Source organism: Spiroplasma endosymbiont of Dasysyrphus albostriatus (genome assembly GCF_964019495.1).
GTDB lineage: Bacteria > Bacillota_I > Bacilli_A > Mycoplasmatales > VBWQ01 > Spiroplasma_E.
On the sequence record NZ_OZ026447.1, the window covers coordinates 1,614,803 to 1,672,473 of the forward strand.

Below are 57,671 nucleotides of genomic sequence, written 5' to 3' on the forward strand. Positions count from 1 at the left end.
ACTTCATTAAATTGAGATTATAATCACATGAGTTTATAAAGGAGGTGAATAATTGATGAATAAAGAAAAATTACTTGAATATTATAATCAGGAAATAAAAATATATAAAGAAAAAATAGAAGAATTCAATAAAGAAATATCTGTATTAGTAGAAATTATAAGTAATTTACAATCAATGATTGAAAGAATTAATGGTGGTCAATTTGATTAATAATTAGAAATAAAAAAATAAATAGTTGAAAGGAAAATATTGAAATGAAAGAATTTTTACATGAATTAATAATTATTGGAACAAGTGTTGGAACATTAATTTGCAGAGAAATTATTGTTTTATTAAAAAGATTTATCACAACTCCAAAACATGTTAGAGCAAATAATAAAATTATCAAACATCAAAAAAAATTAGAAAAATTAAATGAAAAGATTAATAAAGGAGAAAAATAATATGACAAAAATTGAATTTAATAAAAAATATATAAAAAATAATATCAAAATTGATAGAGATTTTGATTTAGATATAGGAAATTGTTTTAAATTTTCTGATATTGATATATTAGAAAATGCAGTTAAAGATTATAAAAAACTAATAAGTGAAATGCCACAATTAGTTAAAGATTGATTATTGGGATAAGATTAGGAGAATATTAAATGTTAGAAAATGAAGATAATGTTCAACAAACAACTGAACCTTTAACTGAAAATAATGCTCAACAAGAAATAGAAAATAAAGTTAATGAAGCAGAAAATAAGTTAAATAAACTTAATCAAGAAATTAAAGAAAAAGAAATGATTAATATATTTAAAAAATATCAAGTTAAAACTGAATTTTATGATTTTTTAAAATTTAAAACAAGTAATCTAGAAAATTCAAAAATTGAAGAAACTATTAAAAAAATGATTAAAGAACAACCAGTATTTAAACAAACAATTAATACAGGTGGTAATAAACAAATAATTATTAATAATAAAACAAATGATAAAGAAAATTTTTTAATTAATTATAAAAAGAAAAATTATTTATAAACGAAAGGAAGAAATAAAATGTCAGTACCATTTAATCAAAATTTAGACAATACAGAGAGATTAGTAGAAGCACCAGAATTTATAGAGTTTTTTAAAATTTCAAATAGTCCATGGGCAAACTTTTTTCCTACTGAAATTGTTGACTCAGTAAATATTGAGTTTATTGTTAAAAAACCAAAAAAACCGGAAGTAAAAATTATTGCTTGGGATGATAAAAGTAAAAGATATGAATTACCATATGTTGATACAGATAAAATTAGTAAAAAAATAACTAAAAAATATCTTGCAGGAGAAATTATTGCAGATGTAGATTTAAAAGCAAATAATGGACAAAATTTATTAGATAGTATGCAATATGAAGTTGCAAATGATTTAGCAGATAAATTGGCAATTGATGATACACAAGCAATTGCAAAATTTGCTACTAAAATCGATATTGAAGATACAACACCAGTAGGCTATTTAAAATCAATGTTATCTGCTTGAAATACTTTGTTTCAATTTAGAAATATTGCAAATAGTAAATTTTTTATTACTAATGGTCTTTATGATAGTTTAGTTTATTTAGCAGATAATAAAGGTTTAATTACCGATAATCAGTTGGCACAACAATTACGTTTAAATGGAAATAATTTATATGTAAAAGGCGTATTATGTGAAATCGTTCTTGATGACTATATGATTTTTACTAATGATAAAAATGAACAACAATTAATGACCTTTATTTTAGCAACACCAAGAGCAATGAAAAGATACATGATAGAAAATACAGTTATTTATGTAGATTTTATTAAAGATGATAAAGCAGGAAGAGCATATAAAGTTGCTGGTGAAGTTGTTGGAGAAGCAATCCCATATATTTCTAATAATGAAACAACATCAAGATGAATGTTATGTGGAGTTATTAAAACAGAAAAAAATGATTTAAAAACTAAAATTACAGTTTTAACAACAAATATTACTGCAAATGTTAATAACAATAACAATGAATTAAATACAGAAATAAAAAGTACTAATGAACTTAAATCATTAAATCCAAATTTAACAAATCCAACTATTAAATATTTTAGTGATGCACAAGGAAAAACTAATGTAAGTAATCAAAAACAAAAAGCAGGTGACTTATATATAACTATTGCTGCAAATGTTAATGATTTAAATTATAAAGGTTCAACAAATCCAATTAAAATAACTCTTAAATAAAGGAAATTAATATCATGCCAATTGGTACAACTAGTACAGCAATACTTTTAAACATAAATAAACCAAAACATACTAGAACAAGTAAACAACAAGAAAATAAAAGTTTTTGATGAGAAATTTTAGAAATGATTGGTGTACAAGTTATAGCAGTAGCACTTGCTCCTTTTACTGGTGGATTAAGTGAAAGTTTTGCACTTGGATTAGGTGCAAGTGATTTAATTGCTAGTATTAGTGCTGTTGGTGTAGAGTTTTTAACTGATTTTACTATTAATCAAGTTTATGATTATTTAAAAGGAAATGTAACATCATTAAATACTTTCTTTAATTTATTACCGGCATTTGCAGGACTTAATAAAATTAGTCGTGGTTATCGCACAACTAAATTTATTAAACTAGCACAAGAAACTAAAACATTAGAACAAGTTGGTATTAAAGAAGCAAAAAACTTACAAGAAATTATTAGTCAAGTAAGTGGAAAAGAAATTTTAACAGATAAAATTATTGGTAATAAACGTTATTTAATGAATTATAGTTTTACTCCTAATCGTGAAACAGTATTACGAGATTTAGGTTATGTTGCTGAAAGACAATATAAAAATAATTTTCAAAAATTAGAAGCACAGGAGTTAAAAAATTACTTATTATTACAAAATACATTAATAAAATTAAGTCCACAATTAACTCCTAAATTTAAAATTAAAGATATTGAAAAAGCAAATAATTTTTTAAAAAAATATAATACTGATTTAAAAAAAGTATTATCTATGAACCAACATGATTGATTAAATTTAGTTCATACAATACACACAGAAAATAGATATGGAAAAACTTTAATTTTGGATTTACAAAAAATTCGTGCTAATGCTATTAAATTTGATTTTAAAAAAAGTTCAATTCATAAGATTGTTTTAAATGCAAATAAATTGTTTAAATATTTGGATATTAGATTTTATTTAAAAAAAGGTTTAAATAAATTTTGAAAAAATACACCATATTTTGAAAAATTACGAGAAAGTATATATAAATTACAAGAAAAATTTGAAAAGTTGGAAAAACAAGCATTTGAAAAAATTAATAAATTAAAAGAAAAAACAACTGATTTATTTACTAGTGCAGAAAAAAGAGCAATTAAACATGCACAATTAATTCCATTAAATTCACCAGTATTTATGGGTTGTAAAATTCAACCTTTATCATTAGATAAATGTGCAATTACTATTTATCATCGCAATACTAAATATAAACCAATTACAGTTGTTGATAGTATTCTTAAAGCAGAAACTTTTGTTACTCAAATACATCCATTCCATTGATATCGTTGATATAGTGGTTGATACATTGGTTATGGTGTTAATCATAATAAATGATTAAAAGCAATAGCATTTGCTCCACCAGTGGTTCAACAAGTAATTAGAGATAGTTTTAAAGTATATAGAGAAATATTTAGAATAGTAAGAACTTATCATAAAGTAGTAAATGTTATTAATAATCCTATTGAAAATATTAATAAATCATTTAAAAGTGTTGGTTTAAAATTTTCAGTTAATACTTTATTTGGCACTGGACTATTACATCATTTAGAAAAATTTGCATATAGTCAAGTTGTAAAAAAAGGTAAGAAAAAGTTACAAAAAGAAATTATCCATATATCACATAGAAAAACTAAAACAAAAACTAAGCATTATAAAAAAGCATTTTTTAAGGAATGATAAATTATGATTAATAAACTTTGAACTGATGTCAGTCTTGAAAATTATAATAACTGATATCCATTAACTGGAAAAATTACAGAAACCCCACAGCAATATATACAGACATGACCTAATGTTAATGATTGATTTAAAACTTTTGCTATTCGTGCTCAAAATGATATTAATGCTTATCTTGATTTTATTTTATCTAAATTTCCTTTTGATAGTTTTAAAGATGAATTAATTAAAGAAACATTAAGAGATATGGTTTATGTAATGGTTGAACATTGAGTATTTAATCGTACACCAATTGAATTTAATGTTGATGCTACTATTCAATTTAATAATGGTAGTCAATTTAGTGCAAATAGTACTCCTACGATTAATGTTTGAGATTTAGCACCTAGTAGAATGAAAATATGAGCAAGATTAACAGAATTAAAACAAATATTTTCAAGTTATAATGATGATGAAATAGATATTGAAAAAATTGACTTAAAAGCATTTTATACTAGAAATCAAGTTGATGAATTAATTGAACAACAAAAAGAATTTACATTATCAAAACAAATTAAATTATATGAGCCACTTAGCCCTTTTTACTAGACCATTAATTTAAAAAATCTGAATGTATTCTAAAAACAATTGTGTTATATAATGAACACTAATTTTGACCTGAAAGGATTTTTATTAATGGATAAAATTAAACAAATAGCATTAATAATTAACAAATTAAATATCAAAGAAAAAATTAAAATTATCGATGATTGCAAAAATCAATATTCAATTAGAAACTTATGTCAATATCTTCAATTAAACAGATCAACATATTACTTTTTAAAAAATAAACAAAAACTTATTAAAAAAGAAAAAAATCATATTATTAATTGCAATCATAAATATCAAGAATTATGCCAACTTTTAATCGAATTTCATTCTACAAGAAAAGGTAGAATTTATGGATATTTAAGAATTTTTTCAGCTTTTAAAGAGTGATTAAAACAAGAGAAAAATATCATTTTAAATATAGAATTATCAACAAAACAAATGCGAAAAATTATGAAAAAACACAATATTCAAGGATTAAAACAAACTAAAAATAACTATCCTAAAAACAAAAAAAATCCAAATAAGTGAATACCTACAATGGATAAAGTAAACAAAGATTACAAAAGTACAACCGCTTCAAATCAAATTTGATCAATGGATACTAAACAAATAAACACCAAAGAAGGTTGACTATATCTTTTTGTAATTATTGATTTTTATTCAAATAATGTTGTTAGTTATAATACATTTTCAAATAAATCATATCAAGATTTAATTCTTCCTGCACTTGAAAAAATAAACAACCAATTTTCTTGAAATCAAATAAAAAACGTTATTTTACATTCAGATAACGCCAACGAATTTTATTGTCAAGAAATTACAAAATGAGCAAAAAACAAACAAATAATTTTAAGCAAAAAACAACCATATGATATTGGCGGTAATGTCATATCTGAAAATTGATTTTCACATTTATCTCAAGAATGATTGCCTAAAGACTCAAATCAATATTTAACAATCAATGAAGCTATTAATGATGTAAATCAATATGTTATGTTTTATAATTATGAAAGAATACATTCTAAATTTTTAAAACCACCAATATTACAAATAAAAATTTAGAAATATCTATCAAAATATGGTCCAGTAATTAGGGCTAACCACCCCCATCCAACTTCAATTACTGTATTTCCATTTTCATGTGTTACTAAACCAAGTTCATTATTTAAATTAAATAATGTTTGAACATTAATTGATAAATCTAATACATAATTTACTTTATTACTATCTAAATCACTATAATATAATTTTGCTTTTTTACTTGCTAAATTTAAACTATAAAAATATATTTTACTATTTATTTCTGTTATTAATACTGTATCGTTAATGTTAAAAAAATCATCTCCAATTATTGGTTTGGCTTCAGATTGACCTTTTTTTATAATTAACACACTATAACTTATAGGTTTATTTATAGATTTATAAATAGCAAGATAAATGTTTTCATTTTTATCAATAAATATAGAATTAACCATTAGATTGTTTGGTAAATTTATTTTTTCAGCAATTTCAGTATTAATATTATATTTATAAAAACCATCAAAAGTTGTTACATAAATATTATTTTTTAAATAAGTAATATCAGTTACCATACCCGAAACTAATGGCATAGTTTTAAATTTATTTTTATTATTAAGAATTATTACTCCACCAGCAGAAGTTAAATAAATATTACCTTTAATATCAATTATCATGTGAAAAGAACCTACTTTGAATTCTTTATTTTCTCAATAAATTTCATTATCTCTGGTACTTATAGCTAACGAAAGTAATGTTTACTCATAAATAATGTAAAATAATAATATGTAATTTAAACAATTCTTGCACTTACAAGTATAATTCAGCAATAATTAAAATAGATTAGGAAGATTAAATTATGCCAAAACCATACAGTGAGGACTTACGAAGAAAAGTAATAGAAGTTTATGAAAGTAAAAACATGAAAATTAAAGAAATTTGTAAAGTGTTCAATATCACTAGAAAGACTTTATTTTTATGAAGAAAAAGAAAGCAAAAAACCGGAAATATAAAACCAATTTTGAATTATCAAAAAGGACATAGCCACAAAATAAAGGATTTAGATGAATTAAAAAATTATTTAGCAGAAAATAAAGATGTTACAGTTCAAAAAGTAATTGAAAAATTTGGTGATATGACAAAAGAAACAGTTTATAACTATTTCAAAAAACTAAATTATACATATAAAAAAAACTTTTCTATATGAACAAAGAGATAAAAATAAACAAGAAGATTTTTTAAAAGAAATAGCGAAAATAATGAATGAAGATTTGGTATATATTGATGAATCTGGAATTGATGATAATGAATTTTATAAATATGGTTGGTCTGAAAAAGGTAAAAGATTATTTGATAATAAACCTGCATATAAAATAAAGAGAATGAGTATAATTGGTGCACTAAATAAAGGTAAATTAAAAGCTCTATGAGCATTTGAAGGACATTGCAATAGTAAAATTTTTGAATCATATGTTAAAAATATACTAATTCCAGTATTAAAGTGTGGACAAATTATAGTTTTAGATAATGCGACGTTTCATAAATCTAAAGCAACAAAACAATTAATTGAAAATGCTGGATGCAAACTATTATTTCTTCCACCATATTCTCCTAATTTAAATCCAATTGAACATTTTTGATTTGCTATAAAACATAATATAAGAAAAATATTACCAAATTATTGACCAAATATTAAAAACGCGATTGATTTTGTTTTTCAAGATATGAGTAAACATTACTTTAGTTAGCTATATATTATATTTTCAAATTTTTTGTCCAGATATATGAAGATCAGAACTATCAAAAGTTGTATAATACAAATTACCATTGTCATCCTGTGTTTGTTTTACATTTTTTGTTGATATTATATTTTTATAATTAAAGTTAGTATCTTGATAATTATCATATATTTTTTTCATTATATTAGCCTCTTCATTTCTTTTTTTAAAATAGTTATTTTTATTATTTCTTCTTTTAAGTACATATCGATAATTCTAGTAACTAAAATCGATAAACGATATCACATGCTTACTAGAACTTACTATAAAAGAAAAATAATTAGTAGTTTTTCATTTTTTATTATCCATTATATTTTTATATTTCACATTATTTAAGTTAAACCTTGTTTACTTTAAAAATTAAAGTATCGGTCAAAAAATTTTATAAATTTTATAAAAATAATTATATTTATTTATTTTCTATAAGTCAAATTTTAATAAAAATACAAATACAAATAATCAATAATACTCATCAATATTTCTTCAATCAATTGTTGCGATTTGACATTAAGGTAGCAAAAATGATAAAATAACACGTTGGAGTAGTGAAATATGAAAAGAAAACTAAATTATAAAAAAATATTAATTGCAACTGGTGTATTAGTTGTCGTTGCAGCAGCAACAACAACAATAGCTGTTGTCGCTACAAAAAGCACAAAATCAGAAGCAAAAAAAGAATTAAGTTCTATCATTACTAAGTTAGAAGTTGACGGTAACAAATTTAATACTGAAAAAGCAGTTCTTGATGAAATCATTAAACAAAATAAAGATGTAACTGCTAATGATGTTGAAATTAAAAACTTTATTAGTGCATCAGAAATTAAAAATGGTTCAGCAGAACTATATGCTAAAGCTGACAGTAAATATACAGGACAAGTTAACATTACAATTACTGCAAAAGACAAAATTGCTTTAGACAGTAAAATTACTAACAAAGAAGTTGATGGTAACAAATTTAATACTGAAAAAGCAGTTCTTGATGAAATCATTAAACAAAATAAAGATGTAACTGCTAATGATGTTGAAATTAAAAACTTCAAAGCAGCATCTGAAGGAACTGCTGGTTCAGCAGAACTACATGCTAAAGCTGACAGTAAATATGCAGGAAAAGTTAACATTATAATTACAAAAATTGATACTGAAGAAGAAAAATTAGAAAAAATTATTAAAAAAATAAAAACAGCCGCTGATAAAGAAAGATATGGCAAGGAATATGTTAAGGCATACAAAGAGTATTTTGCATTTCTTCAAAAATCTATCGAAGCAAAATTTAAAATAGATCCTTGAATTATAGATGTAAAACCTACAGAAACAAATAAAAAAGAAATTTTTACAAAATTGGAAAATTATGTCAGACAAATTAGAATATCACATTATAAAATTGGATTAATGGAACAAGGAATTTATTTTCGTTTTAAACCATAACAAATGATAATTACTGATAATCAAGAATTAAAACTTAATAATGTGGGAGGAAATTTACATAATTATGATGATGAAAACAAACATTTACCAAATTCTTTTTTTAATATAAATGCAACTATTAAATACCAAGTAAAATAAATTTAAAAATATACTAAAAATAACCAAATATTTGGTTATTTTTTATTAATATAACAAATCAATAAATACAAAAGTGATAATACTAATTAATTAGTATTTGTATTAGTAATTTCTTTTAATAATTGTTGATCTCCTGTTTTTGAACCATTAATTATTGGTTTAATAAATGATTCAAAAACAAGATTAGGATTTGTAAATAATTGTTCTTGATTATTTAATTCAAAAATAGATTTTTCTAATATTTCATTTTTTTGATGTGCTGGTACTTTAATTATATCTTCAATAAAAATATCAATTATAGCATTTTGTGTTTCTTCATTAATTTCTTTATCAGACAACTGATTTTTAAGTTTCAATCTAGCATTAATTAAAAAATCAGCACTTTCCTCTCTTGGAAATGAAATACTTTCTTGAAAACTATTATTACCTGAATTAACTTCAAATGAAGGTGTTACTACTTTTGTAGTTTCTTCCTCATTTCTTTTTGCTGGTGTTTGATTAGTAACATTTGAAAAATATTGATAATGTCGAGCTTGATAGTATAACTTCACTTCATTATTAGCAATTACATTATCTGGTTCAAATCTTTCCCTACTTGCAATATCAAAATCTTCATTAATTCTAATAATATCACAATTTAAAATATTACAAATTGCTTCAATTTCAACAGAACCTGTTATTTCACCATTTTTTCTCATTTGTTCTAAAGTTTTTCTTATTTGTGTATCTTCACTATTGTTAGGATATAATTCTTTATTTTTTTTATTAATTTCACTATCTAATAACATTGATCTAAAATTAGCTTTATTATTTGGACGTTTTGTATCTAAATTTGTTTCAATATAATCACAAATACGATTACGAAAGACTTTAACTAATTTTTCATTTTCTTTATCAGCAAAATTAAAATCAGCAAAATTAAAAATTCGTTCTCAACCGAATTCTATACCAAAAAGCGATTTATATCTTGTTTTAAATTGGTTTTTATTAGTTTTAACTTGTTCTAAATATGAAACGATTACTGCTCATAATAAACAATTACCATCTCTTTGTACATCTTTAATTGCCATGGTGATGTGTGCTCCTTTAAACGAAAAACAGTTATGGAATGGCAACACTTTTTAGGACTATTTTTTGGTAGACATTTGTTGTTGATATTTAACTGGAGTTAAGTAGTTTAAAGTGCTGTGAATTCTTATATTGTTATATCAATTGATGTAATCAAATAATTCTAATTTTAATTGGATTAATGATGTAAAATTTTTATCATTAATAAATTCTGTTTTGAAAGTTTTAAAAGTTGCTTCAGCAACAGCATTGTCATAAGGACAGCCTTTTTTGCTTAAAGATCTAGTTATGTTGAATGCTAATAAAAGTTTATCAATCATTTTATTGTTAAATTCATTACCGCGATCGCTATGAAATATTTGGATATTTTTTAAACAGCGATTTGATTGCATAAATGCTTGATATACTAATGATGCATCTTTTTTAGTACCTACACTATGTCCAATAATTTCGTGGTTAAATAGGTCTATTAATAGGCAAATATAGTTTCATTTACCATTAACTTGAACATAAGTTAAATCGCTAACAATAACTTCATTTTTAAGCCTATTATTAAAGTTTCTATTAACAAGATTGGTTATTTGACTATCATTGATTTTATTATGATGCTTTTTGAATGATAATTTAGTGTATTTTGATATTAAATTATGCTTATTCATAATTTCTTTAATTTTTCTTCTTGATAAATAAATTCCTTTATTTTCTTTAAAAGCACTAATAACAGCTTCATCATGAATATTATTTTGAATTTTATTTTCTTTTTTCTTGAAATTAAAATAATATGTTGATTTAGAGATTTTTAAAAAACGACATATTGTACGAATTTTATATTTAACTTTATTTTTAGCAATAATTTCTATTTTCTGCCTATTATTAGTGCTGCTTGCTTTAAAATATCATTTTCCATTCTTAATTGTTTTAATTCTTTTCTTAATTTAATTAATTCATTTTCTTCAAAAGAACGATTATCTTTAGTTTTAAAACTGTCTGAATTAGTAAATTGCTTAATTCAATTATAAGTAGCTGCTCTTGTAACATTGTACTCTTTAGCAAGACAAGACACTGACTTACCGCTTTGATATAAAGCTACTATTTGTTTTTTAAATTCATCGGTGTATGAGTTAATATTAGCCATAATTATAGTTCCTTTCTTTTAACTAAAATTTGTTCACTTGTCTACGTAATTAGTGTCCAATAAAGTGTAACCCATCCAGTTTTTAAAATAAAATAATAAACTGAAATTTTAAATAAATATATTGGAATTTTAATGCTCGTTGCTTTGCAATTCATCGTAAATTGGTAATAAATATTACTACTTATAATATAACAAAAAAACAAAAAAATAATAGCAAATCATTATTAAAATATTATATATAAATATTTCATAATTTAATTTTATTTAATAAAAAATATATTATAATACTTTCCTAACAAAATAAAATTAACCTATAAATAAAATATAAGGAGATTTTTAGAAATGAAAATTCAGAAACTTAAAAAAATAAATTTAATAACACTATCACTATTGATTTTAACTACTTTGGTTATATTTACATCTTTAACCTTAATAAATTTTTTTAACATAAAAAATGATATAAAATATATTTCTTCTTTCTATAATTATTATCGAAAACAAGAAATAATAACAAAAGAAAATGGTTTTAATTTAATAAAAGAACATGGTCTAATTTATATGTTAACTAATAATAAATTATATTTTTGTAAACATTACCTCTTCCAAAATATTGTTGAAAACTATAATCTTAAATCATTAGTACAACTAAAAATTGGAATTGTTTTTGCTATAATTTTAAGTCCAATTTTATTATTTATAACTATATTACTAATCTTTTTAAATATTTATTTAAAAATAAAAAAAGCAGATAATAACTTTTGAGATGCTATTGAAAATTGTGAAATTATTAATAATTACTATGTTCATTAATTTTTTATTTATTATTAGAAATTAAAGTAAGAAATTTAAAAACTATTGATTATATTTATTATTTAATATAGTAAGCATAGATAAAATTATATGCTTACTATAAATTTTTAATTACTCTTGATAAAATTAACTGAATATTATCATTATAAATTTCTACCTTTCCTTCCATTAAAATTACTTTATTAACTTGTAAATATTCTTGGTATATTTGATATAACTTTTCAAAAACCGTTACTTCAATAACATTACTATCATTTTGCATTTCAAAAAAAGCCATTAATTTTTTAGTTTTAGTTTTAATTACTCTAATATTATTGATAACTCCATATACTCTAACATGTTGATCAACATAATTATTAATATATGCTAAATCAATAGCTTTATTATGAGGATCTAATTGCTCTTTTCATAGTAATTTAGGATTATATTTTAAATAAAGTCCTAATGCACGATGTTCATTAATACTATTATTATTTCAATCATCTTCTCTTTGTAACATAATTGGTTTAGCAATTAAATTAAAATTTAATGATAATTCGCCACTAGTTTCATCTTTTACCTGCACCATATTTGCATATTCTAATGCAGCATCCAAGTTTAATAATAACATTGTTCGATTTGATTGAATATCATCTAACGCACCAGCAGCAATTAAATGTTCAATGTTTTTACGATTCAAACCAATAAATATTGCCCGAGCACAAAAGTTAAAAAAATCTTGAAAAAATCCATTACTAGTACGTTCTTTAATAAGATTACTACAACTACCTTGACTCATTTGCTTAATTGCTTGTAAACTATAACGAATAGCTTTTTTAGCACCATCAATTAAAAAATCAATGCCAGAAAATTGAATTGATGGTGCTAAAACTTTAATTTGATATTTTTGACATTCATTCAAATATTGTAACATTTTTTGATCATTACCAATAACACTACTTAATAACGACACCATAAATGCCAATGGATAATTTGCTTTTAAATAAACTAAATAATAACTAATTAATGAATAAGCGACAGCATGAGATCTATTAAATCCATAACCAGCAAATTTTTCAATATCTTCTCATATTTTCTTAACAACTCTTGGTGAATAACCTCTATTAACAGCACTTTTAATAAATGAGTTTGCTTGTTCTTTCATAACTGTAGTATCTTTTTTACTAATTGCACGACGAATTAAATCAGCTTTTCCTAATGAATAACCAGCAATTTTCTGTAAAATTAATAATATTTGTTCTTGATAAATAATAATGCCATAAGTTGATGCTAAATAAGGTTTTAAATCTTCATGAATATACGTAACTTTTTGTTTTCCTAATTTACGATTAATATAATCTTGAATGTACTCTTGTGGTCCAGGACGAAATAAAGAAGAACTAGCAATAATATCTTCTAAGTTATCAACTTTCATTTTAATTAAAATTTGACGCATTCCTGAAGATTCCAATTGAAAAATACCGGTTGTATCACCATTTTTAATAATGTTAAAACTTTTTTCATCATTTAAAGGAATTTGAGATAATTTTAAATTTAAAAAATAATGTTTGCTTACTTGTTGTAAAATATTTTGCAAAATAGTTAAATTACGTAATCCTAAAATATCCATTTTTATTAAACCAAGAGCTTCTAGGGTTTGCATTGGAAATTGCGTTTGATAAATACCTTGAAATCCTAGTTGTAATGGAATAGCAGTAACTAACGGTGCTCTTGTAATAACGATTCCTGCTGCATGAGTACTAGTTTGTCGTGGAAAACCAAGAATTTCTTTGGTTAAAGTAAACAATAAAGGATACTTATTTGCATATCATGCTAATTTTGGTGATTGTTTAATAGCCATATCTATTTCAAAATTATATTGAATTGGTATTAATTTTGTCATTTCATTAATATCTTCAATATTAACTTGAAAAACTCTTCCCAAATCACGAATTGCCATTTTACTAGCAATTGTTTGAAAAGTAACAATATATGCAACATGTTCTTTGCCATATTTTTGATGAATATAATTAATAACTTCATCTCTTCTTGTATCTTCAAAATCGATATCAATGTCTGGTAATGATATTCGTTCTGGATTTAAAAATCTTTCAAAAATTAAATTATAAGCAATAGGATCAACACCAGTAATTCCTAAAACATATGCTACTAAACTACCAGCAACACTTCCTCTACCTGGTCCAACCATTATATTCTTGCTTTTTGCAAATTTAACATAATCATTAACAATTAAAAAATAATCAGCAAAACCCATTTCATTAATTACTTGTAATTCATATAAAACTCTTTTAACGTATGTTTCAGGAATTTCACGACTTTGAAAATGCGCTTCTAATCCCTGTTTACATAATTCTTGCAAATATAAATTACTAGTAAGATTATTAGGGCAAGTAAATTTTGGTAAACTTAATTCTGCACTATTTGGCTTATTTTTAGGAAATTTTAAATTACATAGTCAAATAACCTTTTCAATATTTTCAATAATTTCATTTGGATAATGTTGCATTAAATCTTGTTTAGTTTTATATAAAAACTCATTACTTTTTGATAAATCTTCTGATTTTAATGTTTTTTGTTCTTTAATAGCTTGTAAAATTTGATAAGTACGATGTTGTTTTTCATCTAAATATAAAACCAAATCAATTGGAATAATATTAGATGTAATCGATTTTAATAAAGTAATATTATCCATATCACTAGGTACTAAACCAAAATAAACTAATTCATGACCTGTTGAATTTAAAATATCATAATTATTTTTAATATATCTAATATTTTTATTATTAGCATGAATAATAACTAAAACTTCACGTGTTTGATTAAGATATTTTTTTACATCATTAGTAGTAACAATATTATTATTAGTACTAATAATAGTAGAAAGCTCTATTAATCTTTGATAACCAGCATATGAAGTTGCCATAATAGTTAATTCAACTTTATCAGTAGCACTTTCTCAAACGCAATTTAAACCAATTAATGGTTTAATATCATTCTCTATACATAAATTACAAAATTCATAAGCACCATACATTATATTTTTATCTACTAAAGATAGAACTTTTAAATTATTTTTTTTAGCAAATTCAATATAATCACTTATTTTAATAGTTGATGAAAGAAATGAATAATTAGAACGAACATTTAAATTAACTATATATTTCATACTATCCCCTACAATTCTTGAATGACTTATATTACAAGTTAATTTTAACATCATTTTATCTTGCTAGGTTATTCTTAAGTTATTGTTTTTAATACAAAACTATTTAAAACACTTAAAATCAACTTTTTTAGAAATAAAATAAAAAAATAAATTTTATTTCTAAAATTTATATTAAAAAAGAAAAAATAAACATTATTTTTTCAATAATTAATAATAAATAATTTGGGAAAAATTATAATATATTTTTTTACATATTAAAACCAATAATATGTTAAAATCTGCATAAACTTAATACAAGTTTTCAACTTATTACTTCATTTTAAAGTAAGTGAGTTTGTTATTTTTAATCAAATAAGGAGAAAAAAATGGATATTCAAAATATTAATTTAATAAAAGCTGCTAAAATCGGTGATCTACAAGTAATTAAAAAAATAATTAAAAATGGTGGCAATGTTAATTATATATGCGATGATATAACCGCTTTAATATGAGCAGCGCAAAATGGTCATTTAGATGTAGTTAACATCTTAATAGATAATGGTGTTGATATTTATCATGTAGTTAAAAATAGACCTGATCCTTGAATATTAAATAATATTAATGGACAAATAATTATATCCAAATATTTAAAAACAAATGGTTATTATAACTATGCTAATCTTTTACTAGATACCATTGAAAATGGTGATACAGCTTTAACAATAGCTGCTAAAAACAAACACCCAAAAATAGTTGAAAGATTAGCCTATGAAATTTATGAACAAGAAATAAAGCAACGATATAAATTTGGATTACCTACTATTCTTAATGTTACAACCAATAAAAATAATTTTGAAGTTAAATCTCTTCAAGAATTAGCAAATGAAGTACAAAAAATAACAACCAATATTGACTTTAGAGAACCAAATCCATATCAAAAATTACAAATAAATTTAAAACTTGCTCAATTAGAGATTGATAAGAAAAAAATAAATGAAATCAATAAAAGAATTGAAAAAACAAAATTATTAGTAAATGAAATAAATGCAATTGATTTACAAAATCAAACTTCAACAAGTAATCAAAATACTTATTCTAATATTTTATAGTTTACTATTAAAAAATAACAAAAAGAGTGAAACTTCACTCTTTTTTTATATTTAAAGTAAATAAACTGCAATTTATTAAAACTATTAAATTATTAATAAATTTATTTATATTTTTTCAATATCTTTAAAACTATTTATTAAAATTTGTTCTCAATCAATTATTTGCTTTAAATCATTTTCTAAAAGTTCACATTCTTTAATCTTTGGTTGTGTAACAGGGTTTTTGGGAACAAATAATGAACAACAATCAGCGAATGGTAAAATTGATGTTTCATAAGTACCAATTTTTTTAGCAAGATTAATAATATCAACTTTATCTTCGGCAATTAAACTACGCAAAATTAGTAAATTGCTAACAATATTAATAGCATTAATACTTGCTAATGTTTGTGAAGCAACCTGACCAATCGCTTCACCAGTTGCTAATACTTGAATTTTATATTTTTCTGCAAATAAACTAGCAATTCTAATAAACATTCTACGCATTAAAGTAATACGATAACTTTCTTTCTTAATATGACTTAATTCATTTTGCAAGTTAGTAAAATTGCAAATATATAAATTTTTACTACCAGCATTATAAGGTGCTAAAATTTGAACTAAAGTTTCTACTTTTTTTAATGCTGTTGGTAAAGTAAAAGGTGGAGTAGCAAAATGTAAATATTGAACTTGTAATCCTCGTTTCATTAATTTATATGCTGCTACAGGGGAATCAATACCACCGCTCAATAATAATAACACTTTCCCTGAACTACCTACTGGAAATCCACCAGCACCAATAATTTTATTTGCAAATAAATAAATATCATTCTTATTAACTTTGATATTTATTTTTAAATCAGGATTAGTAACATTAACTTTTAAATCTGTTTTTTTTAAAATTATAGAAGCTATAATTTTAACTATTTGTTCTGAATTTAATGAAAAACTCTTATCACTACGACTAACAAAAAGTTTAAATGTTTTAAAATTTGTTAGATCTTGACTTAAAATTAATGATATTACTTTTTCTGATAATATTTCCATATTTTTAGCAATTCTAAAAGCAGGTGATAATGAACTAATACCAAATATTTTCACCAAAATATTAATAACATCATTCATTACGTCAAGAGATAAATTAGTTAATTCCATGCGATCATGAAAATGAATAATATTTATTTGTTTATAATCACTAAGAGCATACTTAATATTTATTTTTAATTGTTTAATAAAATCAATCCGATTTTTACTTTTAGTTGTTAATTCACCATAACGAATAATAATAATTGGTACCATTTAATTTTCCTCTTTTTTAAAATTTATTCGATTAATTCCAATAATAATGTTAATGCTTTTTGATTATGATTATTAGTGATATTATTTTCAATTTCATTAAATTTACTATTAAGTTGCTGATTAATTGAACGATGACGATTAGCATAAACAAAAGTTAAATGTGATAATTTATGAATAGTAATTTCCATTTTTAATTCAGTATAAAGATGAAAAATTTTATTTTGTAAATCATTAAATTTACTAAAAGAAGAATTATCATAATTTCCATTTTTAAAATTTAAAATAGTATCATTTATTAAATATTGTAAATCACTAAACTTTTCTTTATAAATTTCATTTAAATAATAAAAATTAATATTATTTAAAATATTATCAATTTGTAACATCATTGAATTGATTTTATCAACATAAGTTTTAAATTTAATTTTTGCTTTATTTTGTTCATTCAACAATTTATTATACTCTTTTAAACTATTAAAAATAACAATACTATTTTCAAATAACGCCGCTAATAACATCACTAATGTTTCATAACTAGTATTTTTTATTGATTTTTGATGTTCTATGATTAATAAATTATCAAAATGATTAACAGTAGCAAGTTGTTTATTAATAATAGTTTCTAAGTTAGTTATTTTGCTATTTTCTATCATTTTAGAATTAATTTTATTTGAAAGAGCAATTTCATTTTTAATAGCTTCAAATATTTCATTAAAATTAAAACTCATAACTAAAAATTTTTCATAATTTTGTTTAAAAATATTATAAAATATTTGTTCTTTATCAATTTTATTACTAAAAGTGGCAATTAATTTTAATATTTCTTGAGTGTTAACCTTAGCTTTTTTGTATTGTAAATTATTAATTTGTTTATTAATAAAACTTAACTTTTCATCAACGTTTGCTACTAATTGTTCGTATTGTAAAAGTAAAGTATTATTTATTTTTATCATTTGATATTTATTTTTTAAGGCCGCCATTTTCTGTTTAATTTCATATGTTATAATATAACGAAGTGTTGGTAAATTATCTAAAATTTCTGCCAATGTTACAACAGCAATCGCAATCTCACTTAAAATAGTAATAATTTGACTAACATTAATAGCATTAATATTTGTTTCTAATTCTTTAAACATATCATTAATTATTTTAATAACTTCATCTAATTGTTCTCGATTAAGATCGTTTTGTAAATTAATCTTGATCATTTGATCTTGTAAATAATTAAAATTTTGTTTAAAAAATAATTGATATTCTCGTAATAATTGATCAATACTAATAAAATAATCTATTTCAATTGTTAATAACTGCAATTGATTTTTTAAATTATTACTTTTATTATGCATTCTATACATTAATTTATATCTTTTTCATAATTCTTTATTATTTTGTAATTTTAAAATTTGAATATATTTTTTAAAAACCTTATTTAAATCTTTTTTTAAAAAAAGATTATAACGACTAATTCAAATCCCTAAAATAGCACTATATTGTTCATTTGCTTGTACCATTTGATTAATACGATTTAATCTTTCTTTAATATTAATATTTTGAATATATTGCAAATTTTTATAAATCATAAATTGTTTATTTTTATACGAACTAAAAATTACTAATAAACTTGTTAAAACGATAATAGTAAAAATTAATAAACTAATAATAGTTATTATAATAATTTGTGCACTAGTTAATTTATAAATTTTTATTAACATCAACATAGTTTTATTCTCCTTTCCTTATATTTTAAATATATTAAAAGATATTAATCTTTTATTTTATTATTACTTCTAAAATATTTAATAATATCAACTAAACCTAAAAATAACATTTGTGGTTCATAAATATAAGAAAAATCAAAATAAGATTTTAAAATTGGTACACTACCTCCTGTTAAAATTACAGGTAAACTAATATTTGTTTCATTTTTAATTCTAGCAACTATACTATTAATCATTGCACTAAAACCATAACCATAACCAATTGATAAAGCATGATTAGTATTTTTACCTAACATTGATTGATAATGTTGCATTTCAAAATCAACAAGTAAAGCAGCATTATCAATCAATGCATCTTTACTTGTACTAAATCCAGGTCCAATAATAACGCCAACCAAAACATCATTAACAACAACACTATAGGTAGTAGCAGTTCCCAAACTAACAACTATCGCATTGTGATACTTAGTATAAGCAGCATATGATAATGCTATCAAATCACTACCTAATTGACGATTTTCTAAATTAAGTTTTAAAGGTAAAGAACTTAGTAAATTAAAATCAACAATTAACGGTTTTAAATTATATGTAAAAACAATTAATTTTTCTATTATTATTAAAAAATTTGGAACAACACAACTAATAACAGCTTCTTCAAAATGTAATTTTTTATTTAATTTAAATGCTTTTTTCAATTGAACAATTGCAGTTTTACTTTTGGTTTCTATTACTGCTCATTGTTCAATAATTTCACTATCATTAATCATAGCAATCTTAATTAATGTATTACCAATATCTACTAATAACAAACTTTTCATTATTATACTTGTTGAACCATTTCTTTAGTTGAAGCTAATTCATCATATAGTGTACGAACAAGATTATTTAAGTTTTCAACTTGTAAAAACTTACCACTACGAGCTATTGAAACAGAACCATTAGTTTCACTAACAATAACTGATACTGCATCGGTTTGCTCTGATATTCCAATAGCAGCACGATGACGTGAACCAAATTGACTAGATATTTTTTTATTAGTTAGTGGAAAATAAGTAGAGGCACATTCAATACGACCTAAACGAATAATAACTGCACCATCATGCAATGGTGAACCTTTAATAAAAATAGATTGTAATAGTTGTGAAGTTACTTCACCATCAATTTTTACTCCCAAATCAGTATATTCATTTAATGAAACATTCCTTTCAATAGTAATTAGTGCTCCAATTTTTTCTTCTGCTAATTTAATCACTGCTTCTGCTAAAACACTTGCTAACATTCTTTTTTCTGAAGTTGCTAGTAGTTTCATATGAGATTTATTTCTTGTTGTTCATCAAACTTTTTTACCACGAATAAAGGTATTCATAACTATTAAAATAAGAATTGTCATTAATAAAGAAATGGTTATTCCAAATAAAACCGCTATTTCAGCAATAACTGTTCCAATATCTGCTGAAATTACAGTCGAAATAATATTTAACGGTAATACACTCATATTAAATACCACCATTCCTTTATTTTTTGATTCCACTACTTTAATTATAAAGTAAAAAAAATATTTTTGATATTATTAGTATAACAACTTATCATAATTTACAAAATACTCCTTTTAAAAATAAATTTAAAAGGAGTACTAATATTTTTGATAATTTTAGATTTTATCTTATATAAGTTTATAAAATTATTATTTGTTAATTATCTTTATTAACTATAAATTTGGTACAGTGTTATGAAGATAATTTTTATTTACTACGGATAATGTTGATAAATTCTTATTTACTTCTGCTTTTATTAAAAAATCATTATCACTATCTTTACTATTTTCTCTTGAAGATAATTTTTGTTTTAATTGTATTATCATTTTTAATGCATTTGATAGTTTTGCTAATTTCTTTAAAGATAAAGATACTTCTTAGAACCTGTTTAGAATCTTTTTAATAAAATTGAAATAAAGGAAAGAACAACCATTTGTAAACTAGTATTTAGTTTTCTTTCACAATTTTTTCATAATCTTCTGCATTTTTCTAATCATGCAAAGCTTCGTTCTACAACTCATCTTTTTGGTAGTACTACAAAAGAATGTAATTCATTACGTTTTACAACTTCAACATTTGCATTTATGATTGTTTTGATTGCAGAAGCAAATTTTTCACCAGTATAGCCAGCATCTACTATTATTTTTTGAACTGTAGAAAGATTTTCTTTTTCACTTTTAATCATTATGATAGCACTATTACGATCTGTTTTTTCTGCTGTAGTTATGTAAATTGCATGTGGTAAACCTTGCGTATCAACTGCAATATGACGTTTTATTCCTGAAATCTTTTTACCAGCATCATAACCTTTATTTTCAGTAGTATCTGTATTTTTAACACTTTGCGAATCAATTATACAAAAACTAGTTTTTTCTTTTCGATGATTCTTAATACGAATCTTTTTAACTAATTTTTTTTAAAATTAATTGCAATACACTAGGTTCTTTATCATTGTTTTTACTTCAAATTTGGAAATAATAATATACAGTTTGTCATTTTGGAAAATTTTTTGGTAACATTCTTCATTGACAACCACTTTTTAATACATATAAAACTGCACAAAACACTTCATATAAATCTAAATTTCTTGGTTTTGTTTTCTTTTTGCTGTTTTCTAAAGTTGATTTTATGTTCTCAAATTGTTCTTTAGTAACATGACTTGGATAATTTTTATGCATATATACCTCTTATTTTAAAATATAGCTAACTAAAGTAATGTTTACTCATATCTTGAAAAACAAAATCAATCGCGTTTTTAATATTTGGTCAATAATTTGGTAATATTTTTCTTATATTATGTTTTATAGCAAATCAAAAATGTTCAATTGGATTTAAATTAGGAGAATATGGTGGAAGAAATAATAGTTTGCATCCAGCATTTTCAATTAATTGTTTTGTTGCTTTAGATTTATGAAACGTCGCATTATCTAAAACTATAATTTGTCCACACTTTAATACTGGAATTAGTATATTTTTAACATATGATTCAAAAATTTTACTATTGCAATGTCCTTCAAATGCTCATAGAGCTTTTAATTTACCTTTATTTAGTGCACCAATTATACTCATTCTCTTTATTTTATATGCAGGTTTATTATCAAATAATCTTTTACCTTTTTCAGACCAACCATATTTATAAAATTCATTATCATCAATTTAATCATGGAGGACCTTCTGTTGTAGTTGTAGTAGTTATTGGAGTTGGTGTTGTTGGAATAATTGGAGTAATATTATTTTCTGTTCATTTACTATAATTTGCTAAACCAATTGTTCCTAAACCTAGTAATATTTTTTTACTACTATTAATTAATTTAGTTTTAGTATTTGGTCTTTGATTTAAATTTCATATATCTAAACCTAATTTTTTACCAAATAATAAACTATTAATTGAACCTAATACTGGATTACCTATTACTTGACCATAATAAGCACTTGTACCAATCATTGCACAAATTGGACTTATACCAGTTCTAATTAATTTAGTTAAAGTATAATTTGATTGTGTATTTTCGTTTGGCATTTTATTCTCCTTTATTTGCTTTTAACATTTCTCTTACAATATCTAATAAAGTATTTACTTGATAAGCATATAATTCAAATTCATGAATTCTAATTTTAATTTTTTCTTTATAACCCATTTTAATCTCCTTTAATTTTTTAATTGTTACTTTAATTCAACCTTGATAAACATCATTATCACCAACTATTAATGCAACATTACTTTCAGGGTCAGAAACAATTATGTGTTTTGATTTAACATTTGGGTATTGTCTTAAAATAATTGCTCTAATATCATTACTTGTATGAATTGCTTTTGGAAATGGTGATAATATTTCAATTTCATCTTTATTTTCAAATAAAGTAGGTAATATAATCATTAGTCAATTTCTCCATTTTCTATTTTTTCAATTAATAAACCGAAAATTCCTTTAAAATTTATATTTTTAATATGTTCAAGTAATTTTTCTTTATATTCATTAATATATTTTTGAGCCATTTTTCTTCTTATATTTTCAACTTTAATCATATGTTCTTCACAAAAATATCTTATTTGAACATTATCTTTATCTAATTTTGTTGGTAAATTAGTACAATTAGTTATATGTTTACCAACTTCATTAACTTCACTAAAACAACATGGTATATTTTCTTTATTCATTATTTACTTTCCTTTCTATATTTTTTTCTTGATGTATTAATAAATTTATTAAAATTATTTGTTTATCAATGTCACCTAATTTTTTTAAAAGATATTCATATCTTTTTTTAAAATCTTCACTATCAATATCTCTATCTTTATAAATTAAATTTTTCAGTTTTTTTATTTTATATAAGGTTTTTGGGGAATATATTTCTCCATCCATACAAAGAAAACATTTCATTATTTTATTTCCTTATTTTCAATTTGATTAGCAATTTCATTTAATATTTTCAATACTTTATATTCATTTTTTAATTCTTTAATAATAAATATTAAAATTATTATTAGTGTTATACTTGTTATTAATATTGGTACTATTAATAAAATTTTTCATAATATCATTTTTTACTCTTTTCATTTTTTAAATCATTTAACATTAATTGAACAAAATGCACGATTTTTTTGAATATTTAAAGTATTAAAGATTTCACCAGTTACTATAATTTCATCGTTTTTGTTTAATAAAATACAGCGTCTATAAAGTTTTGGTTTATTAAAAATTAAAGTAACATAGTTTAATCCATTTCATTGACCACGAACACTATAATATAATTCTTTATTACCTTTTTCGTAATATTTTGCTTCAATAGTGTTACTAAGTTTTACTGTTAATTTGACATAATTTGTTTTATCTTTCATTTTTATAATTTCCTTAAATAATTATCAAAAATTAATATTTTTTTATGATTTTTTAAATAATATTGAATATGTTTATAAGCATCTTGTTCATGTTTTGTTAATTTTATATTTCCTTTATAATTTTCTATTTTAGTTTTATTTTTTGGTTCACTTTCTAGATAATCTCAATTCATAACGTCTTCTACTAATACCATTAATGCACCAATAATTTTAGGAGTTGCTAATGGATTAGTTAATAATTGTTTTGAAGTTAAAAAGAAATTTTCTACAATAACTAATATTTTTTTATCAATAAATTTGTTTTTAGTTATTTGAAAATATATTTTATAAAAATCTTTACTTTCTAAAATAGTTTTTGTTTTAAATGTTTTATTTAAAACAATACTATTAGTTTCATTTGAATATATAACAATTCCATTATTACCAATTCCAGCAGGGTCAATTCCAATAATTAAGTCATATTGCATTATTAATCAAAGTTTCCATTTTTGATTTCATATCTTAATTTAATAATAAATCCGAATGGAGTTAAACCTTGTGTATCACCAATATAAAAGGTTTCATAATCAAGTATTCTATTAATTATTTTTTCTTTATATTCATTAATTATTTCTTTTTTAAAACCTTCTCTTAATTTTTCTATATTATTTAAATGTTCTTTTGTTATTTCTTGATTACGTTTTTTATTATATTCATTAATAATTTCTTGGTCTTTATAAGAAAATGATTTTTGTTTATTCATATTTATACCTCCTACTTAACCTAATATTTAAGATACAGTCATAACAAATTGCTTTACCGTTTTTGTCTCTTAAAAAGTTTTTTCTTGTTTTTATATCATTAGTATTAAAGAATAAATAATCTAATTTATGTTGTTTACATGTTCAACAAAAATACTTTTTCATAATAGTTCTTTCTAATATATTCTGTTGCTTGTAGCATAAAGAATATATATTTTTATTTTTATATTATTAATACTATTAGTTTTATTCATTCCAGCAATTCTGGGCTCAAAAATAAATTATGAAATTTTAAAAAACATTGAGGCATTCGATTCAATATTTATTTAATTTGTGTTAAACAAATTAATATTTTAATTGAACCGGCACCGCTCAATTTTTTTTACAAGTTTGAAATTTATTTTCTCGCCCAAAAAATTTTTCAAAAAAAATAAAAAATAAAACCAACACTTGCTCACTGGGGAGTGGCAAGGTTGGTTAAATAAAGAATAGAATTAATATAGTAGGTTCCCTAAGCAGGTCTATATATACTAGTTTCCAATTCGCTCCCACCCCAAGAATTACCATTACTGGTTAGTATATTTTATTAGGTATCACTCCACTTATTATTTATACATGCAAGTCCACATGTTCTAGCTACTATTTTTAACAACTGTGTTGTAGTTCACTTTTTTAGTTCCCTAACACGTGTTGATAATAGTATTAAAGAGGGTTATTAAAAATTTTAAAATTTTACAATTACAAAAAAAGACAAGATTATTTCTTGTCTTTTTCCTTAATAACTTTGATAATAATTTTTATTTTTTAAATGTATATTTTTTAAAATACGTCGAATATAAATTTAAAAATTTAAAGGTTAAAGAGAGTAATTTTGTCTAATTTTAATGATTTTTAAAATAATTCATCTGGAAATAAGTTAATTATATAGTAATTAATTTTCCTACGTTTTTGGGAACCTCCCAAAATTATTTTGCAAAGACAACTTTGCCATTCGCTTCATGAGCACCAGCAACTTCAACTAAAGCAACAATGAATAAACAAGAAGCAGTAACAGATGTTATAAATAAATTAAAAAAATTACAAAAAGATTCAGAATTAGCTGTTAAAGTTTTATTAAAAGGTATGTATAAAGAAAAAATTGATTTTAATAAGCTTAGAAATGAAAATGAAATTTATGATAAAAATGAAAAGCCAGTACCTAATGATTGATTTAAAGATAAAGAATCAGATAAAGAAGCAAATGTATTGATTTTTTATGGTAATACAGAAACTGGTTATTTTTATAGGATAAAAATAAATATAAATTAATTTATTAAAATTTATGATAAAAAATAAACTCTCTTTTAATTAAAAGAGAGTTTTTATTATTTAAACTTTTTTATTTTTTTCTTTTAAATTTTGATGTTTATAGAACATTCTATTTTCAATACTTGCAATACGAGCAGTTGATTCACCAACATTAATATTAACCAATGCTTCATCAATTGCATAGATCTTTGCATCTAAGTTATCTAAATGATGTAAAATTTCAGCTTCTATTGTTTTTGGTAAGACAGGTGAACCATATTCATATTTACCATGACTAGCTAATATTAGATGCTGTAATAAAACTACGATTTCTTCTTCTAAGTTAATATTTAATTCCTTACAAGCGAGTGTAACTTGCATTGCGCCTAATGAAATATGACCAATCATTTTACCTGATAGTGTATATGAACTAATAGGATTATTATTTAATTCAACCATTTTTCCATAATCATGCATAATGATTCCTGCATATAATAGTTCACTATTAATATTACGATCATTATAAAGTGCTACTACTTGTTTTGCCATTCTTAACATTGTTACTGAGTGTCATAATAAACCGCTTTGAACAGCATGATGCATTTTAACTGCTGCTGGTCACTTCTTATAATCATCAATATTTTTTTTATTAAAACATTGGATTAATACTTTTTTTAAAATTGGATTTTTAAATTCCTTTATTGTTTGACTAATTTCAGTTCATGCTTCAATAATATTAATTGGTGCTTGTGTAAGTAATAAATCATAATATTCACTAGGATTAGTAATAATAGTTCAATTATTAATTTTTAGTTGTATTTCATTATTATAATTAATGCTATTTGCTTCAATTTTAATTACTTGTCCTATTGTTAATTGTTCAATAGTTTCTTTGCTTACGTCTCAAATTCTTGCTGAAATTGTCCCAGTTTTATCTTGTAATTGTAAGTTTAAATAATTAGTATTGTTAGAAGCAACACCTTGAATTACTCGATTAATAATTACTACTAAACTTAAAACATTATTAGGTTTAATATCTTTAATTACAGTCATTTTTTAGTTCCTTTCTATCATTTTATATCTTTGATATTTAGATATTTGATAGCTAATTCTTCATACATTTTTCTCATTTTTAATTGTGCATCATTAATGGTTTTATCAACACAAACAAAATAGAATTTAATTTTTGGCTCAGTTCCACTAGGTCTAACAGCAAATCATGAACCATCACTGAAGTAAAATTTTAGTAAATTTTGCGATGGCATTCCATGTAAACCAGTTTGATAATCTTCAACTTTAATTGTTTTAATATTATTAAGTGTTGGTATTTTACTAGTTCTTAATGTTTCTAACATATTATTAATAGTATTTTGTCCTGTTTTGCCTTTTAAAATAAGATTAACAGTATAACAGTAATAATATCCAAATTTTTGATAAATATTTTCTAAAACATCAACTAATGTTTTTTGTGACTTTTGATAATATCAAGCCGCTTCTGCTGCTACTATTGCTGATTGAATACCATCTTTGTCACGAGTAATATCTTTAATAACATAACCATATGCTTCTTCAAAACCAAAAACAAAGTTAATGTTACGTGCTTTTTCTTTTAGCATTTCTGCACCAATTCATTTAAAACCAGTTAACGTTTTAATAACTTGACATCCATATGATTTAGCAATCATATCAGATAAATTTGAAGTAACAAATGTATTGTACATAACAGGATTTTTTGGCATTGTTTTATTAAGTTGATAATGGCTTAATAAATATTCTAATAAAATTGGTGCTGTTTCATTACCTGTTAATAATACATAATCATTATTATGTTTTACAGCAATACCAATGCGATCAGCATCAGGATCATTTAAAATAATTAATGGTGCATCATGTTTTTTAGCATGTTTAATTGCTAAATCAAATGTTGGTTTTACTTCGGGATTGGGCGACACTACACCTTTAAAATCAGGATCATAGTTAGCTTGCTCTGTTACTAAAATAATTTCATAACCGCATTGTTCTAAAATTGGTTTAACTCATTCACGACTAGTACCGTGTAGATTAGAAAATACAATTTTAAAGTTACGATTTTTAACTTGTGGATAAAACTGTAAATTTTTAATATCGTCACGATAATTATCTTCTACTGTTGAAGGCACTTCTTTAATTAGGTTAGTATCATAATCGAATGTTAATTGAAAATCATCAGGCAATTGTTCCATTTTATTGCTAATTATATTGGTAACATTAGGAAGAAATTGACAGCCATATTGATCATAAATTTTATAACCATTATATTCAGGAGGATTATGACTGGCTGTAATAACAATTCCAGCAAGAGCATTAACTTTTCTAATACTATATGAAAGTACTGGTGTTGGTCTTAAATCATTATTTTTAAATAAAAAAACAGGAATTTTATGTTTAGCTAAAGTTTTTGCTGTTAACATTGTAAATTCTGCTGAAAAGTGACGATTATCATGAGCAATAATAACACCACGAAGTAAGTCTTTTTCAGAAAAGGCAGATTTTAAATATTGAATAAATGCGACAGTTGCCTTCATAATAATAATTTCATTAATTCTGCCGGTACCAACTCCAGTAATACCACGCATGCCAGCTGTACCAAATTCTAAAGTTGTAGTAAAAGCATCTTCAATTTCACTTTTAGACATTGTAGTTAATTGTTTTTTTAAGTGTTGCGGTAAGTTTTGCTTTTTTCAAATCTCATATGTTTTTAGTACATTCATTATTATTTCTCCTTTATAATAAAAAATTAAGTTTATAGGTAAATCATACTATAAAATAAGAAGAAAATAAATTTTAGTAGTTAATCTAAACATAAACTTTGAATTAAATAATAAAAAATAAAATTATTAAAAATTTCAATTTCAATCTTTAATAATTTTATTTTATTTTTATATTGATTGTGAATTGGTTTTATTTAGAATTGTTGTTGGTTGTTTGTCATTTTTAATAGAATTTATTGCTTTAATGTTTATTTTTTTATTTGGTTCTGAACTTTTAATTAGTTTATATAATGGTACTTGTTTGTTATCTTTATTAAGATACTGATCACTAGTAATAGTACCAACAAGTTTTTCATTATTATTTAGTAATATTTCAGCAAGAGATGTTGTTATTGGTAATTGTGGTTTAATTTTTCTTGAATTTGTTGTTGTTTTTTCTTTTTCTGTTATAAGATTTTCTGATTTTTTACTATATAGCACTTCTAAATATCTCCTTTTTCAAATTAAAAACCTATTTACTTTAAAATAAAAGTAAATAGGTAAAAACTTATATTAATTTTAGGAAAATTATATCATAGTATCTATATTAAATATAGATATTTTTCATTTATTTTTGTATTAGATAACTATTGTTTAATTAGAAATAGTTACCTCCTTAGAAGTTTTATAATTGAATTGTTTATAAAAAATACATGTATATGAAATTAAATATTAATACTTATATAAGTGTTAATTATAATTTTCATCAAAAGTATTATTTTTTATGTTATTATATATTCATAATTTAATAACTGTTCAGTCTTAATATAGATATATCTCTATGTTAGGATTTTTATTAAATTAAAGTTTTAAAGAAAAGGAAAAAAGATTAAAAGAAATTCCTAAAGATAAAATTAAAACAAATTAATTAAAGTAGCAGTAAGCAATAGAACAGTTCTTGCTTATGCTTGAGACCCCAGATTAGTCAATAACAAACATTGTGAGGTTGAGTTACAAATTATGAAACAAATGATTATTTTTGTTTCTATTGTTACACCTGACTATGTAGAGATGAAAAGATTAGTTAAAAAAATGACAAAAACAAGTGAGTGATTTAATAAATAAAACTGAAGTTCCAATCAGTGAATATAAAAAATTTTGTTTTAAAAACAATTTCAGGACAATTATAAATAAAGATTACATTTGTAATCTTTATTTATCTCTTTATATTAATTTTAAGTTATTAATTTTTTTTATTGATTTTACTTGGAATTTCTTGTAAATGAGTTACAATTGTATTAAAGTTTTAAAGAAACTTTGGAACAAAATATTTTGGTTTTTTTATAGACCTCGTTTAAATTTTTGTATTTAAATTAGGTTTTTTGTTTTATTATATCGTTTAAAGGAGTGAGAAATATGAAATCACAATTTTATAGAGATGGAATAATTTATTATGCAATGAATTTAGAAAAGTGAGCAAATGTTGAAAATAAAACTTACTTTATAAAATATCATGATGTGATTTTAAAATTAACTGATATCATTAATTGTTATGATTTAAAAAATATTTCTGAAGTAAAAGTTTATAAGTTCTTAGCAGATGCTTTTAATAGTCGAATTTTAAAAGAAGTAGGGGATAACTAATGAAAATTAATTTAGAAGAATGCACAAATAATAAAATAAAATATTTAGAATCATTACCAGAAAGAACTAATGGAATGTCTTTAGTTATGTATCCAGTAAATTCATGAGCAGAAATAGTTAATAAATGTGCTTGCAATAATTCTAGTGATGAAGAAACAGCAGCAGTACTACAAACTAAAAAAGGTCCTAAAATATAAACCATTATAAAATAAAAAAAGGCGTATTAATTACGGCTTTTATTATTTTATAATGGAGCGGGTGATGGGAATCGAACCCACGTCTTCAGCTTGGAAGGCTGTAATAATACCATTATACGACACCCGCAGTTATGTTAACCACCATGTATTTATATCATATTACTAAAATTAAAGTCAACTACTTTTGATAAACAAGTTAAAAAAAATTATTTTTTAATCTTTTTTTCAATATGTTTATTTTTTTTCTTTTTATTTTTTCTTTTTAAATAAAAGAAGTTTTTCTTTAAAGAAATAAGAAACAATGACAAAAATAATTGAAGCTATAGCAAAAAAATGAGCAATTAATCATATAATTCAGAATTTATTAATATTTAAACTAAAAAGAAAAGTTGTGCACAATATTGTGATAATTAGTGACAATGTTAAAAATACTAATAAAATTTGTTTTTTATTAGTAACTCATATTGGCATAATAAAAATAAATAGAATTATACTAGTAATTGGTCAAATCATAATTTGAATTGAAGTATTCATAATTTTGGCAACAAATGAGTTTTGAGATTTAGGAAAAAAATTATTAGTCATAAACATTAATCAAACTAAAAATAAAAATAAAGAAGCAATTGTTAAAGTTATTTTGCTAATTAATAAAATTTGTTTTAATTTATTTTTTTCCATTTCACTCACCATTTAATAATAAGTTTTGTAATCTGGCATCAAAATGCCAGATTACAAAAAAACCTAATTATAATACTTTATCATAAGTATACTAAAATATTTTAAAAAATATTATTCTTTGTTTTTTTCTTTTCTTTTTTGTTTTTTATGACTCTTAAAATCCATTATGACAAAGAAAATAAAAAGACCAATAATACTTACTAAAGAAATTACCATTAAAATAATTGCTCCAACATCCATGTTTTTTAACCTCTTTCAGTTTTTGTTTTTATTTTAAATAATTTATTAAAACCATTATGAATATTTTTATGATAAGTTAAGATAAAAGTTAAAAGTAAAACTAACCCAACACCAAGTGTTAGACCAACTGTACCATAAACAAAATTAGCATTGATAATATTAATAATAAAATCATAGATACCAGTAGCAATATTAATTAAAATTAAAATTGGTGCGATAATTAAAATTACTATTTTATATCCTTTTGTTCATTTCATTCATGAATTTTCATTATTATATAATTTTAATGTATCATATAGTTTTCAGCCATATGGACTAATACCAATTAATAAAATAAACCCAATTATTAGTAGTCAAATTTGTGCTACTCAGATTGCTAGCCCATTAAACAGCGCTGGTGAATTACTAAAGGTGAATAATACTGATACTGCCATTGCTCCTAATAATGATATTGCTAATGCTTGTTTGCGCTTTAAATGAATTTCATATTCTAGACCATTTACCATTGATTCAACTTGACCAATTAGTGAGGACATACCCGCAAAGAAAAGTGTAACAAAAAATAATATTGCTAAAATATTTCCTAAAATAGGAACTTGATTATTAATAATAGTAAATAATTGTGGTATTACTTGGAAAATCAAAGCAGGTCCTGCTTGAAATACATCTTTAATATCAGTTTTACCTTGATTTTGAGCAATTGCACCTATTGAATTAAAAACAATAATTGTTGTTAATATACCAATAACGCTAGTACCAAAGGCTACTACAAAAGCTTGATTAGTACTATCTTGTTTTTTGGGAGCATGAGCTGCATAAATATAAATGGTTCCTGTACATGTTGATAACATAAAGAATGATTGACCAAAAGCATCTTTTCATAATCTAGGATTTAATAATTCTTTAGCATCTAAATCAAACATTACATTTAATCCAAGTTTAGCACCTGATAATGTACTAGTATAAATTGCTAAAATAATAATCATTAAAAATAAAAATGGAATCATAATTTTATTGGCTTTTTCAATTCCTTTTTCAACACCACCTAGTAGAATGATACCCAAAATAATTCAGACACCAATTGTTGCAAGTAAAATCATTCAATTTAAGTTACCTAGGCTATTTAAATTGCTAATATCTTGATCATTTGTTTGTTGTAAAATATTATGATAAAAATAAGAACCTTTATTTAAATTAGAAGTAAAACTAATAATAATATTAATTAAAGTTCATCCTACTAAAACACTATAATAAGTACTTAGTAAAATAACGGTTGTTGAATGCAATCAAGAGAAAAAAGCACCCTTTTTACCTCCAACCTCACTAAAAAATTCAATATGATTTTTTCGATATTTATTACCAATTGTCATTTCAATAAATAAAACTGGTATTGCACAAATTACCATACATATTAAAAAAGGGATTAGAAAAGCACCATGATGGTTATACATTTGAGTTGGAAATCCTCAAATACCACCTAATCCTACTGCCGAACCCATTACTGAAAGTAAGAATCCTAATTTTGAGATATTTAAGCGTTGTTTTTTCATATTAATAAATGACCTCCTTTATAACAGTTAATTATACAAAAAAAATATTTTATTAAAACCAATTTCAGTAAATAAAATTTTGCGATGTTATTTATTAATAATGTGTATTGGAAAATATATAGAAAATCAAAATTTTATTTTATTTAATAAAATGATATTATTACAAATAAATAATAAGAAAAAACAAGGTTTTTAAGTAAATTTTAAAAAAGTAATATTAAAAAATAAAACTCCTCCTTATATAAGGAAATAATAAAAATTTATTTTTAATATTATTAATTTAATTATTTAAGTTATTAAAATTATTTTTCATAATTTCAATATTAATGATTATATTACTTTCATTTATTTAATATAGGGTTATAATACAACAAGTAATAAATAAAGACTAGAGTTTAGCTCATATTTAAGGATTGTAATTCTTAATATGGGTGTTTTTATATTAATTTTATTACTTTAAATTATTTTTTAGAAAGGATGAAAAATATGGATTCATCACCAGCAAGAAGTTATTCTTCTACAGAACAATTATTATCAAATGATTTAATATCAACTAATAATAGAAATAGGGTAGTACCTACTATAAGAGATGTGTTACTTACTCTTGGTAATTGAATGGTAACTGGGGGTAACTATTTATTATATCAAGATGGAGTATTATCACTAGCACCAGCATTATGTTTTATGGGGGAAGGAGCAATTAATTCAAAAATTTCGTTAACTAATTTAATATTAAGATATTGAAATATTAATAATGTAAGGATTAATAATTTATTAACAGTAGAAAGTTTTGCAACAGCACCATTATTACCACTAGCAGTAGCTTTACTTAACTTGGATGGGGCCACTTAGCCCTTTTTACTAGACCATTAATTTAAAAAATCTGAATGTATTCTAAAAACAATTGTGTTATATAATGAACACTAATTTTGACCTGAAAGGATTTTTATTAATGGATAAAATTAAACAAATAGCATTAATAATTAACAAATTAAATATCAAAGAAAAAATTAAAATTATCGATGATTGCAAAAATCAATATTCAATTAGAAACTTATGTCAATATCTTCAATTAAACAGATCAACATATTACTTTTTAAAAAATAAACAAAAACTTATTAAAAAAGAAAAAAATCATATTATTAATTGCAATCATAAATATCAAGAATTATGCCAACTTTTAATCGAATTTCATTCTACAAGAAAAGGTAGAATTTATGGATATTTAAGAATTTTTTCAGCTTTTAAAGAGTGATTAAAACAAGAGAAAAATATCATTTTAAATATAGAATTATCAACAAAACAAATGCGAAAAATTATGAAAAAACACAATATTCAAGGATTAAAACAAACTAAAAATAACTATCCTAAAAACAAAAAAAATCCAAATAAGTGAATACCTACAATGGATAAAGTAAACAAAGATTACAAAAGTACAACCGCTTCAAATCAAATTTGATCAATGGATACTAAACAAATAAACACCAAAGAAGGTTGACTATATCTTTTTGTAATTATTGATTTTTATTCAAATAATGTTGTTAGTTATAATACATTTTCAAATAAATCATATCAAGATTTAATTCTTCCTGCACTTGAAAAAATAAACAACCAATTTTCTTGAAATCAAATAAAAAACGTTATTTTACATTCAGATAACGCCAACGAATTTTATTGTCAAGAAATTACAAAATGAGCAAAAAACAACCATATGATATTGGCGGTAATGTCATATCTGAAAATTGATTTTCACATTTATCTCAAGAATGATTGCCTAAAGACTCAAATCAATATTTAACAATCAATGAAGCTATTAATGATGTAAATCAATATGTTATGTTTTATAATTATGAAAGAATACATTCTAAATTTTTAAAACCACCAATATTACAAATAAAAATTTAGAAATATCTATCAAAATATGGTCCAGTAATTAGGGCTAACCACCATAGAAAATTTAAGAATAGGATTAAAAATGAAGTTATTGTTAGTGATTTAACTTATGTACAAGTTAATGGTAGGTGAAACTATATTTGCCTATTAATAGACCTATTTAACCGCGAAATTATCGGACATAGTGTTGGAGTTAAAAAAGATGCATCATTAGTACATCAAGCATTTATGCAATCAAATCGCTGTTTAAAAGATATTCAAATATTTCATAGTGATCGCGGTAATGAATTTAACAATAAAATTATTGATAAACTTTTACTAGCATTCAACATTAACCGTTCTTTAAGTAAAAAAGGTTGTCCTTATGATAATGCTGTTGCTGAAGCAACTTTTAAAACTTTTAAAACCGAATTTATTAATGATAAAAATTTTACATCATTAATCCAATTAAAATTAGAATTATTTGATTACATCAATTGATATAACAATATAAGAATTCACAGCACTTTAAACTACTTAACTCCAGTTAAATATCAACAACAAATGTCTACCAAAAAATAGTCCTAAAAAGTGTTGCCATTCCAACTGACCAACACCCAATCCAGATACATTACCTGTTAGAACCTGTTTGGAATCTTTTATAAAATAACGTAAAATGACTATATATTTTAAGATAAGGGGTATATATGCATAAAAATTATCCAAGTCATGTTACTAAAGAACAATTTGAGAACATAAGATCAATTTTAGAAAATAACAAAAAGAAAACAAAACCAAGAAATTTAGATTTATATGAAGTATTTTGTGCAGTTTTATATGTATTAAAAAGTGGATGTCAATGAAGAATGTTACCAAAAAATTTTCCAAAATGACAAACTGTATATTATTATTTTCAAATTTGAAGTAAAAATAGTGATAAAGAACCTAGCACTTGACAAGTAATTTTAAAAAAAATTAGTTAGAAAAGTTCGTATCAATAATGGTAGAAAAGAACAAACTAGTTTTTGTATAATTGATTCACAAAGTGTTAAAAACACAGATACTGCTAAAAATAAAGGTTATGATGCTGGTAAAAAAATTTCAGGAATAAAGCGTCATATTGCTGTTGATTCTCAAGGCTTACCACATGCAATTTACATAACCACAGCAGAAAAAACAGATCGTAACAGTGCTATAATAATGATTGAAAATGAAAAAGAAAATTTATCTAAAGTTCAAAAAATACTAGTAGATGCTGGTTATACTGGTGAAAAATTTGCTTTTAAAATCAAAACAATCATAAATGCAAATGTTGAAGTTATCAAACGTAATGAATTACATTCTTTTGTAGTATTGTCAAAAAGATGAGTTGTAGAACGAAGTTTTGCATGATTAGAAAAATGCAGAAGATTATGAAAAAATTGTGAAAGAAAATTAAATACTAGCTTACAAATGGTTGTTCTCTCATTTATTTCAATTTTATTAAAAAGATCCTAAACAGATTCTTACATATGCTTTTATTACAGCAGCAGCTTCAAGTTTAAATCATATAGTGACAATTAGTAAAAAAATATCAGAATGTTGTGCACCTAATAATGAAGAAAATGCAATAAATCAACAACGTAATATATGACAAAAAATAGGTAATACAGCTGCAAGTTTATTAGCACCAATAACTATTGCTAGTGCAATTACTGGTGTTAGTCTTTTTGCATATCATGAATTAAGTAATCCAAATAATAATGATGATGATCAACCATTTTATAAAAAAAGATCAACGGCTTTTTGAGAAACAATAGCTGGTCTTGTAATAGTTGGTACTGGTTTATTAGTAAATACTTGAATGGAATTATATGAAAATTGATGTTCGGATGTTAATGATTTTGATGAGGAAGATAATTATGAAAATATTTCTAGCAGTACATCTTCACCATCATCATCAAGTTCTGAAGATAGTGATGATAATAATCCATTATTAAATAAACCTTTTAATCCAGAAAAAATTAATAATGGAGAGGAAACACAATCAGTCATGTCAACTTCTCATGTTGTTGAAATAGCTGATCCTAAACCACTTAATACAGCAGCATTAAATTCTGAAGAACGTTTGCCTGTTAAACAACAATCTTTAGAACGTCGATTATCAGTTTAATAATATTTAATATTATAAAAATAAAAAGGTATTCTTAAAAGAATACCTTTTTATACTAGTAATTTAATATTAGTGGTGCCCAGAGCGGGACTCGAACCCGCATGATTTCTCGGTAGATTTTGAGTCTACTGCGTCTGCCATTTCGCCATCTGGGCAAAATATAGTTTACTTGCTTATAAAAAATGAGGAATACTTCCTCGTCATTAATAAATATATAAAATGGTGCCCAGAGCGAGACTCGAACTCGCACAACCTGTAAAAGTCATCGGATCTTAAGCCCGACGTGTCTGCCATTTCACCACCTGGGCATCAAATGGTGTCCCCGGCAAGGATCGAACTTGCGACACCTCGGTTAAAAGCCGAGTGCTCTACCGCTGAGCTACGAGGACAAATTAATAAAATATATGGCTGAGGTGGTTGGATTTGAACCAACGCATGACGGCGTCAAAGGCCGTTGCCTTACCGCTTGGCTACACCCCAATAAGTAATATGGTGGAGGGGGAGGGAGTCGAACCCCCGAACTCGAAGAGATCTGGTTTACAGCCAGGTGCAGTTGGCCACTTTGCTACCCCTCCATAAATAATAATGGTGCTGATGACAGGAATCGAACCTGCAACCTACGGTTTACAAAACCGTTGCTCTGCCGGATTGAGCCACATCAGCAGGTAAATGGTGGAGTATGACGGACTTGAACCGCCGACCTATTGCTTGTAAGGCAATTGCTCTCCCAGCTGAGCTAATACTCCTTATTTATTGTTTTATTAGAATTATTTATTCTTAAAAAACCTTAATCATTATAATAGATATTTTTCACATTTACAATTATTTTTTAAAGATAATGTAAAATTATTTTATTTTTAATTATTTTTTAAAAGAAAAGTTAAAAGAAAAAACCAAAAAAAATAATTTTATGTTAAATATTACTATTTTATACCTATTTTCAGTTTTATATATTTTAAATATAATATTTTTTTAAAGTTTGCTAAAATTTTTTTGAGCCATATTTATATTAAAAGAAAGGGAAAATTTATGCAAAAAATTTGAAAAAAATTATCAAAGTTAGATAAAATTAGCATTTACGTATTTATAACTATGTTAATAGTAATGATTTTAGGATTAATTTTAATTGGAACAGTATCTTGAACAGTTAAACCTCTAGGAGCTAAAGCGGCTGAAAGTCATGATGGGTTTTGAATTTTAAGAAATTCTCATCCTTGAACTATTGGAGATTTTATTAAGGGTAGTATAACTAATTTTGGTGTTACTATGTCATTAACTGATTTTTTTGATAAATTAAAAATTGCAGTTGCTGCATTAGGTGGAAGTGCAACTTTAACAGGTACAGCAGCACAGTTGCAAATAGGAGTAATCTTAGCGGTTATTGCTACTCCAATCTTATTTTTTACAAGTCTTATTATTTTTGGATACAGTTGTTATTTAAAAGTAGTAAAAAAATAAAAATAGCAATTTATTAATTTTAAAAAATTCTTATTTTTCACATTAAAGTAAGAATTTTTTTATTTATTTTATAGCAGTAATATAACAATGATATAATTAAAAAAAATAGGTGATAATAATGATAACTAAAAATTGATGAAAAAAATTACCTCTTGATGAAAAAATAATTACTATTTTATTTTTTTCTGGTTTTATATTTTTGTTATTAGGGTTAATTATGTTATTAAGTATTAAAATAGAAAACATTTTTAATGGATTTAATTTTATTTATATAAATGGTGTAATTGATAGTTTAACCTATCAAAGTAGTCAGGGAATAACAATAGATATTTTCTTTTTAAAAGTAGGAATTATTTTTACTATTTTCTTAATGCCAATTTGTTCTGGCTGTAGTATAATTTGATTTATTATTAAACGATTAATTTTTAAAAAATAGAGGTGAATAATGAAAAATAATGATTCATTTATTGAAATTATAAATAAAACTTTGGATAAAACAGTTAATTTAAATTTTAAAACTTTAAAAGGTCATAATATTATATTTATTGTTGATATGGTTAATGGCTTTGCTAAAAAAGGAAATTTATTTTCACCCAATATTAATTCAATTATTAAACCAATTAAAAATTTATTAGCAAAAGTAAATACTAATGAAACTAAAGTTATTGCTTTTAATGATGCTCATAATGAACATAGTCCCGAATTTCATACTTTTCCTAGTCATTGTTTGGAAAATACTATTGAATCAGAGTTAGTAGAAGAATTAAAATTTGACAATATTAAGATTATTAAAAAAAATAGTACTAATGGTTTTTTTGCTTTTGATTTTAAGCCAAATTTACAATGGGATAACATTATTATTGTTGGTTGTTGTACTGATATTTGTATTTATCAATTTGCTATTAGTTGTAAAACTTGATTTAATCAGCACAATAAAGAAGTAAATGTTATTGTTCCAATGACAATGACAAATACTTATGATCAACCAGAGCATCCAGCTCATATTTTAAATCAATATGCATGATATTCAATGCTTAAAAATGGCATTACTATTGTTAAGGATGTTATTTAATTAAAGTAGAATTTTAAATAAAATAAATTTATATAAATAATAAATTTTATACATATTATTTAATAATTTTTATATTTAGAATAGAAATTATGATAAAATGATAAAATAATTTAATAAATGTTTATACCTAATATAGAAATTATTCTATATTAGGTTTTATTAAATTAAAATATTAGAAAAGGAAGATTAAAAGATGGCTAGTAAAGTAATTCAATCAGAAAGCGAGTATCAAGAATTTGAAAATCAGCAATTAATAATAAATATTTTTGAAAAATTTGAATTTAATTTAAATTTTAGAAATATGAGTTATGAAGATTTATCAATATTAAATATAAAATTATTAAATAATGAATTTAATGATGTTTATCAAGAGATTATTAAGAATAATGAAATAAATGAAAAATTATCTTTCATTTTTATTGAATGTATTAATCAAGGTTTTTCTGAAGAAAAAGCACAATATTCTATTCAAGAGCAAATAACTAAGCATATAGTAGAAAGTTTTTTAATTAAAGAACAAGAACAAAAAATGGTAAATGAAATAAATCAATTTGATTTTATAAATGCACCATCAACTAGCACTGGTATATATCATTTACCATCATTTAAAATACAACTTAACTTATAATTACATTTATTTAGATTATTATTTACAAAAAAATGTCATAATATAATATTGTAAATTAATAAGTGAAGAACAACTAAGTAAGTTATATAAAAACCATTCTGAAAAGAATGGTTTTTATATAACTATATTTTAATGTTTTATTAAATTTATTATTAGGAAATTATTTTTTACCTAATAATGTAAACATTTTCTTTTTGTATACTTCAACACCAGGTTGGTTAAATGGGTCAACACCTAATAATTTTGCACTAACAGCACAAGCCTTCATAAAGAAATAACTAGCATAACCAAACATTTTGCCATCCATTGTATCCCATTCTAATAAAATATTTGGTGTTTTTCCTACTATTTCATCACTATGAGCTTCAATAGTTCCTTGTAAGGCAATATTATTAATTTCATGTAAAGAATGTTTTGTTAAATAGTTTAATTGATCATTGTTTTCTTTATCAAGTGGAATTTTGATATCTTCATTAGGTTTTTTGATTTTTATTACTGTTTCAAAAAACATTTTTGAACCTTCTTGAATAAATTGGCCCATTGAATGTAAATCAGTTGAAAAAACAACACTAGCTGGTAATAATCCTTTGCCATCCTTACCTTCTGACTCACCAAATAATTGTTTTCATCATTCACATAACATTTGCATTTGTAATTCATAGCTTACTAAAATTTCAACTGCTTTATTATTAGTTTTATGTAAATGATAGCGAGAAACTGCATATAAATAGGCATCATTAACATCAATTTTATCACTTTTACATTCTTTTGCTGCTAATTGCGCACCAGCAATAATTTCTTCACAGTTAATTCCTGCTACCATCATCGGAAAAATACCAACAGGAGTTAAAACAGAGTATCTACCACCGATATTATCGGGAATAACAAAGCTTTCATATCCTTCTTCTTTTGCCAAATCATGGAGTACTCCTCTTGTTTTATCAGTAGTAGCGATAATTCTGTTATTAACAATATTCTTATTTTTCTTTTGTTTAATTAATAGTTCTTTTAACAAACGAAAGGCAATTGCTGGTTCAGTAGTAGTTCCTGATTTAGAAATAACATTAATGGCAAATTCTTTATCTTTTAAATATGATAAAACTTGGTGAACATAAGTTGAACTCATGGTATTACCCATATAAATTACTTTAACAGGAGCCGTATTATTAAATAAACCTTGCACCATATCAATTCCTGCTCTAGCACCTAAGTATGATCCACCAATACCAATTACTACTAAAACTTGTATTTCTTTTTGTAGTTTCAATGCTAGAGTTTTCATTCGTTTTCAAGACTCTTGAAAAGTAATGTCTTTTTGGTATGCAAATGGAAAATCAATTCATCCTAATCAACCATCTTCATTTTTAGCATTACTTTCCAGTTCAGCGTTAATCACCGTTACTTTTTCTTGATATAAAGTTGATAATTCTTTCATATCTAAATTAGTAAACTTTAAATTAGTTTTTATCACTATTCTATAACCTCCTTATAGTATTTAAAATTAAAATATTAATTCGTAATAATACTATTTAATATTTATAATAAAAATATAGTTGTAAAAATTTTAGATTGCAAGAAAAAAATAAAAAATATTGCCATTAAATAGCAATATTTTTTATTATTTGGAAGAAAAATAGTATTTTAATTATTTTCTTCTTTTTTAAATCAATTATCAACAGTTTCTCTTATTGGTGCAAATCCTTTACCATTTTCTTCAATTGAAGAATTATTCTTTGCAACTAATCCTTGTTCTTTTGTACTTAAACTTAATTGTTGTTTAGTATGATCAATACCTGTTATTTCTGCTTTAACTGATGTACCAATTGTAAAATAATCACTAACATTTTTAACAAATTTAGGGGTAATACGACTAATGTGAATTAAACCAGAAAATCCATTTGGACACTTACAAAAAACTCCAAATTCCTTTATTCCAGTTGGAGTTACGGTAATAATGTCACCAACTTGAAATTGTTGAACATTTGATTCATTTTCTTCATTTTTAATAATTGTACTCATAATAAGTTAATTCCTCTTTCTTTTGTATAATTTAATAATACATAAAAATATTATAACATTATATTTAATCTTGAAGTTAAAATTAATAATATTAATTTTATGAATTTTTAAACATTAGAATGAGAAATTATTAATTGATTTTAAATTTAAAGATTATTAAAATATTAAATTTGTTAGCAATTTCTTTATTTTTAAAGAAATGAATGTTACTTGTAACAATATTACTAATTTTTTTTAATATTTTTCTTTATTTTATACTTAAAATGGTAAGTTAATATAGATATTTTATTTTATAAATATTATTAAAAATATTAGGATTTATTATAATAATCCTGATTTTTCAAGTAATTCTTCTAGAAAAGTTCCCTTGATTTTTTTTAATGCACCTCTACGGAAAATTTTTAAGATGAGAGGAACTTGTATATCATTAATTTTTTCTTATCTCATAAAATATGAGTTGAATTCAATAGTACTCTAATATCATATGCTGAAGCAAAAACTTCTGGTATTCCTCTATCAACCTTTAATAATTTATAGACAGCTTCCATAGCAGTTCTCACTGAATATTCGGTTGTAAAAACTGTATCATCTTCAGTTTCACTAAAATTACCAATAAATGCTAAATTTTTTGAACCTTCCGGAACTACTAAAGGACGATCACCAATTTCTCTTGGCATAAAGTATGAAGTAATAAATGGCATATAAACCGGTACCACATTACATGAGTTTTTAGCAAGTTGAAAAATTTCTTCTTCAGGAACGCCAATATGATATAATCACTCTTGAGCTATTTCCATGCCAGAACATTCAGTAATACTTTTTTTAATATAATCTCCTTCTTTATTTGAAAGTAATCCATAGATTCAAACAACTAATTGATCATCTGATTGGCTTTTAAAGTGTGGTTGACGATTTAAGGTATAACTTAAAATTCAACTTGAATCGATAGCAGTAACAATTCCACCAGTTACAACTTTTTTAGCATATGGATCTCTTTTGCTGATTTTTTCAATATAAGGTGCTATTTTTGTATCTAGAGTTGTTAATGTTGCTGAGATAAATCAACTTTCTTTTGGTAAATTTGCATAAAATTTTTCTGGTTTTCCAAAATCTTTACTTTGCTTTGCCAAATTTTCTCATAATTCTCAACTTCCACCTAATTGGAGTTGTTCACTAATTGGTGCTGGAGTATTATGATCACCATATGTTGTACTTTCAGTAATACTGCCATTAGTTACAAAAACGAAATCGTTTTCTTTTAATATTATTTGTTGTTCTTTATTCTTTTTTTGAAAAATGATTTTTTTTGCAATTTTTTCTTTATTTTCATTTTCTGAAATTATAATATTTTTTACTATTGTTTCATAGTGAAAAACAACACCTTGTTCTTCTAAGTGAGAAATTAATGGTAAAACAAGTGACTCGTATTGATTGTATTTTGTAAATTTAAGTGCTGATAAATCTGGTAATCCACCAAGATGATGAATGAATCTCATAATATATCTTCTCATTTCCATAGCACTATGTCATTTTTCAAAAGCAAACATTGATGATCAATATCATCAAAAATTTGATTTAAAAAAATCTTCTGGAAATACTTCTTCGATTGTTTTATTATTTAGATTTACTTCTTTTGTTAAAAATAATTCAATTATTTTTTTACAAGCCTCTTCATTCAAAGTAAACTTACCATCATCTTCTGTTCTTTTCCCTTGTTGATGAATAAGTCGACACTTAGAATAATTTGGATCTTCTTTATTTAATCAGTAAAATTCATCTAAAACTGAAGCCCCTTCAATTTCTAAAGATGGAATAGAGCGAAATAAATCTCATAGACATTCAAAATGGTTTTCCATTTCTCGTCCACCACGACTAATGAAGCCCTTATCTGGATTTAAAATCCCATCTAAAGTACCACCAGCAATACTTAATTCTTCAAAAATATGGATATTTTCTGGATTCATTTTTGCATCTCTGATTAAAAATGTAGCAGCGGCTAAAGAAGCTAATCCTGCTCCTACTAAAAATGCTTTTTTATCTTCTATTTCTTGTGCTGGTTTAGGTTGTGCAAATGCTTCATAATTTCCATTGCTTTTATACATATAATTTGTACCTCCTATTTGTTATTTTTTATTTTTTTGTTAATCATTTAAATTTTGTTTAATTTTATTAGTAATAAAATGAGCTAACTGCATACCAATTACTTTTGATGGTATTTCAGTTGGATGAACAGTATCGACAAAAAAGTAGTTATTAACTGTATCTAAAGTCACCCCCGGATTTAATTTGGGTTGTAAAATCCCATCTTTTAAAAATGATTCATAAAAACTAATATCACTAGCTCCTTCTTTAATATTCATTCCTCTTTTACCTAAATCATTTAATGTTTGTTTAACAACTGATGAAAGTTCAAAATGGATGGGTTACAATTTATTGGACACTAATTACGTAGACAAGTAAACAAATTTGTTAAAAGAAAGGAACTATAATTATGGCCAATATTAACTCATATACCGATGAATTTAAAAAACAAATAGTAGCTTTATATCAAAGTGGCAAATCAGTATCTTGCCTTGCTAAAGAATATAATGTTACAAGAGCAGCTACTTACAATTGAATTAAGCAATTTAGTAATTCAGAAAGTTTTAAAACTAAAGATAATCGTTCTTTTGAAGAAAATGAATTAATTAAATTAAGAAAAGAATTAAAGCAATTACGAATGGAAAATGATATTTTAAAGCAAGCAGCACTAATAATAGGCAGAAAATAGAAATTATTGTCAAAAATAAAGCTAAATATAAAATTCGCACAATGTGTCGTTTTTTAAAAATATCTAAATCAACATATTATTTTAATTTAAAGAAAAAAGAAAATAAAATCAAAAATAATATTTATGATGAAGCTGTTATTAGTGCTTTTAAAGAAAATAAAGAAGTTTATGGTACTAGAAGATTAAAAAAAATTCTAGAAAACCAAGAAATTTATTTATCGCGCAGAAAAATTAAAAAAATTATGAATGAACATAATTTAATATCAAAATATACTAAATTATCATTCAAAAATCATAATAACAAAGTTAACGATAGTCAAATAACTAATCTTGTTAATAGAAAATTTAAGAATAGGATTAAAAATGAAGTTATTGTTAGTGATTTAACTTATGTACAAGTTAATGGTAGGTGAAACTATATTTGCCTATTAATAGACCTATTTAACCGCGAAATTATCGGACATAGTGTTGGAGTTAAAAAAGATGCATCATTAGTACATCAAGCATTTATGCAATCAAATCGCTGTTTAAAAGATATTCAAATATTTCATAGTGATCGCGGTAATGAATTTAACAATAAAATTATTGATAAACTTTTACTAGCATTCAACATTAACCGTTCTTTAAGTAAAAAAGGTTGTACTTATGATAATGCTGTTGCTGAAGCAACTTTTAAAACTTTTAAAACCGAATTTATTAATGATAAAAATTTTACATCATTAATCCAATTAAAATTAGAATTATTTGATTACATCAATTGATATAACAATATAAGAATTCACAGCACTTTAAACTACTTAACTCCAGTTAAATATCAACAACAAATGTCTACCAAAAAATAGTCCTAAAAAGTGTTGCCATTCCACATTATTATAAGCAGGAGTTTCACTAATATCTGGAACATCAGTAACAACAATATTCGCTACATGATGTTTAAGTAGTCGCATTAGTGATATTTTTTCATTAAGGATTGCAAAATCTAAATAAAGTTTTCATGTTAAGAAAGGAGAAGTTGTATCTTGCATTACTGCCAAAAGATCATTAGCCCCCATTACATATAGTACTCAATCATGATCATTAATATTTTTATGTTGTGAAAGTAGAGAAGTAACTTGTGCTTGTGCTGAAAATTTACTAACAAAAAATCCACCTGGATAAATACTATATCCTAATCTAGCAGCACCAACAGCATAATTTTCGCCAATTTGTTGATAAGTTTTGCCAACAAATGGTATTTTTTGAAATTTCCATGCTGGTGTTAAAGGTTTATGAAAATAATTTGCTACAACACTAACTGCATTTGGACCATTACAAAATTGATTATTATGATAAGGTTCTTCCATTTTAATTTCTTGAATTTTTGGAAGGATTTTATTACCTTTAAAAAATTGTGTTCCAGCTCCAACAAGTGCACCATTATCTGATAAACTATCACCAATAACGTATAAATTATCAACTTGTTCTATAGCTTGTTCTTCTTTATTTAAATAACAATGCTTTGAATTAATAGTTAATAATGATAATGAACTTAAAAGTGTATCACATGTTAAGTTATATCAACGCATGTTTATTTGCCTCCTATGTATTTTTTCATTATTTTTTTAGAAATATTTATTTTTTAGTATTAAGATTTACTAAAAATATCATTTTTTATTATTTATTTTTGGATTCATTTTGATAAAAAATATAAAATAATTTTAATTGATTCAGTTTTTATAAAATTCAAGTGTGTATAAACTAAACTAATGAGTAGTTTTAGTCTTTTTAAAATAATTATTCTAAGTAAATCTTAATTTAAGTCTATAATTAAAAAAATGAATATACAATAAAAATAAAAAAAGATAATTTGATTAATTAAACTATCTTTTATTTATTGATTAGTGTATTTAATTTTTAGATTAAAATATTAATTAGTAAAAATATAGTCTAATGGTATATCTCAATTATCGTGATTAATTATATAAGGAATTTTTTGAATAGCAAAACCAAGTCCTATTTTACTAAAGTTAAATTTATTTTTAGATAAATAACGATCGTAAAAACCTTTACCATAACCAATACGATAATAATCTTTATCAAAAGCAATCAATGGTACTAACATACAATCAATTTGACTTCCTATAACTTTTTGGCAATTTAAACTTGGTTGTCCAATTTTAAAATCATTATCAAATACGATATCGTTTCAACTATTAATAAAGTAAAATTCCAAATGCTCACCATTCATTCTTGGTAAACAAACTTGTTTTAGATTTTTTCATAATAATTCAATAATTTCTTTAGTTTCTACTTCATATGGTAAGGAATTATAAAGAGCAAATACATTATTTTGTTTAAAATAATGTGATTCATTAAATTTATTGAAAATAATTTTATTTCACTTTTGATAATTATTTTTAGAAACATTTTTTAATTTTTTTAAATAAATGGTTCTTAAACTAATTTTATCCTTAATTTCCATTTCCATTTTTTTCACATTCTTTCTCAATTATTTTATTAATACCATTAATACCAATAAGGGCACATTTAATTCGATTACGTTGTCTTGGTACATTTTTAAAAGCAATCATATTTTCAATTATTTTATCATTAAATTGCTTTTCTGATAACATTGCTTGATAATTAATAATAATTTCTTTTATTTGTGATATTGTTTTACCTTCAATTAAAATACAAAAAAGATTGGTTGCTGCAGTTGAAATAGCACACCCAATTCCAGTAAAGCGTGCGCTATTAATAACTTTATTTTTAATAGAAATTTCAACATGAAAATTATCAACACATGATTCATTGTTTTGATGATATGTCAAACTATTTGGTAAATTTTTAAAACCTTTATTTTTTGGATTACTATAGTGTTCAACAATTAGTTTGCGATAATAGTCTTGATTGTTATTAAAAGAATTCATTTAAAAAATCTCCTCCTTCATTAATCCCTTTTTTTAAAGCTATTACTAATAAGTCAATATCTTTTTTGCAATTGTATATGTAAAAACTAAGACGAATTGTTACTCCAGCGTTAATTATATTAGGTAATAATTTAGCACAATAAGTTCCACTGCGTACGCATATATTTTGTGTTCCTAAAAAATTAGCAACATCTTGTGCAAATACTTTTTTAATATTAAATATTATGTTACTACTATTGCCATCAATATTATAAATTTCAATGTTATTTCCTAACTGTGCTGTTAATTGTTCAATTGCGTATTTTTTTAGTAAAATTTCATGATTTCTAATATTTTCAATACCAATGTTTAATAAATACTTAATAGCTGCACCTAGCCCAAATACACCCGCAATATTTTGTGTTCCACCTTCAAAACGATAAGGACTATCTAATAAGTTAAATTTACCATTTTCATAAATATCACCATTCATGCCTCCACCCAATATTAGTGGATCTAGCATATTTAATCATTCGTTTTTTCCTCAAAAGACACCGATTCCAGTTGGACCAAAAACTTTATGACCAGAAAATCCAAAAAAATCAATATTTCAATTTTTAACATCGGTTTTTATATGTCCTATTGATTGTGCACCATCTATTATTACTAAAATATTTTTAAAAATTCAATTATCACTTTTAACATTTTTTTTACCATATTCTTTAATAAAATTAGTTAATGTTTCAGTATCATTTTCTATTGCTAAAGAATTATTAATATTTGCAAAAGCAACTATTCTGGTTTTAGGTGTTAAAACTTTTTTTAAATTTTCAACAGTAATGACTCCTTGTTTATTTGTTTCAATAAATTTTATTTTAATTTTTTTAGTTTGTATCAAACGATAAAATGGTAAGAGTAATGAGCTATGTTCTAAAGTGGTTAATAAAATTTCATCATTTTCTTGTAAATATTTTTCTAAGCCAAAAGCAATTTGATTATAAGCAAAAGTTGCTGAAGGACAAAAAACTATTTCGTTTTCGTTACTATTAATAAATTTACTAATTGTTTTTCTAGTATCTTCAAATATATCATTTCCCTTAACAGCAAGTTGATAATCTTGACTATGTGGATTAATACAATATTTTTCATAATAATCCCTAACAGCATCAATAACTATTTGTGGTTTTAGTGAAGAAGCCGCTGTATCTAAATAAACTAAATCAGGATTATTTTTAAAAAAGGGAAAATCAGTTTTAAAGGTATTATCATTAATGTTTATTTTTTTATTCATATTTACTCCTATATCATTACACCAAATATAATATACTTATACTAATGATTATACACTTAATTTTGTGCTAATTTTCTTAAAATTAAAAAATGAATAAAATATTATTTGTGCACTATAAAGTAATAATATTTAAAAAAATTAATATTTTAAATTTTTTAAAATAAATAATTGGTAATTAGTTATTTCATTTTAAAATTAATTAGAAAAAACTATCCCTTAAATATAAATTTTATGTTAAGATATCTTAGTAAAATAAATTAAAAAATCTTTTTTTGCTATAGATTTAATTAAAAGGAGTGAATAAAGTGCGCAATATTCTTGCCTTAGTTGCAGCTTTCACGTTATCATCAACATCAACTATGTCTATTATAGCTTGTAATAATTCAAATGAAAGAGGCACAACTAATGTTTTCGACTGAAATAGTGCTTTTATAGATACAAGTACTACGACTGACACCTTTTTTAATTACTTATTAAATAATCCCAATAGTGGATGAGGTAAAACATTATATACTGATATTAATCAATATATTAATCTTTCAATTTTAAAAAATACTCCAGAATATAAAGATGATTATCTTGCTGCTTTGACAGCAGCTCAATCTGAGATGGAAAATAAAATAAAATCATTACAAGCAAAATATGGTCGTTCATGAGAAAAACAATGAAAGAAAGTATTGGGCGATGATGATGTTAATACTTACATTGATAATATTTTAAAAAAGAGTGCTTTAGGTATTATTCAACGTAGTTATGTTACTAGTAATTATAAGGATTATAAATACTACAATCAAAATGAAATTAATATTTGATTAAAGGATTTATGAGAACAAGTAAAGAGTGAAAACAATCCAAATGGTACTTATGATAGTGTAAAACAGTACATTAATGGTAAAACAAGTATTACTGATGCTGGTAAATATTCTAGCAAAATTTGAGTTGTTGCTAATGCCAATAGTTTAAATCCTGATCTTACCGATTTTAAACAATTAGATGATGCTGTTAAAGCTGCTAAAACATGAACTGGTGTTAATATTAGTCTTTCTGTTGTAAAAACTAGTGATGATAAGAATGATAGTAATTATGAAATAGATTCATACAATACTATTGATGGCTTATTAAGTGATAATCAATCTAAAATAGCTAAAGTAATGTTAAGAAATCAAGAATTAATTTGAACTCGTCAAATTGTTATTCCTTTTGATTCTAATGCTAAACCTTTACAAGAAAAGATTAGTGCTTCTCAGTTTTCTCAAAATAAAACTAAAATTAATGAAATTTTAAAGAATATTAGAACTAATGGTTTTGATCAAACATTCACTGAAGAAAAAGGGGCCGCTACTACTGATGTTACTAAAACTGGTGATTTAGGATTAATGGATATTACTAAATCTTCACAAGAGAATAGTCCTTTTTATTATTACTTATATCGTTATGTAACTAGTGCTGAAGGTGTTGGTAAAAATGTTGATGGTATTCAACCATATAAATTAACACAATTTACTTCACCAACTGACAAGGAAAAGGGTTTAGATGACTTAATTCCTTATATAGACCGTGATACTATTAAAGATAAAGGTAAAGATGGTACTAGCCAATATAATGATTTAGTTTATATGAAAGATATAAAAGGACCACAACTTCCTGATGCTGCAGTTAATAATGGACCTGGAGTTGGCATTTTTATTGATACTGGTGGTATTCATTTTATTCAAACGCCAGGTATCACATATCAACAGCAAGACAAACCTAAAAGCGATGAATCAACTTATAATATAATTAAAACATTTAAAAATCATAGAAAAGATACTTATCAGTGAAAAGACTTAGCACCGTTATCTGAGCGTCCAGGTGGATTATCTGATTCTCCTTATCTTGATTATTTACAAACTGGTTTTTTACTACAAAAATATACTCCAAATACAACTCTTACTTTTAATTTAAATGATGCATTAACAGCCTTTACTGGAGGTACTGGTAGCCTTGGTAATGCAACTTGATGAGATTATAATTTATACTTTAATAATAACTCGAGTTTAATTCATTGAAATTTACAGGATATATTTGGTTCAAGTCCTCTTGATCCAACTGATACGAAAATTAATAGCTTTGTTGAAAAAATGAAAAGTTGATTTGATAAAACTAAAGAAAATCGTTGAAACAATAGACAAGGTATTAATATTAATGCAACATTTAACGATAATATTATAAAAACTAATAATACATGAGATGACTTTACACAAGATGCACCAGTTGCTCGTATGGATACTAATATTGCTAATTATCTAGATGTTGTTGGGAAACGAACATTATGATGATATGATCCAAGTATCATTAGTTCTTAGACGGGAGGTATAAAAAATGAAAAAGAGAAAAAAGATTTTACCATTATTAACTTCAGTTACTCTTTTATCTGGCCCTGTATTATTATTAGTTGCTTGTGATAATGAACGTGATATGAGTAATTTACCTAGTGGTAAAATTCCTGATGATTATAAAAATCGTGTATTATTTAATTTTTTAGGAGTAAATTTTAATGAAACGATTTCTGCTCAGTTTAAGAATACTTATTCACAAGGTCTTGATTTTATTTTAAAAGATGTTGAAGGAACAATTGCTCAGCAAAAATTTTATGAATTTTTTCATAAGAAACTTCATTATAGTGAAGACACAAAAAATGCAGATGGTACTACTGCAATAATGGGAGAAGCCAATAAAGCTTTTATAAAACTTAAAGATGATTTAGGATTAAGTTTATTAACTCAAAAGTACTTAAGTGGTATTAATACAGCCAATTCACTAGATAAAGTATCAGCAGCAGATAATAATGAGTTATTATTTCAAAATCAAAGTTGACATCAGGATGGTACAAGTAAATTTAATTATCAAAATGTAGATTTTTATAAAGAAAAAAATAAAGATACTGGTAAAGTTAATGATCCTGATCAAATATTTACTCCTGATAGTTTATATAAAGATTATGGTGATAAAGATGCTGCTTTTGATGAACAATTAGCTGCCATTGCTAAACATCCAGATGACAATTATAGTAATGAAATTGGTAAATTATTACCAAATGATGCTAAAAAATGAAATAGTAGTGCTGGTATTAATAAAACACAAAAAAGTCTTTCTGGTACTGATATTCCAACTTATTCAAAATATTTAAAACGTTTCCAATGATGATTACGTTTTCGTTATCAACAATATTATCAATATGAAATTTTACCAGCATTAAATCAAACTTTATTTACAATGTCTTATATTTTAGACAATATTATTGATATTAAAGATAATGAAGCAGGTAAACCTATAATTTCAACCCAAACAAATAATCTTTACATAAGTCAATTACAAGATACTACTGGTTGACAAAAGAGTAACTATAATGTAAATTGAAACTTTACTACTGATTTAGCAAATGCGCAAAGCATTGATAAAAAATGAAATAGTAGTCCTTCTGAACCTCCAAAGTGAGAATCAATTGTTAAAGATGATGATTCAGGAAAAGGAAAAACTTTAAATTCTGATTTTTTTACTCAATTAACAAGCGGTAATGCCTCAACTATTAGTGAAATTGATCCTAATTTTGGTGCTAATGGTTTCTTAAGTACTGCAACTAATAATCAATTGGCTGCAGGTTGAGTATCTAATGGTGGATTACATTACAGTACGAATAATAATATTGCTACATTTACTTACTCTGCTCCTATTTATTTCCTAAACCTTCTACAAAATTTAGATTTTAGTTTTTTAAGTAATAAAAACGAAGGCTGAGTTCCAGAAATTAGTAATTTAATTCATTCATGAAACATTAGTGGTAATGCTAGTCTTAAGACAGATTTCTCTAAGTATATAAGAGCTGATGGTAAGAAAAGCACTATTACCCAAGAAACAAAGTGAAATATATTTTGACAAATGTTATATTCTATATCTGCTACTGATTCTGCAACTAAAGATTCACCAGCAGCTGAAAACTTTAAAATCGCTGCCCAAAATTTATTTCCAACATATATTCCAAAAAATAATATATATGAAGAAGAGTTTTGAAATAAGGTAAAAGAGTTTTATCCATAATAATACTTATAAAGTAAGTTGAGGTGAAATATATGACAAATAAAGCATGCATTTTTTGTACAATTATTAAAGATACAAATAACTTAATTTTTGAAGATACAAATACAGCAGCATTCATGGATATCAATCCCGTAACTAAAGGACACATTCTAGTAATTCCAAAGCAACATTTTGAAACTTTTATTGATACTACACCTAAAATAGTGAGCGATGTTAGTATCACAACTCATAAAATTGCTAATTTGCTAATAAAAACTATTCCCGAAATTAAAGGATTTAATATTTTAACTAATAATGGTAGCGAAGCATTTCAAGAAGTATTTCATTATCATGTTCATATTATTCCAAAATATATTCGTGAAAAAGGGTTTTTAATTAATAGGACAAAAGAAAATGTTACAATTGATGATATTAATAATCTTAAAAAAATACTAAAATCACAATTAATGTAAAACAAATATTTAAGGAGGAAAAAAATGAAAAGTTTTAAGTTATTAACTTTACCTAAAATATTAATGCTAATTGGTGCTGTATGAATTATTGTTTTTAGTTTATTGTATGCAGCGGGAGTTATAACTTATAGTTTCTATGGCTGAAATGAAAATGGAGCTACATTAGTTATAATAGGTATTATTTATATTCTAATACCATTTTCAGTTAAACCCGGATTATGATCAAGACTATGAGCACTATTTATATCATTTCTTTCAGTTATAATAGTTATTGGTTTATTTGTTGGCAAAGATGTAGATTATAAGTCAACATGAACTTATATTAATGCTTTACCACATATTATCATGGCGTTTGGTTCTATTTTATGAATACTTAATAGTAAATAAGTCATAAAATAATTATTAATAACTTAAAATATTGGACAATACATTATCCAATATTTTTTTTATAATTTTGGTTGAAAATAGTATTAAACCAATTTTTAATAAATAATTAATAATATTTTTAGAATTTATTTTCAACATAAATAATAAGAAAAAAATATTATAATAGTTATTATTATCAAATTTTATAAAAATTATTAATTGATGAGTGGCATAACTACCTTTTTGTTTTCATCAAAAAAGCATTTTTTATTAATGATGCTATAATTTTAAGCATTAATAAAAAAAGATAAAGGAGATTGAGATATGAAAAAAAGAAAAGTGTTACATTGTTCAAGCTGTAATAAAGAAATTAATGGTAATGATTTAGCTTCAAACTCAAAAACAGCAAGAAAAATTATGAAATGCCCAGAGTGTGCTAATCAATAATTTTTTGATTATTAATAAAATTTATACTATTATCAATAGCCCTTATCAACTAATTTTAAAAATTTTTACTGATTGTTTTAGATTTCTAAAACAATTTTCATCTTAATTGTTAATAAAACAAATTAGAATTAAAAACAATACTAGTCTATATCTATTGATATCAAAGGCAAGAATATAAAGAACTTATTTCTGAAATCAAAATATGGAGGAGTATTATATGTCTAAAAAAAATAAAAATTCAAAAATTATTGCTGGAATAATTAGTTCTGCGGTTTTAATTAGTGGTGCAACTACTGGTATTTTATATAATTCTGAAATGGAAGAAAATATTGAAGAAGAAATTGAAATTGAAAAGAAAAAAAACTTAGAAATAATTTTTCCTAAAGGAAAAAGAAATTTAGGTAAAATTTATATTGGACAAGACATAACTACTATAAATGATGATGAAAAAGTAAAAAAAGAAATTATAGATATTTTTAGTAATAAATATAATATAGATGTAACTAGTTTGGAAATTAAAATTGTTACTAATCAAAATGAAGCAATAATTACTTCAATAAATGAAGATATCTATATTGGAACAGTAAAGCTTAAGTATAGTCCTAATAGATCTTTTGTAACGTTAGATTATATTGTTCCTGATTTGAATATAAGAGATAAACAAGTTCCTACTTACTCTTATCAACATCATCAAGAAATTTTATTTGGAAAAAATGATATTTTAAATGATAATGAATTTAAAAATTTACCTGCTGTAAATGATTTTATTAATATTTTAAATGAACAAGTTAAATTTAAAGCAAGTGAAGAATCAAATAATGCTTTTAAAAAGTTAGAAAATAATAATGATAATTTTAAAGATTTTGAAGATTTAAAAAAACAATTTAATGATCATCATCTTTTATTTGATGGCAAAATTGATTTTGAATCATTTATTAAAACAATTAGTAATTATCATATAAATGCAAATATTGATGAATTAAAAACAGGAATATGTCGGTTTTATAATATTTTAGCTCAATTATATGGAAAAAATAATGTTTTTAAAATGTTAGAAAAAATTGAATTAGATCAAAAGTTGTGAGAACAATCTAAAAATAAATATGTCAGGAGAAGCACATTTTGGTTCTTGTAATGATAATATGTGTAATACTAAAATAATACTTGATACAGATATTTTTAGAGATATAAAGTATGGAATGGAAGTTATGGTACATGAATATGGTCATATTTTGGATTCTTTAATTCGTAATAAACAAAATAATAATTTTGATGCAAGAAAATATATGATTTCATCATTAGCAAACGGAACTAAGATAATAATAAATCTTATCAAAAACTTTTAAGTTATGGTATTGTTAGAAGTTGATATGGAAGAACATCATATATTGATTTATTTCCAGAAGCTTTTGGTCGTTGAATAATGACTCCTGAACAAAATCGTGATCTTGGATGAGAAAAATTAGATAAATTTTTTCGAATAGATTTACTTAAATTATTATAATAACAAAAAATATATCTTTATAATCATAATAAGGACAAAATAAACTTTGTCCTTATTATTAATTTTGTTTATTAATTAAAAATTGTAAATAAAGTTATTAATTGTTCATTATGTTATGAAAATTAATGTTGTTTAATGCAATGTTAACATATGTCATACGACCAAATGAAGAATTTAAAAAACAATACCATTGAAAGTAAATATTATCATTATCATGCCAAAGATCTAAGTTAAGAGCAATTTCTGTTCCTCATCCTCCACCATCTTTAGTATTAATATAAGCAATAAAAAGAACATTAGCATTACCGGGGTTTTTATATTGTTCAATTTTTGCAGTATTAGTTGCTAGTGTTGGACTACTTTCAATTCCTGTTGAAGTTGATACTTTGAAATATGAATTAATAGACTTCTTGCAAAACTGTGATTATTATCATAGTTTTTAAATTTAAAATTTTATTTTAATAACACTTTTAATATTTATTAAAAATTATTATTCAAAATATGTCTTATTTTTTCTTCATTAAAATAGAACAAAAATTATTATTTAAAATAACAAAATTTAAAATATTAAATTTTTGAAGATTTTTAATTTAAAAGTTGTAAATTATAAATTGAAGCTATTAAATTAAATCTTAAAGCAAATCTTTTTCTTCTATTTCGATATTTTTCACTAATAATTTTAAATTTTTTCAGTATAGCAAAAATATTTTCTATAACAACTCTCATTTTTGAAATTTGTTTATTATTTTTCTTTTCTTCTCTAGTTAAAGGAATTTTCTTTGATTTTCTTTTTGGAATTAAAACATTAGGATGTATATTTTGTATTCCTTGATATCCCAAATCCACTAAAATAGTTGTTTGTGATAAAAATTTAACTTTTGAATCTTTTAAAATTTTAAAATCATGGTTTTTACCACAAGAAAAATAAGAACTTATAATTTTTTTACTATCTTGTTCAATTATAATTTGTGTTTTTATTGTGTGTTTTTTCTTTTTTCCTGAATAATATTTCTTTTGTCTTTTTTTGGGCGTTGGATAGCGCTTTCAGTAACATCAATAATAGCTGTTTTATCTTTAAAATTATTATTTAACAATGATTTTGCTCCATTAAGTTGCTGAAAATCAGGATGTTTTATTAAAGTATTTTCTATTCACTTGATATTTCTATAACAATTACTTTCACTAATTCCATAACTTTTAGCAATATGAAAATATGTTCGGTATTCACGTCAATATTCTAACGTCATTAATAATCTATTTTCTAAAGTTAATTTATTAGGTGTACCACCATTTTTAAACTTTTTTAATTCTTCTTTTTTTAAAATTTCTATCATTTTTTTAAAAACAATCTCATTTATACCAGTTAATCTTAATAGTTCTGCATTTTTAATAGCTTTTAATTTATCAAACATCATAAATTACCTATCTTTTTTTAATTTTAATTATATTTTAAAAATGAAAATTTTAATAGATAAGTCTCGCAAGAAGTCTAATAAAAGAAAAAGTTGGATACATATTAGTGAAGGTATTTCAGTCTCTCGCGTAATTGCTTCACTTAAGAATATTATAAACATTAGAATTATCAGTA

Annotated in this window: 70 protein-coding genes, 8 tRNA genes and 2 pseudogenes (2 of these 80 running past the window's edge); 37 read left to right on the top strand and 43 right to left on the bottom strand. The window is 23.7% G+C overall.

From position 1 onward, the window contains the following. The 9 genes in view from AACL11_RS09575 to AACL11_RS09615 are tightly spaced (at most 51 nt apart) and all read left to right on the top strand, a layout consistent with a single transcriptional unit that may run on beyond the window. Positions 1-39, top strand: partial view of a hypothetical protein gene (locus AACL11_RS09575; RefSeq protein ID WP_338987611.1) — the 3' end only. 786 nt of this gene lie to the left of the window's left edge; only the last 39 of its 825 coding nucleotides appear in the window; the start codon falls outside the window, past its left edge; the stop codon is at positions 37-39. 16 nt (positions 40-55) lie between these two features. Continuing rightward, positions 56-211: a hypothetical protein gene (locus AACL11_RS09580; protein ID WP_338987612.1), complete on the top strand. Its 156-nt coding sequence runs from the start codon at positions 56-58 to the stop codon at positions 209-211. Positions 212-255: 44 nt separating this feature from the next. After that, positions 256-444, top strand: coding sequence for a hypothetical protein (locus tag AACL11_RS09585; protein WP_338987613.1), 189 nt, complete (start codon positions 256-258; stop codon positions 442-444). A gap of 1 nt (position 445) precedes the next feature. Continuing rightward, on the top strand, positions 446-631 hold the full coding sequence (locus AACL11_RS09590) for a hypothetical protein (RefSeq protein ID WP_338987614.1): 186 nt from the start codon (positions 446-448) through the stop codon (positions 629-631). A 17-nt stretch (positions 632-648) separates the two neighbouring features. Next, positions 649-1,023, top strand: a complete 375-nt coding sequence (locus tag AACL11_RS09595) for a hypothetical protein (protein ID WP_338987615.1) — start codon at positions 649-651, stop codon at positions 1,021-1,023. Between the two features lie 18 nt (positions 1,024-1,041). Beyond that, positions 1,042-2,226 (top strand): hypothetical protein, encoded by a 1,185-nt coding sequence (locus AACL11_RS09600; RefSeq protein ID WP_338987616.1) that lies wholly within the window; start codon positions 1,042-1,044, stop codon positions 2,224-2,226. Between the two features lie 14 nt (positions 2,227-2,240). Next, the gene (locus AACL11_RS09605; protein WP_338987617.1) at positions 2,241-3,938 is read left to right on the top strand and encodes a hypothetical protein; all 1,698 of its coding nucleotides are present in this window, start codon (positions 2,241-2,243) and stop codon (positions 3,936-3,938) included. A 3-nt stretch (positions 3,939-3,941) separates the two neighbouring features. After that, complete coding sequence (locus tag AACL11_RS09610) at positions 3,942-4,523, top strand: hypothetical protein (RefSeq protein ID WP_338987619.1); 582 nt, start codon at positions 3,942-3,944, stop codon at positions 4,521-4,523. Between the two features lie 51 nt (positions 4,524-4,574). Then, the gene (locus tag AACL11_RS09615) at positions 4,575-5,588 is read left to right on the top strand and encodes an IS3 family transposase (RefSeq protein WP_338986622.1); all 1,014 of its coding nucleotides are present in this window, start codon (positions 4,575-4,577) and stop codon (positions 5,586-5,588) included. Here the strand turns inward: AACL11_RS09615 and AACL11_RS09620 are convergent. Beyond that, entirely contained in the window at positions 5,585-6,220 is a 636-nt protein-coding gene (locus AACL11_RS09620) for a hypothetical protein (protein ID WP_338987621.1), read from the bottom strand. The two genes, AACL11_RS09615 and AACL11_RS09620, sit on opposite strands and share 4 nt — an antisense overlap. 182 nt (positions 6,221-6,402) lie before the next feature. Here AACL11_RS09620 and AACL11_RS09625 point away from each other — a divergent pair, with 182 nt between their 5' ends. Together AACL11_RS09625 and AACL11_RS09630 are read left to right on the top strand one after the other, a co-directional pair. Continuing rightward, positions 6,403-6,762 carry a helix-turn-helix domain-containing protein gene (locus AACL11_RS09625; RefSeq protein ID WP_338973555.1) on the top strand — a complete coding sequence of 120 codons (360 nt, stop codon included), beginning with the start codon at positions 6,403-6,405 and terminating at the stop codon, positions 6,760-6,762. 28 nt (positions 6,763-6,790) lie between these two features. Continuing rightward, the gene (locus AACL11_RS09630; RefSeq protein ID WP_338988468.1) at positions 6,791-7,291 is read left to right on the top strand and encodes an IS630 family transposase; all 501 of its coding nucleotides are present in this window, start codon (positions 6,791-6,793) and stop codon (positions 7,289-7,291) included. Here the strand turns inward: AACL11_RS09630 and AACL11_RS09635 are convergent, their stop codons facing one another. Continuing rightward, positions 7,292-7,462 (bottom strand): hypothetical protein, encoded by a 171-nt coding sequence (locus AACL11_RS09635; RefSeq protein WP_338987623.1) that lies wholly within the window; start codon positions 7,460-7,462, stop codon positions 7,292-7,294. It lies immediately after the preceding gene. 411 nt (positions 7,463-7,873) lie between these two features. Here AACL11_RS09635 and AACL11_RS09640 point away from each other — a divergent pair, with 411 nt between their 5' ends. Both AACL11_RS09640 and AACL11_RS09645 read left to right on the top strand, forming a co-directional pair. Then, entirely contained in the window at positions 7,874-8,746 is an 873-nt protein-coding gene (locus AACL11_RS09640; RefSeq protein ID WP_338987625.1) for a hypothetical protein, read from the top strand. Positions 8,747-8,749: 3 nt separating this feature from the next. Next, the gene (locus AACL11_RS09645; RefSeq protein ID WP_338987626.1) at positions 8,750-8,884 is read left to right on the top strand and encodes a hypothetical protein; all 135 of its coding nucleotides are present in this window, start codon (positions 8,750-8,752) and stop codon (positions 8,882-8,884) included. Positions 8,885-8,970: 86 nt separating this feature from the next. Here AACL11_RS09645 and AACL11_RS09650 read toward each other — a convergent pair whose 3' ends face one another. Together AACL11_RS09650 and AACL11_RS09655 are read right to left on the bottom strand one after the other, a co-directional pair. Then, a complete protein-coding gene (locus AACL11_RS09650) occupies positions 8,971-9,954 on the bottom strand; it encodes an OTU domain-containing protein (RefSeq protein ID WP_252320277.1) in 984 nt (327 codons plus the stop codon). A gap of 57 nt (positions 9,955-10,011) precedes the next feature. Beyond that, positions 10,012-11,087 (bottom strand): IS3 family transposase gene (locus tag AACL11_RS09655; protein ID WP_338987629.1). Its coding sequence is split into 2 segments (ribosomal slippage): positions 10,012-10,844 and positions 10,844-11,087, totalling 1,077 coding nucleotides; the frame shifts between segments, so codons are not numbered across the junction. A gap of 558 nt (positions 11,088-11,645) precedes the next feature. On the opposite strand from AACL11_RS09655, the gene AACL11_RS09660 reads away from it, so the two are divergent. Further along, positions 11,646-11,897: a hypothetical protein gene (locus AACL11_RS09660; protein ID WP_338987632.1), complete on the top strand. Its 252-nt coding sequence runs from the start codon at positions 11,646-11,648 to the stop codon at positions 11,895-11,897. Between the two features lie 97 nt (positions 11,898-11,994). Here the strand turns inward: AACL11_RS09660 and AACL11_RS09665 are convergent, their stop codons facing one another. Further along, a complete protein-coding gene (locus AACL11_RS09665; RefSeq protein WP_338987634.1) occupies positions 11,995-15,063 on the bottom strand; it encodes a DNA polymerase III subunit alpha in 3,069 nt (1,022 codons plus the stop codon). A gap of 365 nt (positions 15,064-15,428) precedes the next feature. Between AACL11_RS09665 and AACL11_RS09670 the strand changes: the two genes are divergently transcribed. After that, positions 15,429-16,151: an ankyrin repeat domain-containing protein gene (locus AACL11_RS09670; RefSeq protein WP_338987635.1), complete on the top strand. Its 723-nt coding sequence runs from the start codon at positions 15,429-15,431 to the stop codon at positions 16,149-16,151. A gap of 105 nt (positions 16,152-16,256) precedes the next feature. On the opposite strand, the gene thiI is transcribed toward AACL11_RS09670, so the two are convergent. The 15 genes from thiI to AACL11_RS09745 form a co-directional block, all read right to left on the bottom strand. After that, the gene (gene thiI, locus AACL11_RS09675; protein ID WP_338987636.1) at positions 16,257-17,429 is read right to left on the bottom strand and encodes a tRNA uracil 4-sulfurtransferase ThiI; all 1,173 of its coding nucleotides are present in this window, start codon (positions 17,427-17,429) and stop codon (positions 16,257-16,259) included. 23 nt (positions 17,430-17,452) lie between these two features. Beyond that, positions 17,453-19,147, bottom strand: a complete 1,695-nt coding sequence (locus AACL11_RS09680) for a hypothetical protein (RefSeq protein ID WP_338987638.1) — start codon at positions 19,145-19,147, stop codon at positions 17,453-17,455. Between the two features lie 44 nt (positions 19,148-19,191). Next, positions 19,192-19,965 carry a type III pantothenate kinase gene (locus AACL11_RS09685; RefSeq protein ID WP_338987640.1) on the bottom strand — a complete coding sequence of 258 codons (774 nt, stop codon included), beginning with the start codon at positions 19,963-19,965 and terminating at the stop codon, positions 19,192-19,194. A gap of 2 nt (positions 19,966-19,967) precedes the next feature. Then, on the bottom strand, positions 19,968-20,642 hold the full coding sequence (locus AACL11_RS09690) for a diadenylate cyclase (protein ID WP_252320291.1): 675 nt from the start codon (positions 20,640-20,642) through the stop codon (positions 19,968-19,970). 213 nt (positions 20,643-20,855) lie between these two features. Beyond that, positions 20,856-21,008 carry a hypothetical protein gene (locus AACL11_RS09695; protein WP_338987642.1) on the bottom strand — a complete coding sequence of 51 codons (153 nt, stop codon included), beginning with the start codon at positions 21,006-21,008 and terminating at the stop codon, positions 20,856-20,858. Positions 21,009-21,070: 62 nt separating this feature from the next. Beyond that, a protein-coding gene (locus AACL11_RS09700; RefSeq protein WP_281747819.1) for an IS5 family transposase occupies positions 21,071-21,860 on the bottom strand; the annotation gives its coding sequence in 2 pieces (ribosomal slippage) (positions 21,071-21,598 and positions 21,600-21,860; 789 coding nt in all). 25 nt (positions 21,861-21,885) lie between these two features. After that, the gene (locus AACL11_RS09705; protein ID WP_338988519.1) at positions 21,886-22,338 is read right to left on the bottom strand and encodes an IS630 family transposase; all 453 of its coding nucleotides are present in this window, start codon (positions 22,336-22,338) and stop codon (positions 21,886-21,888) included. After that, positions 22,328-22,702, bottom strand: coding sequence for a hypothetical protein (locus AACL11_RS09710; RefSeq protein ID WP_338987643.1), 375 nt, complete (start codon positions 22,700-22,702; stop codon positions 22,328-22,330). Before AACL11_RS09710 ends, AACL11_RS09705 begins: the two co-directional genes overlap by 11 nt. A 1-nt stretch (position 22,703) precedes the next feature. After that, on the bottom strand, positions 22,704-23,060 hold the full coding sequence (locus AACL11_RS09715) for a hypothetical protein (protein ID WP_338987644.1): 357 nt from the start codon (positions 23,058-23,060) through the stop codon (positions 22,704-22,706). Beyond that, entirely contained in the window at positions 23,060-23,341 is a 282-nt protein-coding gene (locus AACL11_RS09720; protein WP_338987645.1) for a hypothetical protein, read from the bottom strand. Before AACL11_RS09720 ends, AACL11_RS09715 begins: the two co-directional genes overlap by 1 nt. Continuing rightward, positions 23,334-23,546, bottom strand: a complete 213-nt coding sequence (locus tag AACL11_RS09725; protein ID WP_338987646.1) for a hypothetical protein — start codon at positions 23,544-23,546, stop codon at positions 23,334-23,336. The genes AACL11_RS09720 and AACL11_RS09725 overlap by 8 nt, the downstream gene beginning before the upstream one ends. A 17-nt stretch (positions 23,547-23,563) precedes the next feature. Then, a complete protein-coding gene (locus AACL11_RS09730) occupies positions 23,564-23,725 on the bottom strand; it encodes a hypothetical protein (protein ID WP_338975126.1) in 162 nt (53 codons plus the stop codon). Between the two features lie 3 nt (positions 23,726-23,728). Then, positions 23,729-24,022 carry a hypothetical protein gene (locus tag AACL11_RS09735; RefSeq protein ID WP_338962887.1) on the bottom strand — a complete coding sequence of 98 codons (294 nt, stop codon included), beginning with the start codon at positions 24,020-24,022 and terminating at the stop codon, positions 23,729-23,731. Positions 24,023-24,024: 2 nt separating this feature from the next. Continuing rightward, positions 24,025-24,489 carry a hypothetical protein gene (locus tag AACL11_RS09740; protein ID WP_338987648.1) on the bottom strand — a complete coding sequence of 155 codons (465 nt, stop codon included), beginning with the start codon at positions 24,487-24,489 and terminating at the stop codon, positions 24,025-24,027. 2 nt (positions 24,490-24,491) lie between these two features. Then, positions 24,492-24,764, bottom strand: a complete 273-nt coding sequence (locus AACL11_RS09745) for a hypothetical protein (RefSeq protein ID WP_338987650.1) — start codon at positions 24,762-24,764, stop codon at positions 24,492-24,494. Positions 24,765-25,710: 946 nt separating this feature from the next. Between AACL11_RS09745 and AACL11_RS09750 the strand changes: the two genes are divergently transcribed. Then, positions 25,711-26,070 carry a hypothetical protein gene (locus tag AACL11_RS09750; protein WP_338987652.1) on the top strand — a complete coding sequence of 120 codons (360 nt, stop codon included), beginning with the start codon at positions 25,711-25,713 and terminating at the stop codon, positions 26,068-26,070. Between the two features lie 60 nt (positions 26,071-26,130). Here AACL11_RS09750 and AACL11_RS09755 read toward each other — a convergent pair whose 3' ends face one another. The 3 genes from AACL11_RS09755 to AACL11_RS09765 all read right to left on the bottom strand — a co-directional run bounded on the left by AACL11_RS09755 (position 26,131) and on the right by AACL11_RS09765 (position 29,279). After that, positions 26,131-27,102: a 3'-5' exoribonuclease YhaM family protein gene (locus AACL11_RS09755; RefSeq protein ID WP_252318981.1), complete on the bottom strand. Its 972-nt coding sequence runs from the start codon at positions 27,100-27,102 to the stop codon at positions 26,131-26,133. A 14-nt stretch (positions 27,103-27,116) separates the two neighbouring features. Continuing rightward, positions 27,117-28,799 (bottom strand): phospho-sugar mutase, encoded by a 1,683-nt coding sequence (locus AACL11_RS09760; protein WP_338987654.1) that lies wholly within the window; start codon positions 28,797-28,799, stop codon positions 27,117-27,119. A gap of 168 nt (positions 28,800-28,967) precedes the next feature. Further along, the gene (locus tag AACL11_RS09765; protein ID WP_252318979.1) at positions 28,968-29,279 is read right to left on the bottom strand and encodes a hypothetical protein; all 312 of its coding nucleotides are present in this window, start codon (positions 29,277-29,279) and stop codon (positions 28,968-28,970) included. A gap of 915 nt (positions 29,280-30,194) precedes the next feature. Here AACL11_RS09765 and AACL11_RS09770 point away from each other — a divergent pair. Both AACL11_RS09770 and AACL11_RS09775 read left to right on the top strand, forming a co-directional pair. After that, a complete protein-coding gene (locus AACL11_RS09770; RefSeq protein ID WP_174481002.1) occupies positions 30,195-30,422 on the top strand; it encodes a hypothetical protein in 228 nt (75 codons plus the stop codon). Then, positions 30,422-30,619: a hypothetical protein gene (locus AACL11_RS09775; RefSeq protein ID WP_338987657.1), complete on the top strand. Its 198-nt coding sequence runs from the start codon at positions 30,422-30,424 to the stop codon at positions 30,617-30,619. The genes AACL11_RS09770 and AACL11_RS09775 overlap by 1 nt, the downstream gene beginning before the upstream one ends. A gap of 53 nt (positions 30,620-30,672) precedes the next feature. Here the strand turns inward: AACL11_RS09775 and AACL11_RS09780 are convergent. Beyond that, a tRNA-Gly gene (locus AACL11_RS09780) sits at positions 30,673-30,746 on the bottom strand. A gap of 174 nt (positions 30,747-30,920) precedes the next feature. On the opposite strand from AACL11_RS09780, the gene AACL11_RS09785 reads away from it, so the two are divergent. Beyond that, the gene (locus AACL11_RS09785) at positions 30,921-31,313 is read left to right on the top strand and encodes a hypothetical protein (RefSeq protein WP_338987659.1); all 393 of its coding nucleotides are present in this window, start codon (positions 30,921-30,923) and stop codon (positions 31,311-31,313) included. Positions 31,314-31,408: 95 nt separating this feature from the next. Here the strand turns inward: AACL11_RS09785 and AACL11_RS09790 are convergent, their stop codons facing one another. Then, on the bottom strand, positions 31,409-31,537 hold the full coding sequence (locus AACL11_RS09790) for a hypothetical protein (protein ID WP_255495923.1): 129 nt from the start codon (positions 31,535-31,537) through the stop codon (positions 31,409-31,411). 5 nt (positions 31,538-31,542) lie between these two features. Then, on the bottom strand, positions 31,543-33,087 hold the full coding sequence (locus AACL11_RS09795) for a sodium-dependent transporter (RefSeq protein WP_338987661.1): 1,545 nt from the start codon (positions 33,085-33,087) through the stop codon (positions 31,543-31,545). Positions 33,088-33,573: 486 nt separating this feature from the next. On the opposite strand from AACL11_RS09795, the gene AACL11_RS09800 reads away from it, so the two are divergent. The 6 genes and pseudogenes from AACL11_RS09800 (at position 33,574) to AACL11_RS09825 (ending at position 37,111) form a co-directional block, all read left to right on the top strand. Next, positions 33,574-33,939, top strand: a complete 366-nt coding sequence (locus tag AACL11_RS09800; protein WP_338987663.1) for a hypothetical protein — start codon at positions 33,574-33,576, stop codon at positions 33,937-33,939. Between the two features lie 64 nt (positions 33,940-34,003). Continuing rightward, complete coding sequence (locus AACL11_RS09805) at positions 34,004-34,885, top strand: DDE-type integrase/transposase/recombinase (RefSeq protein WP_338987665.1); 882 nt, start codon at positions 34,004-34,006, stop codon at positions 34,883-34,885. Further along, entirely contained in the window at positions 34,780-34,992 is a 213-nt protein-coding gene (locus tag AACL11_RS09810) for an IS3 family transposase (protein WP_338987667.1), read from the top strand. Before AACL11_RS09805 ends, AACL11_RS09810 begins: the two co-directional genes overlap by 106 nt. A gap of 45 nt (positions 34,993-35,037) precedes the next feature. Beyond that, a pseudogene (locus AACL11_RS09815) lies at positions 35,038-35,541 on the top strand (IS3 family transposase); the annotation flags it as partial. Positions 35,542-35,666: 125 nt separating this feature from the next. Further along, a protein-coding gene (locus AACL11_RS09820) for an IS5 family transposase (protein WP_422397932.1) occupies positions 35,667-36,456 on the top strand; the annotation gives its coding sequence in 2 pieces (ribosomal slippage) (positions 35,667-35,935 and positions 35,934-36,456; 792 coding nt in all). Between the two features lie 55 nt (positions 36,457-36,511). After that, positions 36,512-37,111, top strand: coding sequence for a hypothetical protein (locus AACL11_RS09825; RefSeq protein WP_338987670.1), 600 nt, complete (start codon positions 36,512-36,514; stop codon positions 37,109-37,111). A gap of 73 nt (positions 37,112-37,184) precedes the next feature. Here the strand turns inward: AACL11_RS09825 and AACL11_RS09830 are convergent. The 7 genes from AACL11_RS09830 to AACL11_RS09860 all read right to left on the bottom strand — a co-directional run bounded on the left by AACL11_RS09830 (position 37,185) and on the right by AACL11_RS09860 (position 37,857). After that, a tRNA-Leu gene (locus tag AACL11_RS09830) sits at positions 37,185-37,266 on the bottom strand. Between the two features lie 65 nt (positions 37,267-37,331). Then, a tRNA-Leu gene (locus AACL11_RS09835) sits at positions 37,332-37,419 on the bottom strand. Positions 37,420-37,425: 6 nt separating this feature from the next. After that, positions 37,426-37,500 (bottom strand) — tRNA-Lys (locus tag AACL11_RS09840). Positions 37,501-37,516: 16 nt separating this feature from the next. Then, positions 37,517-37,591: transfer RNA gene (locus tag AACL11_RS09845), tRNA-Gln, on the bottom strand. A 10-nt stretch (positions 37,592-37,601) separates the two neighbouring features. Further along, positions 37,602-37,686: transfer RNA gene (locus AACL11_RS09850), tRNA-Tyr, on the bottom strand. A gap of 11 nt (positions 37,687-37,697) precedes the next feature. Further along, a tRNA-Thr gene (locus tag AACL11_RS09855) sits at positions 37,698-37,774 on the bottom strand. 7 nt (positions 37,775-37,781) lie between these two features. Beyond that, a tRNA-Val gene (locus tag AACL11_RS09860) sits at positions 37,782-37,857 on the bottom strand. Positions 37,858-38,140: 283 nt separating this feature from the next. Here AACL11_RS09860 and AACL11_RS09865 point away from each other — a divergent pair. The 4 genes from AACL11_RS09865 to AACL11_RS09880 all read left to right on the top strand — a co-directional run bounded on the left by AACL11_RS09865 (position 38,141) and on the right by AACL11_RS09880 (position 40,269). After that, complete coding sequence (locus AACL11_RS09865) at positions 38,141-38,569, top strand: hypothetical protein (RefSeq protein WP_338987671.1); 429 nt, start codon at positions 38,141-38,143, stop codon at positions 38,567-38,569. 118 nt (positions 38,570-38,687) lie between these two features. Beyond that, the gene (locus tag AACL11_RS09870) at positions 38,688-39,005 is read left to right on the top strand and encodes a hypothetical protein (protein ID WP_252318954.1); all 318 of its coding nucleotides are present in this window, start codon (positions 38,688-38,690) and stop codon (positions 39,003-39,005) included. A 9-nt stretch (positions 39,006-39,014) separates the two neighbouring features. Continuing rightward, a complete protein-coding gene (locus AACL11_RS09875; RefSeq protein ID WP_252318952.1) occupies positions 39,015-39,641 on the top strand; it encodes an isochorismatase family cysteine hydrolase in 627 nt (208 codons plus the stop codon). A 193-nt stretch (positions 39,642-39,834) separates the two neighbouring features. Next, positions 39,835-40,269: a hypothetical protein gene (locus tag AACL11_RS09880; protein ID WP_252318948.1), complete on the top strand. Its 435-nt coding sequence runs from the start codon at positions 39,835-39,837 to the stop codon at positions 40,267-40,269. A gap of 160 nt (positions 40,270-40,429) precedes the next feature. On the opposite strand, the gene AACL11_RS09885 is transcribed toward AACL11_RS09880, so the two are convergent. From AACL11_RS09885 to AACL11_RS09900, 4 genes and pseudogenes are all read right to left on the bottom strand, one after another. Next, positions 40,430-41,740 (bottom strand): glucose-6-phosphate isomerase, encoded by a 1,311-nt coding sequence (locus AACL11_RS09885; protein WP_252318946.1) that lies wholly within the window; start codon positions 41,738-41,740, stop codon positions 40,430-40,432. 170 nt (positions 41,741-41,910) lie between these two features. Next, the gene (locus tag AACL11_RS09890) at positions 41,911-42,288 is read right to left on the bottom strand and encodes a S1 RNA-binding domain-containing protein (protein WP_252318945.1); all 378 of its coding nucleotides are present in this window, start codon (positions 42,286-42,288) and stop codon (positions 41,911-41,913) included. Between the two features lie 321 nt (positions 42,289-42,609). Continuing rightward, positions 42,610-44,390, bottom strand: a pseudogene (locus tag AACL11_RS09895) (oleate hydratase). Between the two features lie 39 nt (positions 44,391-44,429). After that, a complete protein-coding gene (locus AACL11_RS09900) occupies positions 44,430-44,648 on the bottom strand; it encodes a hypothetical protein (RefSeq protein WP_338974709.1) in 219 nt (72 codons plus the stop codon). Between the two features lie 131 nt (positions 44,649-44,779). Here AACL11_RS09900 and AACL11_RS09905 point away from each other — a divergent pair. Further along, positions 44,780-45,900 (top strand): IS3 family transposase gene (locus AACL11_RS09905; RefSeq protein WP_338987676.1). Its coding sequence is split into 2 segments (ribosomal slippage): positions 44,780-45,023 and positions 45,023-45,900, totalling 1,122 coding nucleotides; the frame shifts between segments, so codons are not numbered across the junction. Here the strand turns inward: AACL11_RS09905 and AACL11_RS09910 are convergent. The 4 genes from AACL11_RS09910 to AACL11_RS09925 form a co-directional block, all read right to left on the bottom strand. Beyond that, on the bottom strand, positions 45,856-46,623 hold the full coding sequence (locus tag AACL11_RS09910; RefSeq protein WP_338987678.1) for an SGNH/GDSL hydrolase family protein: 768 nt from the start codon (positions 46,621-46,623) through the stop codon (positions 45,856-45,858). The genes AACL11_RS09905 and AACL11_RS09910 overlap by 45 nt on opposite strands. Positions 46,624-46,964: 341 nt before the next feature. Next, positions 46,965-47,525: a 5-formyltetrahydrofolate cyclo-ligase gene (locus AACL11_RS09915; RefSeq protein ID WP_252319030.1), complete on the bottom strand. Its 561-nt coding sequence runs from the start codon at positions 47,523-47,525 to the stop codon at positions 46,965-46,967. Continuing rightward, entirely contained in the window at positions 47,509-47,967 is a 459-nt protein-coding gene (sufU, locus tag AACL11_RS09920; protein WP_338987680.1) for a Fe-S cluster assembly sulfur transfer protein SufU, read from the bottom strand. Before sufU ends, AACL11_RS09915 begins: the two co-directional genes overlap by 17 nt. Further along, entirely contained in the window at positions 47,954-49,237 is a 1,284-nt protein-coding gene (locus AACL11_RS09925; protein WP_338987682.1) for an aminotransferase class V-fold PLP-dependent enzyme, read from the bottom strand. Before AACL11_RS09925 ends, sufU begins: the two co-directional genes overlap by 14 nt. Positions 49,238-49,533: 296 nt before the next feature. On the opposite strand from AACL11_RS09925, the gene AACL11_RS09930 reads away from it, so the two are divergent. The 7 genes from AACL11_RS09930 (at position 49,534) to AACL11_RS09960 (ending at position 55,925) form a co-directional block, all read left to right on the top strand. Further along, on the top strand, positions 49,534-51,582 hold the full coding sequence (locus tag AACL11_RS09930; RefSeq protein ID WP_338987684.1) for a hypothetical protein: 2,049 nt from the start codon (positions 49,534-49,536) through the stop codon (positions 51,580-51,582). Positions 51,583-51,598: 16 nt separating this feature from the next. Further along, positions 51,599-53,314, top strand: a complete 1,716-nt coding sequence (locus AACL11_RS09935) for a hypothetical protein (protein WP_338987685.1) — start codon at positions 51,599-51,601, stop codon at positions 53,312-53,314. 32 nt (positions 53,315-53,346) lie between these two features. After that, positions 53,347-53,766: an HIT family protein gene (locus AACL11_RS09940; protein WP_252318901.1), complete on the top strand. Its 420-nt coding sequence runs from the start codon at positions 53,347-53,349 to the stop codon at positions 53,764-53,766. A gap of 24 nt (positions 53,767-53,790) precedes the next feature. Continuing rightward, on the top strand, positions 53,791-54,153 hold the full coding sequence (locus AACL11_RS09945; RefSeq protein WP_338987686.1) for a hypothetical protein: 363 nt from the start codon (positions 53,791-53,793) through the stop codon (positions 54,151-54,153). Positions 54,154-54,456: 303 nt separating this feature from the next. Continuing rightward, positions 54,457-54,579, top strand: a complete 123-nt coding sequence (locus AACL11_RS09950) for a hypothetical protein (protein ID WP_256468302.1) — start codon at positions 54,457-54,459, stop codon at positions 54,577-54,579. A 217-nt stretch (positions 54,580-54,796) separates the two neighbouring features. Beyond that, the gene (locus AACL11_RS09955) at positions 54,797-55,714 is read left to right on the top strand and encodes a hypothetical protein (RefSeq protein ID WP_338987687.1); all 918 of its coding nucleotides are present in this window, start codon (positions 54,797-54,799) and stop codon (positions 55,712-55,714) included. After that, entirely contained in the window at positions 55,683-55,925 is a 243-nt protein-coding gene (locus AACL11_RS09960) for a hypothetical protein (RefSeq protein ID WP_338987689.1), read from the top strand. The genes AACL11_RS09955 and AACL11_RS09960 overlap by 32 nt, the downstream gene beginning before the upstream one ends. A 743-nt stretch (positions 55,926-56,668) precedes the next feature. On the opposite strand, the gene AACL11_RS09965 is transcribed toward AACL11_RS09960, so the two are convergent. Together AACL11_RS09965 and AACL11_RS09970 are read right to left on the bottom strand one after the other, a co-directional pair. Beyond that, positions 56,669-57,498, bottom strand: a protein-coding gene (locus tag AACL11_RS09965) for an IS5 family transposase (protein WP_338986605.1) whose coding sequence is annotated in 2 segments (ribosomal slippage) — positions 56,669-57,102 and positions 57,102-57,498 — 831 coding nt in all. Because the reading frame shifts where the segments join, the coding sequence is not laid out codon by codon here. Between the two features lie 49 nt (positions 57,499-57,547). Continuing rightward, positions 57,548-57,671 carry the 3' portion of a hypothetical protein gene (locus AACL11_RS09970; RefSeq protein ID WP_338987691.1) on the bottom strand. It continues 887 nt past the right edge of the window, so only the last 124 of its 1,011 coding nucleotides appear in the window; the start codon falls outside the window, past its right edge; it ends in the stop codon at positions 57,548-57,550.